The sequence below is a fragment of the Streptomyces sp. NPDC093586 genome (assembly GCF_044764905.1).
Taxonomy (GTDB): Bacteria; Actinomycetota; Actinomycetes; order Streptomycetales; family Streptomycetaceae; genus Streptomyces.
In genome coordinates, this window is the sequence record NZ_JBIWJA010000002.1 from 169,456 (window position 1) to 223,935 (window position 54,480).

Consider the following 54,480-nt stretch of genomic DNA (forward strand, 5'->3'; position numbering starts at 1 on the left):
CCCCGGCCGGTGGGGTTCAGCACGATCTGTCCGGAGTCGTTCGCCGGGTCGCCCTCGTTCGGCATCGTGTACGCGAAGAACGCCCGGCCGGTGGCGTTCTTGATCACCTCGTCGACGCGGAGGCCGAAGGTGAAGGTACGGGAGTCGTCCTCCAGGACCGGCGTGGAGACGAAGCAGGCGTAGTCGCCCTCGGCGCCCTCCCAGGCCCGTTGGCAGTTCTCGGGGACGGTGGTGGCCGTGGTGCCCGGCGGCAGGTCGACCTGGAAGGAGATCGGCTCGCCGCCGGAGCGCAGCAGGGCCAGCCAGGCGGGGCCGTGGTTGGCGAAGCCGACGTCCACCGACACGGTGCTGCCCTTGCGGGCCCGCAGCCGCTCACCGGTCAGATCGAGGTCGAAGGTGTTCCTGGTCGGCAGGTCCAGCTCCGCCCAGCGCGTGTAGCCGGCCGGGTCCGCCTCCGGCAGGCGGACCAGCTCCAGCGCCGGGCCGTCCCCGGCCTGGTGGTCGCCCCGGGCCAGCAGCTCCCGGGCCTGTGCGGCGGGCACCGCGCTGAAGGAGTAGGACAGCGCGTCCTGCAGCGCGAAGCCGGCCGTCCGGACCGGGAAGGGCGTGCTCAGCCCGTAGGCCGCGTCCCCGGCGAACCCGCCGTCGAAGACGCACAGTGCCTCGGAACGCCCGAGCAGGTCGTCGGGGTCGCGCGGGTCGTACCAGCAGTTGCCGAAGGTCTGGGGGAAGGACAGGCCCCGGGTGCCGGAGACGCGCAGCAGGACGCCCTCGCCGCCCAGCCCGCCGACGTTGCGGAAGCCCAGCGGCGCCCGGAAGGTGTCGCCGGCCCGGAGGTCCTCGGGCTCGGTCAGCTGCTTCATCCGCAGCTCGGGGCCGCCGACCAGCACGTCCACCGAGTGCCCGGTGAAGGCCAGGCCCTCGCCCTGGGCCGTGATCTCGATGCTGCCGGCGTCGCCCGCGGCGCTCTCGTCGGTCACGTCGAGGCGGATGCCGCCGAGGCGGTTGTAGTCCTGGCCGGCGTAGATCTCGTAGCCGTTGCAGGTGGCGACGAGCCCGTCGACGGCGCACCCCTGCCCGCCGCCGAGGCCGGAGAAGTCCACGGCGGCGACCCCGGCCAGGGAGCGGGCGTCCACGGTGACCGTGTATGCGCCGGTGCGGATCGGGTGGATGACCCCGTCCTGGTCCGGTACCGGCTCGCCGGGCGCCCGCAGCCCCAGCTCGATCTGCGGTTCGGCCGGCTCGCCGGACTCCGGGTGCAGGGAGAGGTTCACGCTGTCGGGACCGGTGACGGCGACCGGCAGCGGCTGTTCCTCGGCGTGGGCGGGACTGGCGAGCGCCGTGGCGGCCAGGGCGGCCAGCGCGAAGGCGGCGGTACGACGCCGCACGGCGGCGGGAGAAGGCATGAAACCCCCGTGACTCAGGGACCGGACGCACCGGGATTCGGTGACGCATACATGACCCCTGACCTGCCGGGAAGGTTGCCCCGTCATGCGGACGGGCCCGCCCCCCGAAGGGGACGGGCCCGTCACGAGCCGGAAGCCTCAGGCCTCCTTGGACTCCTCGGCCGGGGCCTCGGCGGCCTCGGTCTTGGTCTCCTCGGCAGCCGGAGCGGCCTCGGCGTCCTTGGCGGCACGCTTCGTCGCGGCCTCGGCCTCACCGGTCGCCTGCTGCGCCACGGTCAGCGCCTCGACCAGCTCGATGACGGCCATGGGCGCGTTGTCGCCACGGCGGTTGCCGATCTTGGTGATCCGGGTGTAACCACCGGGACGGTTCTCGTACCGGGGGCCGATCTCGGTGAAGAGCGTGTGGACGACGCTCTTGTCCGTGATGACCTGGAGCACCTGACGGCGGTTGTGAAGGTCGCCCTTCTTCGCCTTGGTGACCAGACGCTCGGCGTACGGACGCAGCTTGCGCGCCTTCGCCTCGGTCGTGGTGATGCGGCCGTGCTCGAACAGCGACTTCGCGAGGTTCGCGAGGAGCAGCTTCTCGTGCGCGGCGCTGCCGCCCAGACGGGCACCCTTGGTGGGCTTCGGCATGGTGTCTCTCCTAGGTGTCTGCCCCGGCCGTATCAGGTACCGGAGTCAGTATCCGAGCAGGCGGTCGCCTGTCGGAGATCCGGGGCGCCTTTCCAGGCGCCCCGGAGGGTCCGCGCCCCGTAAGGGGCGCGGGGAACTGCGCGACCGGCCACGACGGACCGGCAGCCGCAGTACGGCCCTCCTCGCGGAGCGCTCAGTACTGCTCGGTCTCGACGAAGCCCGCGTCCGCGTCGTCGTCGGCGCCGAAGGCGTCCGCGGCGGCGGTCGGGTCGAATCCGGGCGGGCTGTCCTTGAGCGCGAGGCCCATGCCGGCCAGCTTCGCCTTGACCTCGTCGATCGACTTCGCACCGAAGTTGCGGATGTCGAGCAGGTCGGCCTCGGAACGCGCCACGAGCTCGCCCACGGAGTGGATGCCCTCACGCTTGAGGCAGTTGTACGACCGGACGGTGAGCTCGAGCTCCTCGATCGGGAGCGCGAGGTCGGCCGCCAGCGCGGCGTCCGTCGGGGACGGACCCATGTCGATGCCCTCGGCGTCGATGTTCAGCTCGCGGGCGAGACCGAACAGCTCGACCAGGGTCTTGCCGGCGGAGGCCATGGCGTCGCGCGGACGCATCGCCTGCTTGGTCTCGACGTCGACGATCAGCTTGTCGAAGTCGGTGCGCTGCTCGACACGCGTGGCCTCGACCTTGTACGTGACCTTGAGGACGGGCGAGTAGATCGAGTCGACCGGGATACGGCCGATCTCCTGGCCCACCTGCTTGTTCTGCACGGCGGAGACGTAGCCGCGACCGCGCTCGACGGTCAGCTCCATCTCCAGCTTGCCCTTGCCGTTGAGCGTGGCGAGGACGAGGTCGGGGTTGTGCACCTCGACACCGGCCGGGGGCGCGATGTCGGCGGCGGTGACCAGACCCGGGCCCTGCTTGCGCAGGTACATCACGACCGGCTCGTCGTGCTCCGAGGAGACGACCAGCTGCTTGATGTTGAGGATCAGGTCGGTGACGTCCTCCTTGACGCCCGGCACGGTGGTGAACTCGTGCAGGACACCGTCGATGCGGATGCTGGTCACAGCAGCGCCGGGGATCGACGAGAGGAGGGTACGGCGGAGGGAGTTGCCGAGGGTGTAGCCGAAGCCCGGCTCCAGCGGCTCGATGACGAACCGGGAGCGGAACTCGTCGACGACCTCTTCGGTCAACGAGGGACGCTGAGCGATCAGCATGGAGTGAATCCTTCAGTCAGGGGCGCCCGCTATTTGACGCCCGACTCTGTACTGCAAGGGTACGGGCGGCACGACCCGAAAGAGCCGTACCGCCCGGAAATCCCTGGCGAAGCGAGGTCGGACACGACGACGCTTCGGCGGACGGCAGCCGTACTGCGACCTGTGGGAGGCGCCCCCCACAGCCCCAGCCGGAGGCCGGTCCGCCGCGTGCCGAGCGTCAGACGCGACGACGCTTCGGCGGACGGCAGCCGTTGTGCGGGGTGGGCGTGACGTCCTGGATGGAACCGACCTCGAGGCCGGTCGCCTGCAGGGAGCGGATGGCGGTCTCACGACCGGAACCCGGGCCCTTGACGAACACGTCGACCTTGCGCATGCCGTGCTCCTGAGCGCGGCGGGCGGCCGACTCGGCGGCCATCTGCGCGGCGAACGGCGTGGACTTCCGGGAGCCCTTGAAGCCGACGTGGCCGGCGGAGGCCCAGGAGATCACGTTGCCGGACGGGTCCGTGATCGAAACGATGGTGTTGTTGAACGTGCTCTTGATGTGCGCGTGGCCGTGAGCGACGTTCTTCTTTTCCTTGCGGCGCACCTTCTTGGCAGCGCCCTGACGTCCCTTGGGGGGCATGTCGTTCTCCTACGGGAGGTGGTCGGTCCTACAGCGAAGACCGCTGGACGGCGAGTCCGCTGCGGACTACTTCTTGCCCGGCTTCTTCTTACCGGCGATGGCGCGACGCGGGCCCTTGCGGGTGCGGGCGTTGGTGCTGGTGCGCTGACCGCGGACGGGCAGGCCGCGGCGGTGACGCAGACCCTGGTACGTACCGATCTCGACCTTGCGGCGGATGTCGGCCTGGATCTCGCGACGGAGGTCACCCTCGGTCTTGATGTTGTTGTCGACGTACTCGCGGATCGCGACGAGCTGCTCCTCGGAGAGGTCGCGAACGCGGGTGTTCGGGTCGACGCCGGTGGCGGCCAGCGTCTGCTGCGAAAGGGTCCGGCCGATGCCGAACACGTAGGTGAGGGCGATCTCCACGCGCTTTTCGCGCGGGATGTCAACACCGGAAACGCGTGCCATTCAATGGCTCCAGTTGATTGTCGGAGGTCTTCCACAGAACCGGTCCCCGGCCGCCGTATCAGGTACGAACCGGGTCCCCGGCCTCCGAACCGGGGGTGTCGGGCACCTGGGTGCCCGGGTCCTGCGTATGAACATGTTCAGCTCGCGTCGCGCGAAGTCATGCGAATCGCGGAGGGAACGGTCGTGCGTCAGCCCTGGCGCTGCTTGTGGCGCGGGTTGTCGCAGATGACCATGACCCGACCGTGACGGCGGATCACCCTGCACTTGTCGCAGATCTTCTTGACGCTCGGCTTGACCTTCATGGGGTGAGGTTCTCCGGGTCAGTTGCCGGCGGGCCCGCGGCACGGCGCCGCGGGACGTGGGCAAGATCTACTTGTACCGGTAGACGATCCGGCCACGCGTCAGGTCGTACGGAGACAACTCCACCACGACCCGGTCGTCAGGGAGGATGCGGATGTAGTGCATACGCATCTTGCCGCTGATGTGTGCCAGGACCTGGTGGCCGTTCTGGAGCTCGACCTTGAACATGGCGTTCGGAAGAGACTCGACGACAGTGCCCTCGATCTCGATGGCACCTTGCTTCTTGGCCACGCTTCGCCCTTCGAATCGACTACCTTGATCGACTCCGCTGCGCCCTGCGAGCTGATGCAGGCATACGGGTGCACTGGAGCCGACGAGTCAGTCTACGTCAGCATCCCCGGAAAGGCGAAACGAGGAAGTCTGCCCCACGGGTGAGATCGTTACGCCAGCGGGTCCGGTGCCGCCGTGACGCCCAGCTCGGCCAGCTTGGCCCTGCCTCCGTCGGGGGCCGTCAGGACCAGGGGGCCCTGCTCCGTCAGCGCCACGGAGTGCTCCCAGTGCGACGACCACGTGCCGTCCGTCGTGATGACCGTCCACTCGTCCTGGAGGACCTTGGTCTTCGGGGTGCCGAGGGACACCATCGGCTCGATGGCCAGGCAGAAGCCGGGCACCAGCTTCGGACCCTTGCCGCGGCGCCGGTCGACGTAGTTCAGCAGGTGCGGGTCCATGTGCATCTCGGTGCCGATGCCGTGGCCGCCGTAGTCCTCGATGATCCCGTACTTGCCGCCGCCGGGCTTGGGCTGGCGGCGGATGTACGTCTCGACGGCCCGCGAGATGTCGACGAGCCGGTTGCCCTGCTTCATCGCCGCGATGCCGGCCCACATCGACTCCTCGGTCACCCGGGAGAGCTCGACCAGTTCCGGGGCGTGACCGGAGCCGACGAAGGCCGTGTAGGCGGCGTCGCCGTGCCAGCCGTCGATGATCGCGCCGCAGTCGATGGAGATGATGTCCCCGTCCTTGAGGACCACGTCGTCGGACGGGATGCCGTGGACGACGACCTCGTTCACGGACGTGCAGATCGTCGCCGGGAACCCGCCGTAGCCGAGGAAGTTCGGCTTGGCGTCGTGCTCCGCGAGCACCTTGCGGGCGACCTGGTCCAGGTCCTTGGTCGTGGCGCCGGGCACGGCGGCCTCCCGCGTGGCCGCGTGGATGGCGGCGACGACCAACCCCGCCTCGCGCATCTTGGCGATCTGCTCGGGGCTCTTGATCTGCACCATGGGGACTGCGGCCTTTCTGGACCGGAAGAACAACAACGGACGCCATCAACGATACGGGGCCGGTCACCGGCGCAGGCCGCGGCAGTCACCGCAACCGCGGGCAGTCGTGCCTCCTCCGGTGCCTGAACGCCCTGGGAGGTGCCCCCGGGGCGGCACGGGCGGGCGCTGGGATCCACCCCCCGGCACGCCACAGCCGCGGCCCCTGAAAAGGAACCGCGGCTGTGACCACGCGCCACAAGAACTACTTGTCCCGCTTCAGCGCCTCCAGCGCCCGCCCCGTGACCTCGCTCACCGGCCCCATCGCGGAGATGGTGACGACCAGTCCCTGCGCCTTGTAGTAGTCGATGATCGGCTCGGTCTGCGTGTGGTAGACCTCGAGCCGCTTGCGGACCGTCTCCTCGGAGTCGTCGTCCCGCTGGTACAGCTCGCCGCCGCAGACGTCGCAGACGCCTTCCTTCTTCGGCGGCGTGTACGTCACGTGGAAGACGTGCGCCGAGTCGTTGCGGCAGACGCGCCGCCCGGCGATCCGCTTGACGACCTCGTCCTCGGGGGCCTCGAGATCCAGCACCGCGTCGAGCTTCATGTCCTCGGTGTCGAGGAGCTCGTCCAGCGCCTCGGCCTGCGAGACGTTGCGCGGGAAACCGTCCAGCAGGAAGCCGCCCTCGGCGTCGGGCTGCTCCATCCGGTCCTTCGCCATGGCGATGGTGACCTCGTCCGGTACGAGGTTGCCGGCGTCCATGTAGGACTTGGCGAGCTTGCCCAGCTCGGTCTGCCGGCTGATGTTCGCGCGGAACAGGTCTCCCGTGGAGATGTGCGGAATGTGCAGCGTCTCGGCAAGGCGGGTGGCCTGCGTTCCCTTTCCGGCACCCGGCGGCCCGACGAGGACGATTCGCATCAGCGGAGGAACCCTTCGTAATTGCGCTGCTGGAGCTGGCTCTCGATCTGCTTCACCGTCTCGAGACCCACACCCACGATGATCAGGATGCTGGTACCGCCGAACGGGAAGTTCTGGTTTGCCCCGAAACCAGCCAACGCCATTGTCGGGACGAGAGCGATCAGACCCAGGTACAGCGAACCCGGCCAGGTGATCCGATTGAGTACGTAGCTCAGATACTCAGCGGTCGGTCGGCCAGCCCGGATGCCCGGGATGAAGCCACCATACTTCTTCATGTTGTCGGCGACTTCCTCGGGGTTGAACGAGATGGCCACGTAGAAGAAGGCGAAGAAGACGATCAGGAAGAAGTACAGGATGATGTGCGGCGTCGCGTCCGTGGCCGCCAGGTTCTTCGTGATCCAGGTGGCCCAACCCGCCTGCGAGTTGGAGAACTGGACGATCAGCGCCGGGATGTAGAGCAGCGACGAGGCGAAGATGACGGGGATCACACCCGCCTGGTTCACCTTGAGCGGGATGTACGTGGACGTACCGCCGTAGGAACGCCGGCCGATCATGCGCTTGGCGTACTGCACCGGGATGCGGCGCTGAGCCTGCTCGACGAAGACGACCAGGCCGACCATGGCCAGACCGACCAGGATGACGGTGCCGAACTCGATCCAGCCGTCGGCCAGCTTGCCCGACGTCTTGATGGCCCACAGGGCGGACGGGAAGGTCGCGGCGATCGAGATGAACATCAGGATCGACATGCCGTTGCCGATGCCGCGGTCGGTGACGAGTTCGCCGAGCCACATGACGACGGCCGTACCGGCGGTCATGCAGATCACCATGACGACGGTGGCGAAGATCGACCGGTCCGGCACGATCTGGCCGGCGACGGTGCAGCCGGAGAAGAGGGCGCCGCTGCGGGCGGTGGCCACCAGGCCGGTGCCCTGGAGGATGGCGAGCGCCATGGTCAGGTAGCGGGTGTACTGCGTGATCTTCGCCGTGCCTGCCTGGCCCTCCTTCTTCAGGGCCTCCAGGCGCGGGATCACCACGGTCAGCAGCTGCAGAATGATGCTCGCCGTGATGTACGGCATGATGCCGAGCGCGAAGACCGTGATCTGCAGCAGGGCGCCACCGCTGAACATGTTGACCAGACCGAAGAGGCCCTGGTTGCCGGACGCCTGGTCCACACACTCCTGGACACTCTTGTAGTCGACGCCCGGGATCGGGATGTGGGTACCGAGCCGGTACACCACGATGATGCCGAGCGTGAAGAGCAGCTTCTTGCGCAGGTCGGGCGTCTTGAACGCCCGGGCGAACGCGGTGAGCACGGTGCCTCCTGCGACCCCCGCGCTTCTGCGTCAAGGGTGACGGTCTTGAGGTTCGACTGACGACTTAGGGGATAACGGTCAACTGCCGCTCAGGGTGCCCCATGTGTGGCACCCGTGAAAGAGGGCAGCGCAGGCCACCTTACCGGCGGGACCACTGCCCTTGGAACGACCGACCGGGGATACCCCATTTGTGGGGTATCCCCGGTCGGGATCGCTCAGGTCATCAAGACGCCTGAATGGCTCAGACGAGCTCGGTGACGGTACCGCCGGCGGCGGTGATCTTCTCCTTGGCGGAGCCGGAGACGGCGTCGACCGTCACCTGCAGCGCCACGGAGATCTCGCCCTGGCCGAGGACCTTGACGAGGCTGTTCTTGCGAACGGCACCCTTGGCCACGAGGCCCTCGACGGTGACCTCGCCACCCTCGGGGTACAGCGCGGCCAGCTTGTCGAGGTTCACGACCTGGAACTCGGTCTTGAACGGGTTCTTGAAGCCCTTCAGCTTCGGAAGACGCATGTGGAGGGGCATCTGGCCACCCTCGAAGCGCTCCGGAACCTGGTAACGGGCCTTCGTGCCCTTGGTACCACGACCGGCCGTCTTACCCTTCGACGCCTCACCACGACCGACACGGGTCTTGGCGGTCTTGGCGCCCGGGGCGGGACGGAGGTTGTGGATCTTGAGCGGGTTCTGCTCCGCCATGATCAGTCGACCTCCTCGACCGTCACGAGGTGGCGGACGGTGTGCACCATGCCGCGGAACTCGGGGCGGTCCTCCTTGACGACCTGCGTGTTGATGCCCTTGAGACCAAGGGAGCGCAGGGTGTCACGGTGGTTCTGCTTGCTGCCGATGTAGGACTTGACCTGCGTAATCTTGAGCTGAGCCATGATTACGCACCCGCCCCGGCACGCGCACGGAGAAGAGCCGCGGGAGCGACGTCCTCGAGCGGCAGACCACGGCGGGCCGCGATCTCCTCGGGACGCTGCAGACCCTTGAGGGCCTCCACGGTCGCGTGCACGATGTTGATGGCGTTGTCGGAGCCGAGCGACTTCGACAGCACGTCGTGGATACCGGCGCACTCGAGCACGGCGCGCACCGGACCACCGGCGATCACACCGGTACCCGGGGACGCGGGCTTGAGCAGCACGACGCCGGCAGCCTTCTCACCCTGGATGGGGTGCGGGATGGTGCCCTGGATGCGGGGGACCTTGAAGAAGTGCTTCTTGGCCTCCTCAACGCCCTTGGCGATGGCGGCCGGCACCTCCTTGGCCTTGCCGTATCCGACGCCCACGGTGCCGTCACCGTCGCCCACCACGACCAGCGCGGTGAAGCTGAAGCGACGACCACCCTTCACAACCTTGGCGACACGGTTGATCGCGACGACGCGCTCAACGTAAGCGGTCTTCTCGGCGGCAGCTGCGCCGCCGTCACGGCCCTTCCGGTCCCGCCGCTCGCCGCCACCGGCACCGCTTCCGCGGCGCTGGGGTCCAGCCATTGGAATTACCTCTCTCTTTTTCCGCTAGCTACGGAACCGGCTCAGAACTTCAGTCCGGCTTCGCGGGCGGCGTCCGCCAGAGCGGCGATGCGCCCGGCGTACTGGTTGCCACCACGGTCGAACACGACGGCCTCGACACCGGCGGCCTTGGCGCGCTCGGCGACCAGGGCGCCGACCTGCTTGGCCTGCGCCGACTTGTCGGCCTCGCCGCCGCGGATCGAGCTGTCCAGGGTGGACGCCGACGCAAGGGTGTGACCCTTGAGGTCGTCGATCACCTGGGCCACGATGTGGCGGTTCGAGCGAGTAACGACCAGACGGGGACGCTCCGCCGTACCGGCGATCCGCTTGCGGATCCGGATGTGACGGCGCTTGATCGCGGCGCGCTTGTAGGCGTCGCCCTTGAGGATCTTCTGCCCGTATGCCATGGCTTACTTACCCGCCTTTCCGACCTTGCGGCGGATGACTTCGCCCTCGTACTTGACACCCTTGGCCTTGTACGGGTCGGGCTTGCGCAGCTTGCGGATGTTGGCCGCAACCTCGCCGACCTTCTGCTTGTCGATGCCCTCGACCGAGAAGCGGGTCGGGGACTCCACCTTGAAGGTGATGCCCTCGGGGGCCTCGACGGTGATCGGGTGGCTGTAGCCGAGGGAGAACTCCAGGTTCGAACCCTTGGCGACCACGCGGTAACCGACACCGCTGATCTCGAGCTTCTTCACGTAACCCTGGGTCACGCCGGTGATCATGTTCGCCACCAGCGTGCGGGACAGGCCGTGCAGGGCCTTGCTCTGACGCTCGTCGTTGGGGCGGGTGACGTTCAGAACGCCGTCCTCACCCTTGGCGATGTCGATCGGCGCCACGACGGTGTGGGTCAGCGTGCCCTTGGGGCCCTTGACCGCGACCGTACGGCCGTCGATGGTGACGTCCACGCCGGCGGGAACCGCGATGGGGAGCTTGCCGATGCGCGACATAGCTGTTTCCTCCGTTCCCTTCCGCTACCAGACGTAGGCGAGGACTTCCCCACCCACGCCCTTCTTGCCGGCCTGCTTGTCGGTGAGGAGCCCGTGCGACGTGGAGATGATCGCCACGCCGAGGCCACCCAGCACCTTGGGCAGGTTGGTGGACTTCGCGTACACCCGGAGACCGGGCTTGGAGATCCGCTTGATGCCCGCGATGGAGCGCTCACGGTTCGGGCCGAACTTCAGCTCGAGAACGAGGTTCTTGCCGACCTCGGCGTCCTCGACCTTCCAGCCCGTGATGAAGCCCTCCTGCTGGAGGATCTCCGCGATGTGAGACTTGATCTTGGACGCCGGCATCGTCACGGAGTCGTGGTACGCCGAGTTCGCGTTCCGCAGACGCGTAAGCATGTCTGCGATCGGATCAGTCATGGTCATGAATTGGCCTTCGGCCTCTCTCGCCGGGGTTTCCTGGTGCGCCATCCCTCTCCCCGATCCGAGACGGGACGGGTGCGGCGCGGTGGACCTACGGCGTAGTAAGTCGTACGGGCGGCAGACGCCCAACCCCGCTAGCCTACGGCATGCGGAGGTGGGCCCCTGCCGACCCAGATGCTTACCGAGAGTCTGAATAACCCGGGATTACCGGATTACCAGGAGCTCTTGGTCACGCCCGGCAGCTCGCCACGGTGAGCCATCTCACGAAGGCACACGCGGCACAGGCCGAACTTGCGGTAGACGGAGTGGGGGCGGCCGCAGCGCTGGCAGCGGGTGTAGCCACGCACACCGAACTTGGGCTTGCGAGCAGCCTTAGCGATCAGAGCCTTCTTCGCCATCTCGCTCACGCCTCCTTGAACGGGAAGCCGAGGTGACGAAGGAGCGCGCGGCCCTCAGCGTCGTTGGTCGCCGTGGTGACCACGGTGATGTCCATACCCCGGACGCGGTCGATCTTGTCCTGGTCGATCTCGTGGAACATGACCTGCTCCGTGAGACCGAAGGTGTAGTTGCCACGGCCGTCGAACTGCTTGGGGGACAGGCCGCGGAAGTCGCGGATGCGCGGCAGCGCGAGCGACAGGGTGCGGTCCAGGAACTCCCACATGCGGTCGCCACGGAGCGTGACGTGGGCACCGATCGGCTGACCCTCGCGCAGCTTGAACTGCGCGATGGACTTGCGGGCCTTGGTGACGGCCGGCTTCTGACCGGTGATCGTGGTGAGGTCGCGGATGGCGCCCTCGATCAGCTTGGAGTCGCGGGCGGCGTCGCCCACACCCATGTTGACCACGATCTTGACGAGGCCCGGAACCTGCATGACGTTCTCGTAGGAGAACTCCTCACGCAGCTTGCCGGCGATCTCCTCGCGGTACTTCGTCTTCAGACGCGGAGTGGTGGTGGTCGCCATCAGATGTCCTCACCCGTCCGCTTGGCAACGCGGATCTTGTTGCCCTCGTCGTCGAAGCGGTAACCGACGCGCGTGACGACCTTGTTGCCGTCCTTCTCCACGACCAGCTGGACGTTGGAGACGTGGATCGGGGCCTCGGTGGTCACGATGCCGCCGGCCTGCGAACCGCGAGCGGTCGGACCGGCCTTGGTGTGCTTCTTGACCCGGTTGACACCCTCGACCAGGACACGGTCCTCACGGGGGAAGGCCGCGATGACCTTGCCCTGCTTGCCCTTGTCCTTACCGGTGATGACCTGGACCAGGTCGCCCTTCTTGATCTTCATGCTCACAGCACCTCCGGCGCGAGGGAGATGATCTTCATGAACTTCTTCTCGCGCAGCTCACGGCCGACCGGGCCGAAGATACGGGTGCCGCGAGGGTCGCCGTCGTTCTTCAGAATGACGGCGGCGTTCTCGTCGAAGCGGATGTACGAGCCGTCCGGACGGCGGCGCTCCTTGACGGTGCGAACGATGACCGCCTTGACGACGTCACCCTTCTTCACGTTGCCACCGGGGATCGCGTCCTTGACGGTGGCGACGATGACGTCACCGATACCCGCGTAGCGGCGACCGGAGCCACCGAGCACACGGATGCAGAGGATCTCCTTCGCACCCGTGTTGTCGGCGACGCGCAGTCGCGACTCCTGCTGGATCACGTCTATCTCCTGATTGTCTGCCGGTTCCCGGCGAGAAGCGTGAGTGCTTCACGCTTCTCGCCGAGCCTGGCGGAACTGACCTGCGGGTTTGCCCGCAGGCCGTATTTACTGGAATTCCCTTGCGGGAATTGCCTACTTGGCCTTCTCGAGGATCTCGACGACGCGCCAGCGCTTCGTCGCGGACAGCGGCCGGGTCTCCATGAGGAGGACGCGGTCGCCGACACCCGCGGCGTTCTGCTCGTCGTGGGCCTTGAGCTTGTTCGTACGACGGATGACCTTGCCGTACAGCGCGTGCTTGACACGGTCCTCGACGGCGACGACGACGGTCTTGTCCATCTTGTCGCTGACGACCAGACCCTCGCGGGTCTTGCGGAATCCGCGTGCCTCGGTGTTCTCAGTCACGTTGCTCTCGCTCATCAGGCGCTCTCCACCGTCTCGATGCCCAGCTCGCGCTCACGCATCAGGGTGTAGATCCGCGCGATGTCCTTACGGACGGCCTTGAGCCGACCGTGGTTCTCGAGCTGACCCGTCGCCGCCTGGAAGCGGAGGTTGAACAGCTCTTCCTTGGCTTCGCGGAGCTTGTTCAGCAGCTCCTCGTCACCCAGTTCGCGCAGCTCGGACGCCTTGGTACCGGCCGACATCACGCTTCACCTGCCTCGCGCTTGACGATCCGGCACTTCATCGGCAGCTTGTGGGCCGCACGGGTCAGCGCCTCACGGGCGATCTTCTCGTTGGGGTACGACAGCTCGAACATGACGCGTCCGGGCTTGACGTTGGCGATCCACCACTCCGGCGAACCCTTACCGGAACCCATGCGGGTCTCGGCCGGCTTCTTGGTGAGCGGACGGTCCGGGTAGATGTTGATCCAGACCTTGCCGCCACGCTTGATGTGACGGGTCATCGCGATACGAGCCGCCTCGATCTGGCGGTTCGTGACGTAGGCCGGGGTCAGCGCCTGGATGCCGTACTCGCCGAACGCAACCTGCGTTCCACCCTTGGACATACCGTTGCGCTTCGGGTGGTGCTGCTTGCGGTGCTTGACCCTACGGGGGATCAGCATGTCGGTCAGGCCTCCGTTCCGGTGCTCTCAGCCGGAGCGGCAGCGGCGGGCGCGTCGGCCTTGGGAGCCTCGGCGGCCGGAGCCGACTGCTGCTGCGGCTTACGACCGCGCCCGCCACGCTCGCCACCGCGGCCACCACGGGCCGGGCGGTCGGCGCCACCGCGGGCCGGGCGGTTACCCGCACGGGCCGCAGCGTTCTCGGCGCGGACCTCGGCGATGTTCTTGACGTCGCCCTTGTAGATCCAGACCTTCACGCCGATGCGGCCGAAGGTCGTCTTGGCCTCGAAGAAGCCGTAGTCCACGTTCGCGCGGAGCGTGTGCAGGGGCACACGGCCCTCGCGGTAGAACTCCGAGCGGGACATCTCGGCGCCACCGAGGCGGCCACCGCACTGGATCTTGATGCCCTTGGCGCCGGCCTTCATCGCCGACTGCATGCTCTTGCGCATGGCACGGCGGAAGGAGACGCGGGAGGAGAGCTGCTCGGCGACGGCCTGGGCCACGAGCTGAGCGTCCGTCTCGGGGTTCTTGACCTCGAGGATGTTCAGCTGGACCTGCTTGCCGGTGAGCTTCTCGAGGTCGCCGCGGATGCGGTCGGCCTCGGCGCCGCGGCGGCCGATGACGATGCCCGGACGAGCGGTGTGGATGTCCACCCGCACGCGGTCACGGGTGCGCTCGATCTCGACCTTGGAGATGCCGGCGCGCTCCATGCCGGACGTCATCATCCGACGGATGGCGACGTCTTCCTTGACGTAGTCCTTGTACAGCTTGTCGGCGTACCAACGCGACTTGAAGTCGGTCGTGACACCGAGCCGGAACCCATGCGGGTTAACCTTCTGGCCCATTACCGGGTTCCTTCCTTGCTGCTGACGACCACGGTGATGTGGCTGGTCCGCTTGCGGATCCGGTAGGCGCGGCCCTGGGCGCGCGGACGGAACCGCTTCAGGGTCGGGCCCTCGTCGACGTAGGCCTCGGAGATGTAGAGGCTGTCGGCGTCGGTGTGGTCGTAGTTGTGCGCGGCGTTGGCAATGGCGCTGTCCAGCACCTTGCCGACCGGCACGCTCGCGGCCTGCGGGGCGAAACGCAGGACCGCCTGAGCCTCCGTGGCATCCATGCCACGGATGAGGTCCACCACGCGGCGGGCCTTCATGGGCGTGACGCGGATGTACCGCGCCTGGGCCCTGGCTTCCATGGTTGTCCCTTCAGTGTTTGTCATGGTCTTTCACACCCCGCTGACTAGCGGCGCTTCGACTTCCGGTCGTCCTTGACGTGACCCCGGAAGGTGCGCGTCGGCGAGAACTCGCCGAGCTTGTGGCCGACCATGGACTCGGTGACAAACACCGGGATGTGGGTCTTGCCGTTGTGCACCGCGATCGTGTGGCCGAGCATCGCCGGGACGATCATCGAGCGACGGGACCAGGTCTTGATGACGTTCTTGGTACCGGCTTCGTTCTGCGAGTCCACCTTCTTGATCAGGTGGTCGTCGACGAAGGGTCCCTTCTTCAAGCTACGAGGCATCTCAACCCGTCCTTAGCGCTTCTTGTTCGTCTTGCGGCGGCGGACGATGTACTTGTTCGACGCCTTCTTGGGCGAACGAGTACGGCCTTCCTTCTTGCCCCACGGGGACACGGGGTGACGACCACCGGAGGTCCGGCCCTCACCACCACCGTGCGGGTGGTCCACCGGGTTCATGACCACACCACGGACGGTCGGGCGAACGCCCAGCCACCGCTTGCGGCCCGCCTTGCCCCAGTTGATGTTGCTCTGCTCGGCGTTGCCGACCTCGCCGACCGTGGCGCGGCAGCGCTGGTCGACCAGGCGGATCTCACCGGACGGCATGCGGAGGTGGGCCATCGTGCCCTCCTTCGCGAGCAGCTGCACGGAGGCGCCGGCGGAGCGGGCGAACTTGGCACCGCCACCGGGACGGAGCTCGATCGCGTGGATCGTGGTACCGACCGGGATGTTGCGGAGGGCCAGGTTGTTGCCCGGCTTGATGTCGGCCCCGGGGCCGTTCTCGACGCGGTCACCCTGCTGCAGGTTGCGCGGGGCGAGGATGTAGCGCTTCTCGCCGTCGGCGTAGTGCAGCAGCGCGATGCGCGCGGTGCGGTTGGGGTCGTACTCGATGTGCGCGACCTTCGCCGGCACGCCGTCCTTGTCGTGACGACGGAAGTCGATCACACGGTAGGCGCGCTTGTGTCCGCCACCCTGGTGGCGAACGGTCACACGACCGGCGTTGTTACGGCCGCCCTTGCTGTGCAGCGGGCGGACCAGCGACTTCTCCGGCGTGGACCGCGTGACCTCGACGAAGTCGGCGACGCTGGAGCCGCGACGGCCCGGCGTAGTCGGCTTGTACTTGCGGATTCCCATTTCTCAGTCCTCGTCCGATATCGGACGATCCGACCCGCTTACGCGGTCGGACCGCCGAAGATGTCGATACGGTCGCCCTCGGCAAGGGTCACGATCGCGCGCTTGCTGTCGGCACGCTTGCCGAAGCCCGTGCGGGTCCGCTTGCGCTTGCCCTGGCGGTTGATCGTGTTGACCCCGGTGACCTTGACCGAGAAGACCGCCTGGACGGCCTCCTTGATCTGGGTCTTGTTGGAGCCCGGCGCGACGATGAACGTGTACTTGTTCTCGTCGAGGAGCGCGTAGCTCTTCTCGGACACGACCGGCTTGAGCAGCACGTCACGGGGGTCCGTGAACGCCTTGCTCGCCGGGGTGACGACGGTGTTCTTGCCCTCGGCCTCGTGGCGACGCGCCTTGGCGACGCGCGCGGCCTTGGCCGCCTTGGCGGCCTTCGAGGCGATGCTCGGGTGACGCGTAGCCATCAGGCCTCGCTCCCTTCGGTGTCATTGGCCTTCGGGCCGGACACGAAGGACTCGAAGGCGGCCTGGGTGAAGACCACGTCGTCCGAGACGAGAACGTCGTACGTGTTCAGCTGGCCCGGCTCCAGAATGTGGATCTGGGGCAGGTTGCGGGCGGACAGCCACGCGGCCTCGTCGGAGCGGTCGGCGACGAGCAGGAGGTTCTTACGCTCGCTGATCTTGCCGAACAGGCTCTTCGCGGCCTTGGTGGAGGGGGTCTCGCCCTCGATCACGCCGGTGACGACGTGGATCCGGTTGTGGCGGGCCCGGTCGGTGAGGGCGTGGCGCAGGGCCGCGGCCTTCATCTTCTTCGGGGTCCGCTGCGAGTAGTCACGCGGCACGGGACCGTGCACGACGCCACCGCCGGCGAACTGCGGCGCACGGGTCGAACCCTGGCGCGCGCGGCCGGTGCCCTTCTGGCGGTACGGCTTCTTGCCGCCACCACGGACTTCACCGCGGGTCTTGGTCTTGTGCGTGCCCTGGCGGGCAGCGGCCAGCTGTGCGACGACGACCTGGTGGATCAGCGGAACGCTGACCTTCTCAACGCCGAAGATCTCCGCGGGGAGCTCGACGGTACCGGCCTTGTCGCCCGCCGGCGAAAGGATGTCAACAGTGCTCATCGGTTACCTCAGGCCCCCTTGGCCGCGGTGCGGACCAGGACGAGGCCGCCGTTCGGACCGGGAACCGCGCCCTTGATGAGCAGCAGACCCTTCTCCGCGTCAACGGCGTGGACGGTCAGGTTCTGGGTGGTGACCCGCTCGTTGCCCATGCGGCCGGCCATGCGGAGGCCCTTGAACACGCGGCCCGGGGTGGCACAGCCACCGATGGAACCGGGAGAGCGGTGCTTGCGCTGGGTGCCGTGACCGGCGCCGAGGCCCTTGAAGTTGTGACGCTTCATGACACCGGCGAAGCCCTTGCCCTTGCTCTTGCCGGTCACGTCGACCTTGACACCGGACTCGAACACCTCAGCGGTGATCTCCTGGCCCAGGGTGTACTCGGCGGCGTCCGCGGTGCGGATCTCGACAAGGTGGCGGCGGGGGGTGACGTCGGCCTTGGCGAAGTGGCCCTTGAGGGGCTTGTTCACCTTGCGCGGGTCGATCTCGCCGAAGGCGATCTGGACGGACTCGTAGCCGTCGACGTCGTTCGTACGGACCTGGGTGACGACGTTCGGGCCGGCCTTGACGACGGTGACCGGAACAACACGGTTGTTCTCGTCCCACACCTGCGTCATGCCGAGCTTCTCGCCCAGGATGCCCTTGATCTGCTTCGTCATCTTCAGATCACCGGCCTCAGAGCTTGATCTCGATGTCGACACCGGCCGGGAGGTCGAGTCGCATCAGAGAGTCAACGGTCTTGGGGGTCGGGTCGAGGATGTCGATCAGGCGCTTGTGCGTGCGCATCTCGAAGTGCTCGCGCGAGTCCTTGTACTTGTGCGGCGACTTGATGACGCAGTACACGTTCTTCTCAGTGGGCAGCGGCACCGGGCCCGCGACCGACGCACCAGTACGCGTCACCGTCTCGACGATCTTCTTCGCCGAGGAGTCGATGACCTCGTGGTCGTAGGCCTTGAGCCGGATGCGGATCTTCTGTCCCGCCATGGCTACTTCGTAGTCCTGTCTCTCGAAAACGCTCTGGAACCCGGTGTTCGAACCCTTCCGTCCGACCCACGCGGTCGGGCGTGTCGCACTCCCGCTGACACAGATGTCCTTCTCCAGGACTTCCCTGCTGGGGGAGCGCGGCCCTTCCGGAACCGCAGGCCGGGGGCGAAAGGCCCACCGAGTGCCTGGTCTGCACCCCGCTGACACTTCCCGGAAGATTCCCGTACTTCCGCCCCTACACCTCTCGATGTAATGCATGGGACGACGAGTACTGTGGGACTCGCTTCCGGTCCTCCCGGCGGGAGGCGCGCAGCATCGGCACTCGACCGAGCAACCCCGCTAGTCTGCCATACACGACGGGGGCCTGGCCAATCGAGCCGGAGAGAATACCCCGAAGGTGACGTGGATCAAACCGTGGCCCGCCGGGCGCGGGCGCGCGGGGGGACATGACCGGACATACGGGAGGGGACGGGCGTGACCACGCCCGACACGACAGGACCGGCTGCCGTGCCTGGGGCGCTCCGCCGGCGACGCCGAGTCCGGCCGCGGTCTGCTGCTCGTGGACGCCCTCGCCGACCGTTGGGGAGTCGTCCCCGGCCCGCCCCCGCGCAAGACCGTCCGGGCCGAAGCGGGGACCGGATCCACCGGATCCCGGCCCCTCGTCCCGCCCCGGTGACCGGCGACGTGGTGCGGCGCGCGACGAGACGGCCGTGCGGGCCGGGCTCAGGGCAGCTCGGCCCAGGTCCCCATCGTGGTCTCCAGCGTCCAGATGCGGACCTCGGCCCGCGCCCGGGCCGCGTACAGGTCCCGCTCGGAGACGATGCTCAGGTCGCCGGTGCCCAGCTGCTGTCGTACGGCGTGCGTGGCCAGGTCCATGCCCGTGGTGCCGCCGTCGCAGAGCGAGGTGAGGAAGGCGCCGTCCCAGGTCCGCTCGTGCAGCACCCAGGGCGCCTCCCCGCGCGCGGTCTTGCGCAGCATGCTCATGAAAGCCGCGGCGCACTTCCGGCGGGCATCACCGTTCTTGATCTGGAAGACGTGGTTGCCGGTCTCGATCACGGTCGGCAGCACGAAGCGCACCTGGGACTTCAGCCGGACGTCCATCTCGGACAGGACTTCGTCGCGGTGGGCGTCCCTATGAGGTACGCCGAGGATCTCGACGAAGACGGAGGTGTCCAGGAAGTCGACGACGGGGAGCCGCAGCCCGGTCTGGTGCTGTCTGCTCACGGGCTCACAGGCTCCTCAGGAAGTCCTCGACGCTCGTCACGCCCTCTTCCCGGGGACGCACGGCATCCGGCAGGCGCCCCTTGGTCACCGCGTCACCGAGGTCTCCCGCGGCCAGGAGGTCGACATAGCCGGGCAGCTCCGTGAGGCGGGTCAGCCGGCTTTCCCCCGACTCCGGGTCCCGGCTGCACACGACGACTCCCGGATGGTCCTGCGCGTTCAGGGAGTTGAGCAGGGCCGGGCTGTGGGTGGTGAAGAGCACGTCGATGCGACGCCGCTGGGACTCCTCCTTCATCAGGCGCAGTACCCGTGCCGCCTGGGTGGGGTAGAGACCGTTCTCGATCTCCTCGATCACCAGGTGCCGCTGCGTCAGGAGCGGTTCCTCGCCGCCACCGGAGACGGGCGCGCTCAGCAAGGCGGTGCCGAAGGCCAGGAACCGCAGCATGCCGTCGCTCAGGAGCCGTGCCGGGACGTCGTGCTCCGCTCCGTGATATCCCGCCTCGCGCAGTACCAGTTGCACGTCCCCCAGCTTGGTGCCGACACTGCTCACCCCCCGCACCGGGTATTCGGGCATTCCCGCCACCAGCTCCGTGAGCCTGTCGAAAGCGGCGGGATCCGTCTTGGCCAGGCCCGCGACCGCTGCGCTCAGGTTGTCGGCGCTGCGTCTGAGCTCCACGTCGCGCGCGTTGACGTACTGCCTCATGAGATGCGGAACCGGATCGAGGAGGAAGACGTCCCGCAGAACGGCGAGCACGTCCTGCGCCGCTCGGTGCACGAGCTTCGTGGCCTCCGTGGTCGCGGGCAGCCTCACCGGCACCTGCCCGGCCAGCAGCCGGTCGGCGGCGAACGGTACTCCCGGGTCGAGACCACGCCGCCCGTTGAAGTAGCGGACGTTGAGGTCACTGCGGCGTGCGTCCGGTGCGTCGCTCGCCAGCAGCGAGCGCCCCGCCGCCAGTCGACGGCCCGCGTAGGGCACGCCCTCGACCGCCGTCAGTTCCTCACGGAGGATGCGCACCTCGGGAGAGACCGCGATCACCACGTCCAGATCGAAAACCGCCTCTCCGGACCGCACGCGGCACCCGAGCCCGAAACGGTCCTCCCCCAGCGGCGCGCACCCCTCGGCGCCTCCTCGGATCGGTTCCTCCCCCCCGCTGCGCGGCCCGTCCAGCGCGTCCCGCACCGGCTCCCCCAGTGCCAGCCGGGACAGCACCATCAGCCCGTCCAGCGCGTTGGACTTTCCGCTACCGTTGCGCCCGATCAGCACGGTGAGGTCCTGCAAGGGCAGGCGCTGCTCGGTGAAGCTCTTGAAGGAGGTCAGCCGCACCTCCTCAAGGCGGGGAGTCTCCACCGGGCACCTCTCTCGTTCACTGTCGACCTGGCACAGTCCTGACCCCAGCTAAGCAGCAGCCCTCGTACCCCGTCCAACAGTGGCCGACCGGTGTGCCGCACGGACAACCGGTCACATGCGGCACGGTGAACTCGACCCCGCGTGAGCCGGACCGGAGGGTGCGGACCCGAACCGGACGCCGCGGGGGACCACCCGCGCTCGGCCACCGTGAGCAGCACCGCCGAGTCCTCCAGCGCCTCCAGGCCGTGGCGAGCCGGAGGGATCAGGATCAGGTCGCCGGTCCGGCCCTCCCAAGAGGTGTCGCCGCTGACGAGGCGGACGCGGCCGCGCAGTACCTGCAGGGTCGCCTCCCCGGGGTTCTCGTGCTCGGCGAGGGAGGTGCCGGCGGTCGGGGCGAGGAGTGACTGGCGCAGGACGTGTTCGTGGCCGCCGTGGATCGTCATGGCGCTACGGCCGTTGGCCGCGGCGGCGGCGCGTTCGAGGTGCTCGCGGGCGAGTGCGTCGCGGGCGAGTGCGTCGAGGGAGAGTGCGTCGAGGGAGAGTTTCCGCGTGGTCGTCGGTCCGACGGGTGGTGCCGTGCGGCGGCAGGGCATGCGCGGCACGGCCGCCGAGGTCGTCCCGAGGCATGAGCGGGGACCGGCGGACCGACGGGGACCGTCAGAGCCGGAACACTCCTCGCCAGGTCCATCCCGCGCCGATGACCGCGTCCCGCAGGGGGTCGGTCAGTTCACGGGTGTCGAAGCGGAACGTCTCGACCCTGCGGCGACGCCCGTCGGGCCCCGTTCCCGTCTCCCACTGCCGGTACACCATGGGCGCGTACCCCCGCCCGTACTGTGTGCGGGCGCCGTCGGAGGGCCGCTTCTCCCAGCGTTCGTCGAGGAAGCGCACCTCGTGTCTGTCCGGGACCAGCCGCATCCGCGTCCTGAGCCTGACCCCCACCCGCTCGACCCGGCACTCCGCCACCAGGTCGGCCCGCTCGTCCGGGAGCGCGGCGCGCACCCGGCAGGGCACACCCGACCCGTCGAGCGCGAGCAGTGCGGCCCGGACGTCCTCGGCGGGACGGGGGACGATGCCGGCGTCGGGGTGTCTGGTGCCGGTCAGTCTGGTGAGAAGGCCCATCGGATCAACCACTCTCAGGCTCCGTCGCCCGCGTGGCGCGGGCGGATGAACGACGTGTCCGGGCCCTTCTTCACGAGGCGGGACACCGGGCGTTCCACGAGGCGGGGGACGGCGTGGCCCAGGCACAGGAGGCCGACGACGACCGCGGCCGCCGGGGGCGGGCGTCCATCGTGTCGTGGAGGCGGTCGGTGAACGTGGTGCCGGCCGCGCCACCGACGCCCCGCCAGGCGTTGGTGGCGCGGCCGGCACCACGTCGGGTGACGACCCGTACGTCAGATGACGCCCTGGGCGAGCATCGCGTCGGCGACGCGCTCGAAGCCGGCGATGTTGGCGCCCGTCACGTAGTCGCCGGGGGCGCCGTAGCGCTCGGCGGTCTCGTGGCAGGTGGTGTGGATGTCGTTCATGATGTGCGTCAGCTCGTCCTCGACGCGCTCCGCCGACCACGACGTACGGGCGTGGTTCTGGGCCATCTCCAGGGCGCTGACCGCGACCCCGCCCGCGTTCGCCGCCTTGCCGGGGCCGAAGGCGACGCCGGAGCGCTGGAGGAGGTGGACGGCCTCGGGGGTGGTCGGCATGTTGGCGCCCTCGGAGACCGCCTTGACGCCGTTGCGGATCAGCGTGGCGGCGTCGTTCTCGTCCAGCTCGTTCTGCGTGGCCGACGGCAGCGCGATGTCGGCCGGGACCTCCCAGACCCGTCCGCCGGGCACGAAGCGCGCCGAGGCGCCCCGCCGCTCGGCGTACGTGTCGACCCGGCCGCGCTCGACCTCCTTGACCTGCTTGAGCAGCTCCAGGTCGATGCCCTTCTCGTCGACCACGTAACCGGACGAGTCCGAGCAGGTGATGGCGTTGGCGCCGAGGGCGGCCAGCTTCTCGATCGTGTAGATCGCCACGTTCCCGGAGCCGGACACGACCGCCGTCTGGCCTTCCAGGTCCTCACCGCGCTCGCGCAGCATCGCCGCCGCGAAGAGGACGTTGCCGTAACCGGTCGCCTCGGGGCGGATCAGCGAACCGCCCCAGCCCGCGCCCTTGCCCGTCAGGACGCCGGCCTCCCAGCGGTTGGTGATCCGCCGGTACTGGCCGAACAGGTAGCCGATCTCCCGGCCGCCGACGCCGATGTCCCCCGCCGGGACGTCCGTGTGCTCGCCGATGTGCCGGTACAGCTCCGTCATGAACGACTGGCAGAACCGCATGACCTCCGCGTCGCTGCGGCCGTGCGGGTCGAAGTCGCTGCCGCCCTTGCCGCCGCCGATGCCGAGGCCGGTCAGCGCGTTCTTGAAGATCTGCTCGAAGCCCAGGAACTTGATGACGCCCAGGTTGACGGAGGGGTGGAAGCGCAGACCGCCCTTGTACGGGCCGAGCGCGCTGTTGAACTCCACCCGGAAGCCGCGGTTGACCTGGATGTTCCCCTGGTCGTCCTGCCACGGCACCCGGAAGATGATCTGCCGCTCGGGCTCGACCAGGCGCTCGATGAGCCCCGGCTCGGCGTACTCGGGCCTGGCGGCGACCACCGGCGCGAGCGTCTCCAGCACCTCGTGGACGGCCTGGTGGAACTCCGGCTGGGCCGGGTTGCGGCGCTCGATCTCGGTGAGCAGGTGGTCGAGCGTGGTCTTCGTCTCGGATCGCGTCGTCACGGAAGCCCTTTCTGGCACGGCTGACACCGGGATCGGGAGGGCGCCGGGAGGGGCGGCCGGCATGGCTCCTGTCCCGTCCGGTGGGGGGCGCTCGGCGCCGTTGCCGCGCGCAGGGACATCTAAGTGTTACGCGCATGTAAACACCCTGACCAGTGTTCGGTCTGCGCCACGCCCATGATGTGAGACAAGAATTTCGTATAACGGGTTTTTTCGTGACGCACGAGACGGAGGCGACCGAGGTTGCCCGGCCGCTCGGGTCACGCTTCGCCGTTGAGCATCGCCGCCGTGAGGACGTTCCCGGCGACGCCCCAGCCGCCGTCGGCGATCTCGTCGACGAGGACGACGGTGGTGGGCCGGGCCCGCTCGCCGTAGATCTCGGCGTACAGGTCGGTGGTGCGCTCGACGATCTTCCGCTTGTCCTCGGGGGTGAGCGTGCCGGCGGGGACCTCGAAGTGGGCGAAGGGCATCAGACCAGGCCTCCGTTGGCGCGCAGGACCTGGCCGTTGACCCAGTGACCGGCGGGGCTGCTCAGGAAGGCGACCACGGCGGCGATGTCCTCCGGCGTGCCCAGCCGTTCCAGGGGCGGGGTCTTGGCGAGCCGGTCGACCTGCTCGGGCGTCTTGTCCGCGAGGAACAGGTCGGTGGCCGTGGGCCCGGGGGCGACGGTGTTCACGGTGACGTCCCGGCCGCGCAGCTCGCGCGCGAGGATCAGCGTCATCGCCTCCACGGCGCCCTTGCTCGCCACGTACGCGCCGTAGCCCGGGAACTGCGTGCCGACGACGGACGTCGAGAACCCCACGAAGGAGCCCCCCGCCCGCAGGCGCCGGGCCGCCTGCTGGGCGACGACGAAGGTGCCGCGGATGTTGGTGCGGTGCATGGCGTCCAGTGCCGCCAGGTCCAGGTCGGCGATGGTCGACAGGGCCATCCGGCCGGCCGAGTTCACCACCACGTCGACGCCGCCGAACTCCTCCTCCGCCCGGTCGAAGAGCGCGGCGACCTCCTTCTCCTCCGCCACGTCGGCCGGTACGGCGATCGCCCGTCCGCCGGCGGCGGTGATCGCGGCCACCGTCTCCTCGGCGGACGCCGCGTCGCGGGCGTAGTTCACGACGACGGCCAGGCCGTCCTCGGCGAGCTTCTGCGAGACCGCCCGGCCGATGCCGCGGGATCCGCCGGTGACGACGGCGACGCGTACGGCCGCCGTCGGGGAAGTGTGCTGGTTCGTGGTCATGGCTCCACGATGCGCGGTGGCGGCCCGCGCAACCAGGGGATGTCATCCCCTGGGTCGCCGGCCCGGCCCGGCCCAGAATGGACGGCATGAGCGCTGTGAAGTACACCGAGCTGGGAGCGTTCCTGCGATCACGGCGGGAGCGCATCCGCCCGGCCGACGTCGGGCTCCCGGCCGGACCGCGGCGCCGGGTGCCGGGGCTGCGCCGCGAGGAGGTCGCCCAGCTCGCCGGAGCGTCGGTGGACTACTACAACGAGCTGGAGCGCGGCGCCGGGTCCCAGCCGTCCGAGCAGATGATCGCCGCGCTGGCGCGGGCGCTGCGGCTGTCCGCCGACGAGCGGGACTACCTGTACCGGCTCGCGGACCGGCCGGTGCCCGTGCAGGGCGGGGCCGCCTCGCACGTGCATCCCGGCATGCTCGACCTGCTCGACCGGCTGACCTCGACACCGGCGCAGGTGATCACCGACCTGCACGTCACCCTCGTACAGAATCCGCCGGCCGTGGCGCTGGTCGGGGACCAGACCGGTTTCCGGGGGCCCCGGGCCAGCTTCGTCCACCGGTGGTTCACCGAGCCCGACACCCGGCGCCTGTATCCCGAGGCCGACCACGAGCGGCAGTCCCGCTCCTTCGTCGCCGACCTGCGGGCCGCGGCGGCCCGCAGGGACGCGAAGGACCCGGAGGCCGGCACGATGATCCGCACGCTGCTCGATGTCTCCCCCGAGTTCGCCGCGCTGTGGGCCGACCACGACGTGGCCTTCCGGCGCGACGACCGCAAGCGCATCGTCCACCCCACGGTCGGCGTCATCGAGGTCAACTGCCTCAACCTGTTCAGCGAGGACGGCCGGCAGCGGCTGCTCTGGTTCACCCCGGCCGTCGGGACGGACAGCGCGGGGCTGCTGGAGCTGCTGGCGGTCGTCGGGACGCAGGAGGTCGTCAGCTCTCCGACGCGTACGGCAGGAGGTCCGCCCGGGCGGCGGGGGTGAGGGCCGGTTCGACGCGGGAGCCGCCGTCGTCTCCGCCGCTGCGGCCGCTCTTGAACCACGCCGGCTCAAAGACGTCCCCGGCAGTGGTGCTGCGGATCGTGTTCCTCCCGGCAGTTCGCGTCAGCCACTCGGTTCGCCCGTGCCGTCACCGCGCCGGCCGCCGAAGCGTTCTTCGGCAGCGAGTGGCCCGGACGGCACCGCCGTCCAGCCGGCGCAGGCCGGTTCACGCCACCGTGGACACGCAGAACGGGTGCCCCGCCGGGTCCAGCAGCACCCGCCACCGGTCCGGGTCCGGCTGGAAGTCGGGCTTCGTCGCGCCCAGGGCCAGCAGCCGGGCCTCGGCCGCGTCCAGGTCGTCGGTGCCGAGGTCGATGTGGGCCTGCTTCTCCTGGGCCGGGTCCGGCCAGGTGGGCCGGCGGTAGTCGGCCAGGCGGTTGAAGCCGAGGCCCGGCGAACCGTCCTTCTGCCCGAGCAGGACGAAGTCGTCGGTGGAGAAGACGACGGACAGGCCGAGGGCCTCGCCGTAGAAGCGGGCCATGTCCGCGGGGTCCGGGCAGTCGAAGGTGACGGCCGAGTAGCGGAACGCGGGCATCGAGGTGTTTCCCGTAGTGGTGGTCACGGAGGGAACGGTAGGACGTGACCAGGACAGGTGCGGTCCTGGTCATGCCCCGGCCATGTGGAAAACTTCGCCGACATGCTGAACACGTCCGCCCGGCTGCTGCGACTGATCTCCCTGCTGGCCGCCCGGCCCGCCTGGACCTGCGGTGAACTGGCCGAGCGGATGGAGGTGACCGATCGGACGGTGCGCCGGGACGTCGCCAGGCTCCGGGAGCTCGGCTACACCGTCGACTCCGACCCCGGCCCCTGGGGCGGCTACCGTCTGCGCCCCGGCACGAGTACGCCACCGCTGATCCTGGACGACGAGGAGGCGCTCGCCGTGGCCGTCGGGCTGCGGGAGGCCGCGCTGAGCGGGGCGCTCGGCGGTGATCAGGCGGCCCTGTCGGCGCTGCTGAAGCTGCGCCAGGTGCTGCCCCGGCGGGTCGCGGACCGATTGGGCGACATGGACGCCGCCTTCGTCCACACCCCGAGGGCCGACGAGCCGCAGGTCCCGCCCGGCATGCTGCTGGAGCTGGCCGCCGCCTGCCGCCGGGCCGAGCGCGCCCGGCTGTCGTACCGCGACTGGGAGGGGCGGGCCACGGTCCGGGACGTCGACCCGTACCGCCTGGTCCACACCGGACGCCGCTGGTACTTCGTGGCCCGCGACGTGGAGCGGGACCGGTGGCAGACCTTCCGGGCCGACCGCGTCCAGCGGCTCCAGCCCACCGGACGCCCGGTGGACATCACCGACCCGCCCGACCCGGCGCTCCTGGTCTCCCGCTCCACCGCCACCGGCCCCTACCCACTGCGGGCGACGGTCCGCCTCCCGGTCCCACTCGACCAGGCACTGCGTCTCATCCCGTCCGCCGTCGGCGCCCACCGCGCCGAGGGCCCCGACGCCACGCTCGTCGAGGTCGGCGGCCCCACCCCCGAAGGCCTGGCCACGTACCTGCTCGGCCTGGGCACACCGCTACGGGTCCTCGCCCCGGACTCCGTACGGGAGGCACTGGTGCGGCGTGCGCGGCAACTCGTCGAGGACAACACGGACGTGGAGTCCTGACAGCTGTTCCCGGCCTGCCGGCAGGACAGCTCTCAACAATGGTCCGAACCAACCCCTTGCCCCCGCCCCTCCCGGGTCGCAAGCTCCCCTCATGGAGCTGGAGTTGCGGCATCTCAAGACGGTCCGGGCCATCGCGGAGGCCGGCAGCCTCACCAGGGCGGCGACGGCGCTCGGGCTCGCGCAGCCCGCGTTGAGCGCACAGCTCAAGCGGATCGAACGCGCCCTGGGCGGAGCCCTGTTCGAACGGGGCCGGCACGGCGTACGGGCCACCGCGCTGGGGGAACTGGTGCTGGAGCGCAGCCGGATCGTGCTGCCCGCGGTCACCGAACTCCAGCAGGAGGCGGCCAGGTTCGCCCGTGCGGCCCCGCGCACCGTGGAGCGGCTGCGGCTGGGCGGCACCCACGGGCCGCTGCTGGGCGCCCTGGTGGACCGGCTGGCGGGCGTGGCACCGGACGCCCGGATGACGACCTGTACCTCCTGGTCGGAACGGGAGCTGGCCGAGCAGCTCGTCGAAGGGCGGCTGGACTTCGCCCTCGCCGGGACCTGCGGGTCGGCGTCCCCGCCCGGCGCGGAGGGCCTGGTCTGGCGGGAGGTCGCCGTCGACCCGGTGTTCGTGATGGTGCCCGACGGTCACCCGCTCGCCCACCGTCCCGAGGTGGACCTGACCGAGCTGGCGGGCGAGGAGTGGGCCTGCGTGCCCGGTGACGGGTGCTTCGGGGACTGTTTCACCGCGTCCTGCGCCCGCGCCGGGTTCACGCCGCACCGCATGTACGAGACGGACACCGCCTCCCTGGTACACCTCGTGCAGGTGGGCCGGGCGGTCGGGCTGTGCCGGGCGACGTTCCCGACCACGCCCGGCATCGTCACCCGGCCGCTCACCGGTACCCCCCTGGCCTGGCGGCACCTGCTCGGCTGGCACGCGGGGAGCCAGCGGCAGGACACCGCCGCCACCGTCCTCGCGCAGGCCCGCATCGCCCACGCGGGCGTGGCCGCCGGCAGCGACAGCTACACCGCGTGGCTCTCGGCGCACGGGGACGCGGCGGCCGTGGGCCGAGTCCCGGGTGCTCCACCGACGCCCGCGCGCGTTCCATAACGCCGGGGAGGGGGCCGGCCGGTGTCTTATGCCCACCGGCCGGCCCTCCCTACGGTTTCGGCACCTCCCCACCGAGACCGAGGAGTTCCCCATGTCCTCCCTGTCCTCCCTGTCCTCCGTGTCCCGGCGGCACACCAGGGCCAGAGCCGCGGGCGCCGCCCTCGCGGCGACGGCCGCCCTGCTCGTGGCCGGGCTCAGCGGCTCCGCGAGCGCCCGGGCGGCCGAGGCCGCGGAGCCGTCGGCGCCCTCGGCGGCCCGGACCCTCCGCACCGACGCCGCCCCGCCCGCCCTGCTGAGCGCCATGCAGCGCGACCTCGGCCTGGACCGGAAGCAGGCCGAGCGGCGCCTGGCCAACGAGGCCGAGGCGGGAGCCGTGGCGGGCCGGCTGCGGGCGGCGCTCGGGGCCGACTTCGCGGGCGCCTGGGTCCGGGGCGCCGAGTCCGGCACGCTGACCGTGGCGACGACGGACGCGGGCGATGTCGGCGCGATCGAGGCGCAGGGCGCCCAGGCGAAGGTCGTGCGCCACTCGCTGGCCGGCCTGGACGCGGCCAAGGCCCGCCTGGACCGGGCGGCGGCCGGCCGGAACACCGCCGACGCGCCCGTCTGGTACGTCGACACGCGCACCAACACCCTCGTCGTGGAGGCCGTACGTCCGGCCGCGGCCCGTGCGCTGCTGGCGGCGGCAGGCGTCGACTGGTCCCTCACCCGCGTCCAGGCACGCACCGAACGTCCCCGCACCTTCTACGACCTGCGGGGCGGCGAGGCGTACTACATCGACAACAGCGGACGCTGCTCGATCGGCTTCCCGGTCACCAAGGGCACCCAGCAGGGCTTCGCCACCGCCGGTCACTGCGGCCGGGCCGGCGCCGGCACGAGCGGCGCCAACCGGGTCGCCCAGGGCACCTTCCAGGGCTCGGTCTTCCCCGGCCGCGACATGGCGTGGGTGGCGGTCAACTCCAGCTGGACGGCGACCCCGTACGTCAACGGCGCCGGCGGGCAGAGCGTCCAGGTCGCCGGTTCCACGCAGGCGACGGTCGGCGCCTCCGTGTGCCGCTCCGGCTCGACGACCGGCTGGCACTGCGGCACCGTCCAGCAGCTGAACACCAGCGTCACCTACCAGGAGGGCACCGTCTCCGGCGTCACCCGCACCACGGTGTGCGCGGAGCCCGGTGACTCCGGCGGCTCGTACATCTCCGGCAGCCAGGCCCAGGGCGTCACCTCGGGCGGCTCGGGCAACTGCGGCAGCGGCGGCGAGACCTTCTTCCAGCCGATCAACCCGCTGCTGTCGAACTACGGCCTCACCCTGAAGACGTCCGGTGACGGCGGCGGCCCCGGCCCGGAGGTGCCCGGCGGCACCTGGACCGCCGGCAAGGTCTACCAGCCGGGCGACACGGTGACCTACGGCGGCTCCACCTACCGCTGCCTCCAGGGCCACCAGGCCCAGCCGGGCTGGGAACCGTCCAACGTGCCCGCCCTGTGGCAGCGCGTATGACCCGCTGACCGCTCCGCGGGGAGCGGGGGCGGGGGCCGGGTGCCGCAGCGGGAGAGCACCCGGCCCCCGCCCCCGCTCACGCACGCGCGCAGAGCCCCCGCATCATCCCCGGGGCTCGTCCTCGCCCGGCGCGGACACCTCCGTGGCCGACACAGCCGTGATCGCCCGCGTGAACCGGACCCCCAGCACGTCCAGGTCGCCACAGCCGCGGACCCGCGCCCTGTCCTCCTCGGACACCTCGACACCACGCCGCTCCAGCAGCAGCAGAATGTCCCCGGCCCGGCCCTCGGCCCGGAGGCTCCGAGCGGTTTCCGACTGGAAGAAGGAGAGGTCGGCGGCCACGATCTGCCTCCAGAGGTCCGCGGCCGGCGTCTCGCCGAGGCCTTGTTCCGTGAGCCCGATGAAGATGCTTGCGGTGGTCTCGTCGTCGGCAGACAAGCCCTTCAGCGCTGTGGCCAGGGCTTTCAGCAGGGCATCGGCGTCCGGCCCCTGACGGTGCAGAGCCGCGGAGAGGACGGTCAGCGGGATGTCCCGCGCGGCTTCGTCGGGGCTGTCGATGACCGGGACGCTGCCGGGTCCCAGCACCAGGGGGCGCACGGTCAGCGAGGGCCACTGCGGCGGACCGATGTCGCCCCGCCGAGCCGCCCAGGCCGCGGTACGCCGGTCCGCGCAGACGACCGGAAGGACCGGCGGCAGATGGTACTTGGCGTGCAGGTGCGACAGGCAGTACGCCCGGCTCGCCGGCTTGCCGGGGGTCTTTCCTCCCCTGGGACTCGACCGCCGGCAGAAAGCCGCCGTTCGCGCCCGCGTCCATGCGCAGCAGCGTGTCCCCCCGTCTTTCCACCGGCCGGTTCTCCGTGAGATCGGTGGTGAGTGGTACCGCGGAGAGAGGTGCGGCGAAGGTGATGCCGAGCCGCTTGACCGCTCGGACGAAGAGCGTCGGACCCTCCTGGAAGATCCGATGCAACGCTTCGTGGGAAGAGCTGACCATGCGGAGAACGCAGACCGAGGCCCACCGTCGCCAGAGGCATGTGCCTCGCGCTTCCTCCGACGAGGTGATCCACCCGCCCCAGCCTTGACGCCGACTCCCCCGCACAAGCGAAAGGACCCGCACGACCGAAGTCGTACGGGTCCTCTCAGGCGTCAAGCCCTGGTCAGGTCAGTCGACCCACCAAGCAAGCGAACTTACTTGTTGATCTTGGTGACCTGGCCGGCGCCCACGGTCCGGCCACCCTCGCGGATGGCGAACTTCAGGCCCTCTTCCATGGCGACGGGCTGGATGAGCTCCACCTTCATCTCGGTGTTGTCACCCGGCATGACCATCTCGGTGCCCTCGGGGAGGGTCACGACGCCGGTCACGTCCGTCGTACGGAAGTAGAACTGCGGACGGTAGTTGTTGAAGAACGGCGTGTGGCGGCCACCCTCGTCCTTGGACAGGATGTAGGCCTGCGCCTCGAACTCGGTGTGCGGGGTGACCGAGCCCGGCTTGATGATGACCTGGCCGCGCTCGACGTCCTCGCGCTTGATGCCGCGGAGCAGCAGACCGACGTTCTCACCGGCCTGGCCCTCGTCGAGCAGCTTGCGGAACATCTCGATGCCGGTGACCGTGGTGGTGGTCTTCTCCGGCTTGATGCCGATGATGTCGACGGTCTCGTTGACCTTGAGGACACCACGCTCGATGCGGCCGGTGACGACCGTACCGCGACCGGTGATGGTGAAGACGTCCTCGATCGGCATCAGGAACGGCTTGTCGACGTCACGCTCGGGCTCCGGGATGGCCTCGTCCACGGCCTTCATCAGGTCGAGGACGGACTGGCCCCACTCCTTGTCGCCCTCGAGGGCCTTCAGGGCGGAGACCTTGACGACCGGAACGTCGTCGCCCGGGAACTCGTACTCGGAGAGGAGCTCGCGCACCTCGAGCTCGACGAGCTCCAGGATCTCCTCGTCGTCCACCATGTCGGCCTTGTTCAGCGCGACGACGATGTACGGAACGCCGACCTGGCGGGCCAGGAGCACGTGCTCCTTGGTCTGCGGCATCGGGCCGTCGGTGGCGGCGACCACGAGGATGGCGCCGTCCATCTGCGCCGCACCCGTGATCATGTTCTTGATGTAGTCCGCGTGACCGGGGCAGTCGACGTGGGCGTAGTGACGCGTCTCGGTCTGGTACTCGACGTGCGCGATGGAGATGGTGATACCGCGCTGGCGCTCTTCGGGAGCCTTGTCGATCTGGTCGAAGGCCGAGGCCTCGTTCAGGTCCGGGTACGCGTCGTGCAGCACCTTGGTAATGGCGGCCGTGAGGGTCGTCTTACCGTGGTCGATGTGACCGATGGTGCCGATGTTGACGTGCGGCTTAGTCCGCTCGAACTTCGCCTTCGCCACTGGGGTCCTCCTGTGGAGTGGTTCTGGTACGCCTTACTTCATCGGCGCCAGGTGATCTTTGCTGGGAAACCCGGGCCAGGGGGCATCCCACCGGGTTGGTGGCGGAATGCCCCTTGCAGGCTCCGGGGTCAAGCCTAAAGCGTGTGAACGGGGTCCGTTAAACGGAGTAGTCCGTTACTCGCCCTTGGCCTTCGCGATGATCTCCTCGGCGACGTTCCGGGGAACCTCGGCGTAGGAGTCGAACTGCATCGAGTAGCTTGCGCGACCCGACGTCTTGCTGCGGAGGTCGCCGACGTAGCCGAACATCTCCGACAGGGGCACGAGGCCCTTCACGACGCGGGCACCCGCCCGCTCCTCCATGGCCTGGATCTGGCCACGGCGGGAGTTGATGTCGCCGATGACCTCACCCATGTAGTCCTCGGGCGTGGTGACCTCGACGGCCATCATCGGCTCCAGGAGCACGGGCGAAGCCTTGCGCGCGGCCTCCTTGAAGGCCTGCGAACCGGCGATCTTGAACGCGAGTTCGGAGGAGTCGACCTCGTGGTAGCCACCGTCGATGAGCGTGACGCGGACGCCCGTCATCTCGTAGCCGGCCAGGATGCCGAACTGCATGGCCTCCTGCGCACCGGCGTCCACCGAAGGGATGTACTCCTTCGGGATGCGGCCACCGGTCACCTTGTTCACGAACTCGTATGAGGCGTCGCCGCCCTCGATCGGCTCGATCGCGATCTGCACCTTCGCGAACTGACCGGTACCACCGGTCTGCTTCTTGTGGGTGTAGTCCACGCGCTCGACGGCCTTGCGGATCGTCTCACGGTAGGCGACCTGAGGCTTACCGACGTTGGCCTCGACCTTGAACTCACGGCGCATACGGTCGACCAGCACCTCGAGGTGCAGCTCGCCCATACCACCGATGATGGTCTGGCCCGTCTCCTCGTTCGTGTGAACCTGGAAGGACGGGTCCTCCTCGGCCAGACGCTGGATCGCGACGCCGAGCTTCTCCTGGTCGCCCTTCGACTTGGGCTCGATGGCGACCTGGATGACCGGCGCCGGGAAGTCCATGGACTCCAGGATCACCGGGTTCTTGTCGTCGGACAGCGTCTCACCGGTGGTGGTCTGCTTCAGACCCATGACGGCGACGATGTCGCCGGCGCCCACCGACTCGATCTCCTCACGCTTGTTGGCGTGCATGCGGTAGATCTTGCCGATGCGCTCCTTCTTGCCCTTGACGGAGTTCAGCACCGCGGTGCCGGACTCCAGGCGGCCCGAGTAGACCCGGACGAAGGTGAGCTTGCCGAGGTGCGGGTCGCTCATGATCTTGAACGCGAGCGCGGCCAGCGGCTCGTCCTCGGACGGCTTGCGCTTGATGACGACCTCGGGGTCCTTGACGTCCTGGCCCTCGATGGCCTCGACGTCGAGCGGGGTCGGCAGGTAGCGCACGACCGCGTCGAGCAGGGGCTGGACGCCCTTGTTCTTGAACGCGGTGCCGCAGAACACCGGGGTGACCGTGGTGTCGCTGGACTTGCCGGAGGCGATGGTGATGCGACGGATCGCGGCGTACAGCTGCTCCTCGGTGGGCTCCTGGCCCTCCAGGAACAGCTCCATGATCTCTTCGTCGTTCTCCGCGACGGCCTCGACCAGCTTGCCGCGCCACTCCTCGGCGGCCTCGGTGTGCGTGTCGGGGATGTCGACGACGTCGTACATCTCGCCCTTGGCGGCATCGGCGGACCACACGAGCGCCTTCATGCGGACCAGGTCCACGACGCCCTTGAAGTCGGCCTCGGCGCCGATCGGGAGCTGCATGACGAGCGGCTGGGCGCCCAGGCGGTCCGAGATCATGTCCACGCAGCGGTGGAACTCGGCGCCGGTACGGTCCAGCTTGTTGACGAAGCAGATGCGCGGAACGCCGTAACGGTCGGCCTGACGCCACACCGTCTCGGACTGCGGCTCGACACCGGCGACACCGTCGAACACGGTCACGGCACCGTCGAGCACACGCAGGGAACGCTCCACCTCGACGGTGAAGTCGACGTGCCCCGGGGTGTCGATGATGTTGATCGTGTAGTCGTTGTCCTCGAGCGGCCAGTGACAGGTGGTCGCAGCAGACGTGATCGTGATGCCACGCTCCTGCTCCTGCTCCATCCAGTCCATGGTGGCAGCGCCGTCGTGGACCTCACCGATCTTGTACGACACACCGGTGTAGAACAGAATCCGCTCGGTGGTGGTCGTCTTGCCCGCGTCGATGTGGGCCATGATCCCGATGTTGCGGACCTTGGCCAGGTCAAGTGAAGTGGTAGCCATAAGGCTTCAGTCTTCTCTCGGTCTCGATGTGGGTAGCGACTACCAGCGGTAGTGCGCGAAGGCCTTGTTGGACTCGGCCATCTTGTGCGTGTCCTCGCGCTTCTTCACAGCGGCGCCGAGGCCGTTGGAGGCGTCGAGGAGCTCGTTGAGCAGACGCTCGGTCATGGTCTTCTCGCGACGGGCGCGGGAGTAACCGACGAGCCAGCGCAGCGCGAGCGTGTTGGCGCGACCGGGCTTGACCTCGATCGGCACCTGGTAGGTGGCGCCACCGACACGGCGGGACTTGACCTCGAGGGTCGGCTTGATGTTCTCGAGCGCGCGCTTCAGCGTGATGACCGGGTCGTTGCCCGTCTTCTCACGCAGACCCTCCATGGCACCGTAGACGATGCGCTCGGCGGTGGAGCGCTTGCCGTTCAGCAGCACCTTGTTGATCAGGGAGGTCACCAGAGGAGAACCGTAGACCGGGTCGATGATGACCGGGCGCTTCGGGGCGGGGCCCTTACGAGGCATTCTTACTTCTCCTTCTTGGCGCCGTAGCGGCTGCGGGCCTGCTTGCGGTTCTTGACACCCTGGGTGTCGAGCGAGCCGCGGATGATCTTGTAGCGAACACCCGGCAGGTCCTTCACACGGCCGCCGCGCACGAGCACGATGGAGTGCTCCTGCAGGTTGTGTCCCTCACCCGGAATGTAAGCAGTGACCTCGATACCGCTGGTCAGACGCACACGCGCGACCTTACGCAGGGCCGAGTTCGGCTTCTTCGGGGTGGTCGTGAACACACGCGTGCAGACGCCACGACGCTGGGGCGAACCCTCGAGTGCGGGCGTCTTGTTCTTCTCGACCTTGTCCTGCCGGCCCTTACGGACCAGCTGCTGGATCGTAGGCACTACTTCTCCGGTTTCTGTGTGCCGAATGGTGAAGCTAACCTGGAACGTCACCGACCCACGCGGTCGGGTGTGTCGAACCTGCGGACTCTCGCCGCGAGGACGGAAAGAGGCGCGGATTGCGGTGGCCGCTCACGGCCTCCGGTGCGGTTGAAGGCACGCACGAAGGCCAGGGCACACCCCAGGCACAAGGTCTGAGCGTACCTACCGCATTCGCTGCGGTCAAAACAAATGGGCGACACCGACGGCGGCATCCGGCTCGCACCGCTTTCACCCGATCCGCGTCCGGCCCCGCCCGGGTGCCGGACGACCGCTCGACCGCTCAGGTACGCGGCACCGGGACCCGTGCCCCGCCCTGGTCGGCGGGGGCCCCGGAGTCCGCGGCGCCGGCGGACTCCGCGGTCGCGGACCCGGCGGCTTCGGGCGCCGCGGTCGCGGGCGACGCGGCCGCGGACTCGGCGCCGGGCCCGGACCGCCCGGCCGCCGTGTCGTGCCGGACGAAGTACGTGGGCCTGTTCTGCACCGCCGTGTAGATCCGGCCGACGTACTCGCCGAGCAGGCCCACGCAGACCAGCTGGACGGCCCCGATGAACACGATCCCCGTGAAGAGCGAGGTCCAGCCGGGCACCGTGTGGCCCAGGGCGTAGGCGGTCAGCGTGTAGACGAGCAGACCCAGACAGACCAGGAAGGCGCCGACGCCCAGCCAGGTGGCGATGCGCAGCGGGGCCGCGGAGAAGCCGGTGACGCTGTCGACCGCGAGGCGGATCATCCGGCCCAGCGGGTACTTCGTGCGGCCCGCGGTGCGCGGCGCGCGCTGGTAGGTGACCCGGCCGCTCGGGAAACCCAGCCAGGGCACGAGGAGGCGGTAGACCCGCTGCTGGTCCGGCAGGGCCTTCAGCGCGTCCACCGCGGCCCGGCTGAGCAGCCGGAAGTCGCCCGCCTGCGCGGGGACCGAGGGGCCGGCCAGGCGGCGCATGAGCCGGTAGTAGACGCCCGCGGTCCAGCGCTTGAACCCGGTGTCGCTGCTGCGGTCGTCCCGGACGCCGTAGACGATGTCGAGGTTCTCGGCGCGGGCCAGCGCCAGCATGTCGGGGATCTTCTCCGGCGGGTCCTGGAGGTCGGCGTCCAGACTCACCACGTAGGCCCCGGCCGCCCGGTCCAGTCCGGCGGTGAGGGCGGCCTGGTGGCCGGAATTGCGCCGCAGCGCGATCACGCGCAGCTCCGGCCAGCCGAGCCGGAAGGCGGCGAGCAGCTCCGCGGTGCGGTCGACGCTGCCGTCGTCCACCGCGACGACCTCGTGGGCGACGCCCAGCTCCGTCAGGACCGGCCGCAGCCTGCTGACCAGCGCGGGCAGGGCCTCTTCCTCGTTGTACATGGGTATGACGACCGACAGCACGATCGGCTCGTCCCGTTCCTCGGACACCGGCCCTCCCCTCGCCCCCCTGTCGCAGAGCACAGATGTGCGACTCTTGTGCGATCTTATGGCAGCGATTGCTCGTAGAGGGCGGACCGAGGGGATGACAGCCATGGACACGGCTGCCGACGGCACGGCGACCGACGCGTCGGCCGGCGCGCGACACGGGCTGCCCGGCGAACACCGCGAGACGGCCGGGCCCCGGCCCGGTACCGGTGCCCTGGACCGGGCAAGGGCGGCCTGGGACGGCCGACGGCCCGCGTGGAGCAGGCGCCTCACCCTGCCACCCGGCGCCCGCCCGTACCTGCCCGCGCTCGCCCTGTACGGCGTCGCCAAACTCGTCGGCCTCACCGTCTTCGCCTCCCTGCTGGAGTACGCCGGGGACTACCACGACAAGAAGCCGCGCTTCGGCGGCGGCGCCCACTGGTGGGACGTCCTGGCCACCTGGGACGGCTGGTGGTACCTCCAGGTCGCCGAGCACGGCTACCACCCCTCACTGGTACGGCTCGACTCCGACGGCCTGTTCACCGTCCAGCAGAACTCGGTGGCGTTCTTCCCGCTCTACCCGGCCCTGATCCGCATGGTCTCGGAGGCCACCGGACTCGGCCTGTACGGCTCCGGGATCCTGGTCTCCGTCCTGGCCTCGTTCGTCGCCGCCGCGGGCATCTACGCCGTGGTCCGCCTGATCGCCGGGGCCCGGGCGGGCACCGTCGCCGCGGGGCTGTGGGCCGTGGCGCCGGGCGCGGGCGTCGAGTGGGCGGTGTACTCCGAGTCCGTGTTCGTCGCGCTCGCCGCCTGGGCCTGCTACGCCGTGATGACCCGCCGCTGGGTCGCGGCCGGCCTGCTGGCCTTCACCGCGGGCCTGAACCGCCCCACGTCCGCCGTGCTCATCGGCGCCGTGGGACTCGCCGCGCTGGTGACCCTGGCCCGCCCCGCGAGCCGGCGCGAACACGGTGTCCGGGGCCCGCTGTACGCCATGGTCATCGCCCCGCTGGGCCTGCTGTCCTACGTCGCCTGGGTCGGCTGGAGCACCGGTGACCCCTCGGCGTACTTCATCCTCCAGCGCGAGGGCTGGGCGCACTTCTTCGACTACGGCGCCTACACCCTGGACGTGCTGCGCAACCTGGCGGTGGGCCGGGGCGACTACGTCTTCGCCTTCTCCACCCCCGACCTGCTCTCCCTCCAGCTGGTCCTGGCGCTGCCCTTCCTGATCGCCCTGATGCTGCGCAAGAAGCCCCCGCTGGTGCTGGTCGCCTACACCCTGGCGTCGATCATCACGGTCCTGGGCACCCAGCAGATGTTCGGCAACACCATGCGCTACCTGCTCCCCGCCTTCCCCCTCCTCCTCGCCCCGGCAGCGGCCCTCGCCCGCCTGAAGCTGCCGAGCCTGACGGTCTTCTTCACGACGGCGGCGATCGCGTCGGGCTGGTACGCGCACTACGTCATCTTCGAACTGGGCGTGCCGTAACGGCGGCGGTCAGACCAGCGCCACCCCGGCGGTGCAGCCGAGCACCGTGCCCGTCAGGCTCAACGCGAGAAGGACGTTGCGGGCGCTCGCCTGCACGGGCCCCGAGGCCGGCACCGGACCGCCACGGTCCAGCCGCACTCCCCACAGCAGCAGCGCGGTGCCCCACCGGCGAATCAGCCGGCGTCCGTACACGACACCGAGCAGCAGGGCGCTCAGCAGGCCGATGACGGCCATGGTCACCCGGCTCTGGGCCGTGTCGGCGACGAACGCGGCGGACCACAGGAAGCGGGCCCCGAGGACCGTGCCCGGGACAAAGGGCGCGGCGGCGGCCGGCATGGGTCCTCGGACGCCCTCCCGCCACAGGTGGGCGAGCAGTGCCAGCACGGCGGCGAGCGCCACCCACGGCCCCGCCAGTCCGTACCCGGTGCCCTCCGGGCACGGCACACCGGTACGCGGACCGCAGGTCGAGGCCCTCCCCGCGAATTCCCACATGAACATGAAAAAGCTGCCCGCCCCGCCCCGGATCAGCAGGTTGAGAACGAGTGCGGCGACTCCGGAGACGAGCAGGTTGTTCGGCACGGACTCTTTGTCAGGCACATTTCCCCCAGGTGCCCCGCACCCCAGCAACCGGGGAGGCGGCACGCCGAAGGGCGGCCACCCGCACGGGGTGACCGCCCTTCGGTCGTAGCAGCCGTATCAGGCGACTCGCTTACTGGTTGTACGGACCGTAGTCGTAGTCCTCCAGCGGAACGGCCTGGCCGGAGCCCGTGCCGAACGGCGAGTAGTCGATGTCGTCGTAGCCGACGGCCGAGTACATCGCGGCCTTGGCCTCCTCGGTCGGCTCGACCCGGATGTTGCGGTAGCGGGACAGACCCGTACCGGCCGGGATGAGCTTACCGATGATGACGTTCTCCTTGAGGCCGATGAGGCTGTCGGACTTGGCGTTGATCGCCGCGTCCGTCAGGACTCGGGTCGTCTCCTGGAAGGAGGCGGCCGACAGCCAGGACTCCGTCGCCAGCGAGGCCTTGGTGATACCCATCAGCTGCGGACGACCGGAGGCCGGGTGACCGCCCTCCTGGACCACACGACGGTTCTCGGTCTCGAACTTCGACCGCTCGACCAGCTCGCCGGGCAGCAGCTCGGCGTCGCCGGACTCGATGATCGTCACGCGGCGCAGCATCTGCCGGATGATGATCTCGATGTGCTTGTCGTGGATCGACACGCCCTGCGAGTTGTAGACCTTCTGGACCTCGCCGACCAGGTGGACCTGGACGGCGCGCTGACCCAGGATGCGCAGCACGTCGTGCGGGTTGGTGGCACCCACGGTGAGCTTCTGGCCCACCTCGACGTGCTCGCCCTCGGACACCAGCAGACGGGCGCGCTTCGAGATCGGGTAGGCCGTCTCGTCGCTGCCGTCGTCCGGGGTGACGACGATCTTCTTGGTCTTCTCGGTCTCCTCGATCCGCACGCGGCCGGAGGCCTCGGAGATCGGGGCGACACCCTTCGGGGTACGGGCCTCGAAGAGCTCGACGACACGGGGCAGACCCTGGGTGATGTCGTCACCGGCCACACCACCGGTGTGGAAGGTACGCATCGTCAGCTGGGTGCCGGGCTCACCGATGGACTGGGCGGCGATGATGCCGACCGCCTCACCGATGTCGACCAGCTTGCCGGTGGCCAGGGAGCGGCCGTAGCACATGGCGCAGGTGCCGACCTGGGACTCGCAGGTCAGGATCGAGCGGGTCTTGACCTCCTCGACACCGTGGCGCACCAGCTGGTCGATGAGCACGTCACCGAGGTCGACGTTGGCCGGCGCGATCACCTTGCCGTCGATGACGACGTCCTCGGCGAGCATGCGGGCGTACACGCTGGTCTCGACGTCGTCCGCCTTGCGCAGGACACCGTCCTCGCCGCGCTCGGCGATCCGCAGCTTCAGACCGCGCTCGGTGCCGCAGTCCTCCTCGCGGATGATGACGTCCTGGGAGACGTCGACCAGACGACGGGTGAGGTAACCCGAGTCGGCGGTACGCAGAGCGGTGTCCGCCAGACCCTTACGGGCACCGTGCGTGGAGATGAAGTACTCCAGAACGGACAGACCCTCACGGAACGACGCCTTGATCGGACGCGGGATCGTCTCGTTCTTCGCGTTCGACACCAGACCACGCATACCGGCGATCTGACGCATCTGCATCATGTTGCCTCGTGCACCCGAGTTCACCATCATGAAGATCGGGTTGGTCTTCGGGAAGTTGTCGTTCATCGCCTCGGCGACCTCGTTGGTCGCCTTGGTCCAGATCGCGATGAGCTCCTGCGTGCGCTCGTCCTTGGTGATCAGACCGCGCTCGTACTGCTTCTGGACCTTCTCGTCCTGCGCCTCGTAGCCCTTGACGATCTCCTTCTTCGCCTCGGGAACGACGACGTCGGAGATGGCCACGGTGACGCCGGAACGGGTCGCCCAGTAGAAGCCGGCCGCCTTCAGGTTGTCGAGCGTCGCCGCCACGATGACCTTCGGGTAGCGCTCGGCGAGGTCGTTGACGATCTCGGAGAGCTGCTTCTTGCCGACCTCGTAGTCGACGAACGGGTAGTCCTCGGGCAGCAGCTCGTTGAAGAGCGCGCGGCCCAGCGTGGTCTTCAGGGTGAAGGTGTCACCCTGCTGCCACTCCGGCTCGCCCTCCTCGCGCGCCGGGGGCTCCCAGCCGCGGGGCGGGATGGTGCCCACCGGGAAGCGGATGTCGACCTTCGACTGGAGCGACAGGTCGCCCGCGTCGAACGCCATGATCGCCTCGGCGGCGGAACCGAAGGCACGGCCCTCGCCCTTGAGGTCGCGGCCCTCGCCGTCGGTGGTGAGGAAGAACAGACCGAGGACCATGTCCTGGGTCGGCATCGTCACCGGACGGCCGTCGGCCGGCTTGAGGATGTTGTTCGAGGACAGCATCAGGATGCGGGCCTCGGCCTGCGCCTCCGCGGACAGCGGCAGGTGCACGGCCATCTGGTCACCGTCGAAGTCCGCGTTGAACGCGGTGCAGACGAGCGGGTGGATCTGGATGGCCTTGCCCTCGACCAGCTGCGGCTCGAAGGCCTGGATGCCGAGGCGGTGCAGCGTGGGCGCACGGTTCAGCAGAACCGGGTGCTCCGCGATGACCTCTTCCAGCACGTCGTACACGACCGTGCGGCCGCGCTCGACCATGCGCTTGGCGCTCTTGATGTTCTGCGCGTGGTTCAGGTCGACCAGGCGCTTCATCACGAACGGCTTGAAGAGCTCCAGCGCCATGGCCTTGGGCAGGCCGCACTGGTGCAGCTTCAGCTGCGGGCCGACGACGATGACGGAACGCGCGGAGTAGTCCACACGCTTACCGAGCAGGTTCTGACGGAAACGACCCTGCTTGCCCTTGAGCATGTCGCTGAGGGACTTCAGCGGGCGGTTGCCGGGACCGGTGACCGGGCGACCGCGACGGCCGTTGTCGAAGAGCGCGTCGACGGCCTCCTGGAGCATGCGCTTCTCGTTGTTCACGATGATCTCGGGCGCGCCGAGGTCGAGAAGCCGCTTCAGGCGGTTGTTGCGGTTGATGACGCGGCGGTACAGGTCGTTCAGGTCGGAGGTCGCGAAGCGGCCACCGTCCAGCTGCACCATCGGACGCAGGTCCGGCGGGATGACCGGCACGCAGTCGAGCACCATGCCCTTGGGGCTGTTGCTGGTCTGCAGGAACGCGGAGACGACCTTGAGGCGCTTGAGCGCACGGGTCTTCTTCTGGCCCTTGCCGGTGCGGATGATCTCGCGGAGGCGCTCGGCCTCCTCCTCGAGGTCGAAGGACTCCAGGCGCTTCTGCAGCGCGGCGGCGCCCATCGAGCCGTCGAAGTAGGTGCCGAAGCGGTCGCGCAGCTCGCGGTAGAGCAGCTCGTCGCCCTCGAGGTCCTGGACCTTGAGGTTCTTGAACCGGTTCCACACCTCGTCGAGGCGGTCGATCTCGCGCTGCGCACGGTCGCGCAGCTGCTTCATCTCGCGCTCGGCACCCTCGCGCACCTTGCGGCGCACGTCGGCCTTGGCGCCCTCGGCCTCCAGCTCGGCCAGGTCGGTCTCGAGCTTCTTGGCGCGGGCCTCGAGGTCGGCGTCGCGGCGCTGCTCGATCTGCTGGCGCTCGACGGAGACGTGGGCCTCCAGCGACGGCAGGTCGCGGGTGCGGCGCTCCTCGTCCACGAACGTGATCATGTACGCGGCGAAGTAGATGACCTTCTCGAGGTCCTTCGGCGCCAGGTCCAGCAGGTAGCCCAGGCGCGACGGGACGCCCTTGAAGTACCAGATGTGGGTGACGGGGGCGGCGAGCTCGATGTGGCCCATCCGCTCACGGCGCACCTTGGCGCGCGTGACCTCCACGCCACAGCGCTCACAGATGATGCCCTTGAAGCGGACGCGCTTGTACTTGCCGCAGTAGCACTCCCAGTCCCGGGTCGGACCGAAGATCTTCTCGCAGAAGAGTCCGTCCTTCTCGGGCTTGAGGGTGCGGTAGTTGATGGTCTCGGGCTTCTTGACCTCGCCGTGGCTCCACTGACGGATGTCGTCAGCGGTGGCCAGACCGATCCGGAGCTCGTCGAAGAAGTTGACGTCGAGCACTATGCGTCAATCCCTCTCAGGGTTGTAAGTCTTGGGGTCTGAAACGGGGGTCCTGGGGCCGGCGGGCCTTGATCGCTCAAGGCCCGCCGAAACTCCCGTCAGACCTCTTCGACGCTGCTCGGCTCTCGCCGGGACAGGTCGATGCCGAGCTCCTCCGCAGCGCGGAAGACGTCCTCGTCGGTGTCGCGCATCTCGATGGACATGCCGTCCGAGGACAGCACCTCCACGTTGAGGCACAGGGACTGCATCTCCTTGATGAGCACCTTGAAGGACTCGGGGATGCCGGGCTCAGGGATGTTCTCGCCCTTGACGATGGCCTCGTAGACCTTCACGCGGCCGGTGACGTCGTCGGACTTGATGGTCAGCAGCTCCTGGAGGGCGTACGCGGCGCCGTAAGCCTCCAGCGCCCACACCTCCATCTCACCGAAGCGCTGGCCACCGAACTGGGCCTTACCACCCAGCGGCTGCTGGGTGATCATCGAGTACGGGCCGGTCGAGCGGGCGTGCAGCTTGTCGTCGACCAGGTGGTGCAGCTTGAGGATGTACATGTAGCCGACCGAGATCGGGTCCGGGAACGGCTCACCGCTGCGGCCGTCGAACAGCCGCGCCTTGCCGGACGGGAGCACCATGCGCTCGCCGTCGCGGTTCGGGATGGTGTGCTGCAGCAGACCCGCGAGCTCGTCCTCACGCGCACCGTCGAAGACCGGGGTGGCGACGTTGGTGCCGGGCTCGACCTTGTCGGCGCCGATGGCCTGGAGGCGCTGCGCCCACTCCTCCGCGAGGCCGGAGACGTCCCAGCCGCGGCTGGCGAGCCAGCCGAGGTGGATCTCCAGGACCTGTCCCGGGTTCATTCGGGACGGGACACCCAGCGGGTTGAGGATGATGTCGACCGGGGTGCCGTCCTCCAGGAACGGCATGTCCTCGATCGGCAGGATCTTGGAGATGACACCCTTGTTGCCGTGACGGCCGGCGAGCTTGTCACCGTCGGTGATCTTGCGCTTCTGCGCGACGTAGACGCGCACCAGCTGGTTCACACCGGGGGGAAGCTCGTCGCCCTCCTCGCGGTCGAAGACGCGGACGCCGATGACCTTGCCGATCTCGCCGTGCGGCACCTTCAGCGAGGTGTCACGGACCTCACGGGCCTTCTCACCGAAGATCGCGCGCAGCAGGCGCTCCTCCGGGGTCAGCTCGGTCTCACCCTTGGGCGTGACCTTGCCGACGAGGATGTCGCCGGCGACGACGTCGGCACCGATGCGGATGATGCCGCGCTCGTCGAGGTCGGCGAGGACCTCCTCGGAGACGTTCGGGATGTCCCGGGTGATCTCCTCGGGGCCGAGCTTGGTGTCACGGGCGTCGACCTCGTGCTCCTCGATGTGGATCGAGGAGAGGACGTCGTCCTGCACGAGGCGCTGCGACAGGATGATCGCGTCCTCGTAGTTGTGACCCTCCCACGGCATGAAGGCGACCAGCAGGTTCTTGCCGAGCGCCATCTCGCCGTTCTCGGTGGCCGGACCGTCGGCGAGGACCTGGCCCTCGACGACCCGGTCGCCCTCGTTGACGATGACCTTCTGGTTGACCGAGGTGCCCTGGTTGGAGCGGGCGAACTTGGCCAGGCGGTACGTGATGTACGTGCCGTCGTCGTTGGTGGTGGTGATGTAGTCCGCGGAGACCTCCTGGACCACACCCGCCTTCTCGGCCTTGACCACGTCGCCGGCGTCGACCGCGGAGCGGTACTCCATGCCGGTGCCGACGAGCGGCGACTCGCTCTTGATGAGCGGCACGGCCTGACGCATCATGTTCGCGCCCATGAGGGCACGGTTGGCGTCGTCGTGCTCGAGGAACGGGATCATGGCGGTCGCGACCGACACCATCTGGCGCGGCGAGACGTCCATGTAGTCCACGTCGTCGCCGGGGACGTAGTCGACCTCGCCGCCGCGGCGGCGGACCAGCACGCGGTTCTCGGCGAAGCGGAACTCGTCGGTCAGCGGCGCGTTGGCCTGCGCGATGACGAAGCGGTCCTCCTCGTCGGCGGTCAGGTAGTCCACCTCGTCGGTGACCTGGCCGTCGACGACCTTGCGGTACGGCGTCTCGATGAAACCGAACGGGTTGATCCGGCCGTACGAGGCGAGCGAGCCGATCAGACCGATGTTCGGGCCTTCCGGCGTCTCGATCGGGCACATGCGGCCGTAGTGCGACGGGTGGACGTCGCGGACCTCGAAGCCGGCCCGCTCACGGGAGAGACCACCCGGGCCGAGGGCGTTCAGACGACGCTTGTGCGTCAGCCCCGACAGCGGGTTGTTCTGGTCCATGAACTGGGACAGCTGGCTGGTGCCGAAGAACTCCTTGATGGAGGCGACGACCGGCCGGATGTTGATCAGGGTCTGCGGCGTGATCGCCTCGACGTCCTGGGTGGTCATGCGCTCGCGCACGACCCGCTCCATACGGGCGAGACCCGTACGGACCTGGTTCTGGATCAGCTCGCCGACGTTGCGGATGCGGCGGTTGCCGAAGTGGTCGATGTCGTCGGTCTCGACGATGATCGAACGGCCCGACTCGCCGACCGTCTCGGTCTCACCGGCGTGCAGCTTCACCAGGTACTTGATGGTGGCGATGATGTCGTCGGTGGTGAGCACGCCGGCGTCCAGCGGCTCGTCCGCGCCGAGCTTCTTGTTCACCTTGTAGCGGCCGACCTTGGCGAGGTCGTAGCGCTTCGGGTTGAAGTAGAGGTTCTCGAGCAGCGTCTGCGCGGCCTCACGGGTCGGGGGCTCGCCCGGACGCAGCTTGCGGTAGATGTCGAGCAGCGCGTCGTCCTGGCCCTGGGTGTGGTCCTTCTCCAGGGTGGCGCGCATGGACTCGTACTCGCCGAACTCCTCGAGGATCTGCTCGGTGGTCCAACCGAGGGCCTTGAGGAGGACGGTCACGGACTGCTTGCGCTTGCGGTCGATGCGCACACCGACCATGTCGCGCTTGTCGATCTCCATCTCCAACCAGGCACCCCGGGACGGGATGATCTTGGCGGAGAAGATGTCCTTGTCGGACGTCTTGTCGATGGAGGAGTCGAAGTAGACGCCCGGCGAGCGGACCAGCTGGGACACCACGACACGCTCGGTGCCGTTGATGACGAAGGTGCCCTTGTTCGTCATGAGCGGGAAGTCGCCCATGAAGACGGTCTGGGACTTGATCTCGCCGGTCTCGTTGTTGGTGAACTCGGCGGTGACGAAGAGCGGGGCCGCGTACGTGAAGTCGCGCTCCTTGCACTCGTCGATGCTGTTCTTCGGAGGCTCGAAACGGTGGTCGCGGAACGTCAGCGACATCGACCCGGAGAAGTCCTCGATCGGGGAGATCTCCTCGAAGATCTCTTCCAGACCGGACTTGGTGGGGACGTCGTGACCGGACTCCAGAGCCGACTCGACGCGAGCCTTCCACGCGTCGTTGCCGAGCAGCCAGTCGAAGCTCTCGGTCTGCAGCGCGAGAAGGTTCGGAACCTCGAGGGGCTCCTTGATCTTTGCAAAGGAGATGCGCAGCGGGGCGGTGCTGGCAGCGTTGTTCGTATTCGCGGTCGAGGCATTGCGCGAGGCGGCCAAGAGGGGGTCCTTCCGAGGGCTCGGACTCACTACGCGCGTACCGGCCCCTCTTCCTCACACGGAGACAAAGGGTGTCTGATGTGGCTGAAGAGCCAGGTCAGACGTGCTCTGGTCGTCAGTGCTCGGGCGAGGGTAGACCCCTGGTGACGGGCAGGGGGCAGCTAACAGGCAGCGCAAAGGGTCAGTGTAGCCACTTGGCACACTGATGTCCAGTGCGGGTTTCCCGAACCGTGTCCGCTCCTCGTTGTACTCACCACCTGCGGCAAGGACTAGCCCTCAACGCACCGTGATACTGCCCTCTTCGCCGTGGATCCATGCCTCGGATTCGGATCCTTGTGGCGACGCGTCCTGAGAATTGCGCGCTGCGTGCGGTTCGTCAAGGCCCCCCTTGCCCAAACCGGCTGCCGTCCAGGGACTCTCAGGGCCCCGGAGACGGCACAACGAAGATCACCATACTCTCCGCCGTGACCCGTGCAAGGCAGCCGCCGCCGGACCCCCGGAACGCCGAAGAGCGACCACCCGGATGGATGATCGCTCTTCGGCGCTTGCGCGTTACAGGCCCTGAGGGACCCGTGAGGTCTTACTTGACCTCGACCGAGGCGCCGGCGCCCTTGAGGGCCTCGGCGGCCTTGTCGGCCTGCTCCTTGTTGACCTTCTCGAGGACCGGCTTCGGGGTGCCGTCGACGAGGTCCTTGGCCTCCTTCAGACCCAGGGAGGTCAGCTCACGCACGACCTTGATGACCTGGATCTTCTTGTCGCCGGCGCCGGTGAGGATGACGTCGAACTCGTCCTTCTCCTCAGCGGCCTCGGCCGGGGCGCCCGGGGCGGCGGGGCCGGCGACGGCGACCGCGGCGGCGGCGGTGACGTCGAACTTCTCCTCGAAGGCCTTCACGAACTCGGAGAGCTCGATGAGGGTCATCTCCTCGAACTGGGCGAGCAGGTCTTCCTGGCTGAGCTTCGCCATGATGGCGGTCCTTCCACTAATTCGGCAGGTGCCGGATGTACGGGGTGAGGCGGGCGTACGTCGGGCCCGCGTCGGCCCTCGCCTCAGGCGGCGAGAGCCGGAAAGCGAGCCGAATTACTCGGCACCGCCCTGCTCGTCCTGCTTGGCACGGAGCGCGTCCACGGTGCGGACGAGCTTCGAGGGAAGCGCCTGGAAGAGCTGAGCAGTCTGGGACTGCTTGCCCTTGAAGGCACCCGCCAGCTTGGAGAGCAGAACCTCGCGGGACTCGAGGTCCGCAAGCTTCTTGATCTCGTCGGCGGACATCGCCTTGCCGTCAAGGACACCGCCCTTGATGACGAGATTCGGGTTGTCCTTGGCGAAGTCACGCAGACCCTTCGCCGACTCCACCGGGTCACCGGTGACGAAGGCGACGGCCGTCGGACCAGCGAAGAGCTGGTCGTCGAGCGTGATCCCGGCCTCATTGGCCGCAATCTTGGTCAGCGTGTTCTTCACCACGGCGTACTGGGCGTTCTCACCGAGCGACCGGCGCAGCGTCTTGAGCTGCGCCACGGTGAGACCGCGGTACTCGGTCAGCACGGCGGCGTTGGAGCTGCGGAACTTGTCCGTCAGCTCGGCAACCGCGGCAGCCTTTTCGGGCGTCGCCATAGAGCCTCGGCCTCCTTCCGGGTGATTCGGACCGCGCGGACCCGAAGGAGGTCTGGGGAAAACGAAACGCCCCGGCGCAGGCGCACGGGGCGTGGCTCGACCGGCCGCACGCGCACGGGGCGCGAACTCCGGGAGCTCATCCACTGTCACCTACGCGGGTCGTCCGCAGTTCAGCGGATCCTTCGGCCACCGTGCCCTCTCACGAGCACACGGCAACGACCAGCGGTCTTTGGCTTCGGTAGGAGCGTACGTGAACGGGGCAGTGTCAAGCAAATCCGCCCGTACGGCGACCCGGCCGGCCTCAGCCCGCCTGGTCCTCCTGCATCATCTCGGCCAGGTCGGCCGTCTCCCCGGCCGGCGGAGCGGTGATCTTCACGGGCTCGTTGAAGTCGAGGAAGGTGACGGTCATGTCCAGCGGGCCCTTGTCGGCGTCGCCGCGCATGCGGAACTGCTTGGCCTGGTCGTCGCCGTCGACCCACATGTCCATCGTGAGCTCGTCGACGCCCATCTTCTCGTACTGCTCGATGCTCTTGCGGCGCTGGTCCTGGGTGGCCTTGTCCCCCTCCGCGAGGGACTTCTCCAGGGCGTCGAGGGTGACGGTGCCCTTGTAGTGCGTGGTCTTCACCCCGTCGACGGTCTCGGTGCCGACCTTCTCCACGTCCTTGGCTCCGGTGAGGAAGGTGGACTCGGCCGCCGGGTTCTTGTCGGCCTGGGAGGCGCTGCCGAGCCCGTTGAGCTCCTTGTCGGCGCCCATCGCGGCCAGGTCGAACTTGATCCAGCTCTTGCCGTCCATCTCCTTGGCCGCCTCGGTGCCGCCGTTGAGGTAGAGGGCCTTGTCGACGAGCCGGATCTCGGCGGTCGCGTCGGCCCCCCGGTCGGGCGCCTTCATCTTCATGGCCATCGAGACCGTCGGCTTGAGCTGCATCTCGGCCTCGGCCTCGACCCGGCCCTCCTCGGGAACCCGGCCCGTCAGACGGTAACGGAGGGAGGTGATGTCCTCCGTGTTCTTCGCCGCCTTGGCCACGGCCGCCGCCGGCGTCATGTCGGGGGACGCGTCCGTCCCCTCGTCCTTCGAACAGCCCACCGCGCCCGCGGCGAGCAGCAGCGCGGCCAGACCCGCGCCCACGGGCACGCGCACAGAAGTCTTCGTCATGGATCCCCCCACGGGACACAGGAAATGAACAGCCGACACACAGCCAGGACGCGGGGATGTCCGAGACGGTTCTACCGATCTTGTGATTTCCGGGTCAGGAACCGTCGGACGGCGTCTTCAGCAGCTCCGTGAAGTCCGCCGTGTCGGCGGCCGGGGGACGCTCGACGGGGACGGGGACGCCGTAGTCGCTGTAGTAGGCGGTCTGGGACAGCTCGCCCTGCTCCGTCCGGCCCCGCTCGGTCTTCTTCACCAGCAGGTCCTGTCCGTCGACCCAGATGTCGACGGTCCGTCCGGGAGAGCCGTCCACCGTGCCGGACCAGTGCGTGGTGTGCCGGCCGCGCGTCGTCTCTCGGCCGACCTCGTGCACGTCGTCGGAGGCGAGGAGCAGCTTCACCGCCTCGTCCGGGGCGGTCTCGCGCATCCGGTCCGCGAAGCCGGCGCCGTCGCCGAGGCCCTCCAGGGCGTCGTACGCGTACTTGATCCAGTGCCTGCCGTCCGCCCGGGCGGCGAAGGCGTCGCCCATCTTCGCGTAGTAGGCGTCGGGCAGGTAGCGGGCCTCCAGGGAGGCGATGCCGAGCCGGCGCATCGCGTCGGCCGTCGTCCCGCCGGTGTAGGTGAGCGTGAGGGAGCCGGTGACGCCGTCGCCCCAGCTCAGGGCGCCGGCCGCCGTGAGGGACAGCTCGTCGCCGACGACGGTCGTGGAGGTGACCCAGGCCGAGCCGGCCCGGCCGGTGGCGCGCTCCACGGCGCGCAGCGGCTCCGCCGACGGGCCGGGACCTCCCTCGGCGGCACCGGAGGAGGCGCAGGCGCTCAGGCACGCCAGCACGGCCGTCACCGCGGTCGAAAGGGCCGTACGGCGTGCCGTCGTGCTCGTCATGTCCTCCCACCCCTGTGCGCGCGTCACCTGCCCGCACGCTAGCCCAGCCGCCCGGCCCCCGTATCGGAAAACCCCAGTCCGGAAAACCCCGTCCGGAAACGGGGACGGGCCCCGCACCTCGGAAGGTGCGGGGCCCGTGAACCGGTTGGGCGAGCCGTTGGCTCAGACCGCGGCCGGGTCCTCCTCGACGAGGAGGTTGCGGGTGCGGTTGGAGTCGACCGGAATGCCGGGGCCCATCGTGGTGCTGATGGCGGCCTTCTTGATGTAGCGACCCTTGGCGGCGGACGGCTTCAGACGGAGGATCTCCTCCAGCGCCGCGCCGTAGTTCTCCACCAGCTTGGTGTCGTCGAACGACGTCTTGCCGATGATGAAGTGCAGGTTCGAGTGCTTGTCGACGCGGAACTCGATCTTGCCGCCCTTGATGTCGTTGACAGCCTTGGCGACGTCCGGGGTCACGGTGCCGGTCTTGGGGTTCGGCATGAGACCACGGGGACCGAGCACGCGGCCGAGGCGGCCGACCTTGCCCATGAGGTCCGGGGTGGCGACGACGGCGTCGAAGTCCAGACGGCCCTTCGACACCTCGTCGATCAGTTCGTCGGCGCCGACGATGTCGGCGCCCGCGGCACGCGCGGCCTCGGCACGGTCGCCGGTCGCGAAGACCAGGACCCGGGCGGTCTTGCCGGTGCCGTGCGGGAGGTTCACGGTGCCACGGACCATCTGGTCGGCCTTGCGCGGGTCGACACCCAGGCGGAAGGCGACCTCGACGGTGCCGTCGAACTTGGTCGTGGAGGTCTCCTTGGCGAGACGGACGGCCTCGAGCGGGGCGTAGAGCTTGTCCCGGTCGACCTTGGCGTCCGCAGCGCGGAGAGACTTGCTGCGCTTGCTCACTACTGCTCCTGTTGGCTTCTTAGGAGTCGTGGTCCGGGCCGAGCAGGCCCTGCCACTTCTGCTTGCTTACGGGGGTGGAGGTCAGCCCTCGACCGTGACGCCCATGGAACGCGCGGTGCCGGCGATGATCTTCTCGGCGGCGTCCAGGTCGTTGGCGTTGAGGTCGGGCATCTTGGTGGTGGCGATCTCGCGGACCTGGTCACGCGTGATCTTCGCGACCTTGGTCTTGTGCGGCTCGCCGGAGCCCTTCTCCACGCCCGCGGCCTTGAGGATCATCTTGGCGGCCGGCGGCGTCTTGGTGATGAAGGTGAAGGAGCGGTCCTCGTAGACCGTGATCTCCACCGGGATGACCCAGCCACGCTGCGACTCGGTCGCGGCGTTGTAGGCCTTGCAGAACTCCATGATGTTGACGCCGTGCTGACCCAGCGCGGGGCCGACCGGCGGAGCCGGGTTGGCGGCACCGGCCTGGATCTGGAGCTTGATGAGCCCCGTGACCTTCTTCTTCTTGGGAGGCATAGCTCTCCGGGTCCTTTCGATTCGGGTCCTGCCCGCATCCGGAGCGACCCGGAGACAGGCATACCGCACAACGATAACGGGTATGGATGCGCGGCCAAAAACCGAGCAGGTCAGACGACGCGCGAGCGTTCGCCTGACCTGGTCGGAAGCGGTACGTCCAGAGAGCTGCTAGTTCTTCTGGATCTGGTCGAAGCTCAGCTCGACCGGGGTCTCGCGGCCGAAGATCTCGACGAGGCCCTTGACCTTCTTCGAGTCGGCGTTGATCTCGTTGATCGTGGCCTGCAGCGTGGCGAACGGGCCGTCGGTGACGGTGACCGAGTCGCCGACCTCGAAGTCCAGGACCTGGACCTCGACCTTGCGCTGCGGAGCCGGCTTGCCCTCGGCCTCGGCGGCCTCGCGGGCGGCCTTCTCCTCGGCCTCGGGGGCGAGCATCTTGACGATCTCGTCCAGCGTCAGCGGGTACGGGTCGTAGGCGTTGCCCACGAAGCCGGTGACGCCGGGGGTGTTGCGGACGACACCCCAGGACTCGTTGGTCAGGTCCATGCGGACCAGGACGTAACCCGGCAGCTTATTCTGGCGGATCGTCTTGCGGTCGCCGTTCTTGATCTGGACGACCTCTTCCTGCGGCACCTCGGCCTGGAAGATGTAGTCCTCGACGTTGAGCGAGACGGCGCGCTGCTCGAGGTTGGTCTTCACGCGGTTCTCGTAACCGGCGTAGGTGTGGATCACGTACCACTCGCCGGGCAGGGTGCGCAGCTCCTGGCGGAGCTTCTCGACCGGGTCGAGCTCGGGCTCGGGCTCCGCGGTCTCCGCGTCCTCGGCCTCCGCGTCGGCGGACTCGTCCTCGTCCTCCGCGGCCTCGTCCTCGGCCTGGACCTCCGCGGCCTCGTCCTCGTCCTCGACGACGGCGGAGTCGGCAGCCTCGACCTCGGTGGAGGTCTCGGTGTCCTCGTTGTCCGCGCCCTCGACAATGCCGAGCTCGTCCTCGACGGACTCGACAGCCTCCCCGCGAGGCTCAACGGCGTCGTTCACGTTCGGGTCAGACACGGTGGCTGCTTCTTCCTGGATACATAGGGGTGGAACACGCGAAAGGGGCGCCGGGTACCTCGGCGCCCTTCGCTCTCGGCTCAGCCGAAGACGTACTTGGCGGCGTGGCTGAAGCCATAGTCAATCAGAGTCACCAGGCCGATCATGACGACCACGAAGATGATCACGACGGCGGTGTACGTCGACAGCTGGTTGCGGGTGGGCCAGACGACCTTGCGCAGTTCCGCGACGATCTGGCGGTAGAAGAGCGCAAGACGCTTCAGCGGGCCCTTCTTGGCCCGCTTGCCGCCCTTGCGGGGCTTCTTGCTGGAGTCCGGCGCCTCGTCCTGGGCATCAGGCATGTCGATGGAGCCCACGGCGTCCGTCACTCGTCCTCACCTGATTCCGGGTCGTGGCCGTGCCGCGCCCGGTCTGAGCCGCACGGCGTTGCATTGCTGTACGTACATGCGCACACATCCTGGCGAAGGTGTGTGTAGCAGGGCCGGAGGGACTTGAACCCCCAACCGCTGGTTTTGGAGACCAGTGCTCTACCAATTGAGCTACGACCCTTTGTGTGTCCCCAACGTACCGCATCCGCCCGGATGCCTGGTGGGCACCGAGTGTGTGCGGGCCGCTGAAGCCCAACGAGGTGAGAGTGTACGTGCTCGCGGGCCGGGCGTCGAACAGAAAAGGCCCGCAGGGCGCTCCGCCGGCGGTCGACGGCCGAAGATCACGCAGGCCGCGCGGTGGATACGGACTGGTGTCCAGGCTTTTGCCCGGACCTGTTCAGTCCGTGAAACCCGTGTGCCGGGGAGGTTTCCGGTCTGGAACGATGGGCTTCATGAGCGCTGCAACCCCTCCCACCGAGCGCCGGGTCTCCGCCCGAGTCGGCGCGATCTCCGAGTCCGCCACCCTCGCCGTGGACGCCAAGGCCAAGGCCCTCAAGGCCGCCGGGCGACCGGTGATCGGCTTCGGCGCCGGTGAACCCGACTTCCCGACTCCGGACTACATCGTCGAGGCCGCGATCGAGGCCTGCAAGAACCCGAAGTTCCACCGCTACACGCCGGCCGGCGGACTGCCCGAGCTGAAGGCCGCGATCGCCGCGAAGACGCTGCGCGACTCGGGCTACGAGGTCGACCCGTCGCAGATCCTGGTCACCAACGGCGGCAAGCAGGCCATCTACGAGGCGTTCGCCGCGATCCTCGACCCGGGCGACGAGGTCATCGTCCCGGCGCCGTACTGGACGACGTACCCGGAGTCGATCCGGCTGGCCGGCGGTGTCCCGGTCGAGGTCGTCGCCGACGAGACGACCGGCTACCGGGTGAGCGTGGAGCAGCTGGAGGCCGCGCGCACCGAGAAGACCAAGGTCGTCCTGTTCGTGTCGCCGTCGAACCCGACCGGCGCCGTGTACACGGAGGCCGAGACCGAGGCGATCGGCCGCTGGGCCGTCGAGCACGGCCTGTGGGTGCTGACCGACGAGATCTACGAGCACCTGGTCTACGGCGACGCCGCCTCGGTGTCCCTGCCGGCGATCCTGCCCGAGCTGCGCGACAAGTGCATCGTGGTCAACGGCGTCGCCAAGACGTACGCCATGACCGGCTGGCGCGTCGGGTGGGTCATCGGCCCGAAGGACGTCGTCAAGGCCGCGACGAACCTCCAGTCGCACGCCACGTCCAACGTGTCCAACGTCGCCCAGGCGGCGGCGCTGGCGGCGGTCTCCGGTGACCTGGACGCCGTGGCGAAGATGCGGGAGGCCTTCGACCGGCGCCGCCGGACCATCGTGCGGATGCTCAACGAGATCGACGGCGTGCTGTGCCCGGAGCCGGAGGGCGCGTTCTACGCCTACCC

General features: G+C 68.8%; 61 protein-coding genes, 1 tRNA gene and 1 pseudogene (2 of these 63 cut by a window edge). 6 read left to right on the plus strand and 57 right to left on the minus strand.

All coding sequences use genetic code 11. The features are described from left to right. The 38 genes and pseudogenes from ACIRFH_RS02910 to ACIRFH_RS03095 form a co-directional block, all read right to left on the minus strand. Positions 1-1,406, minus strand: partial view of a hypothetical protein gene (locus ACIRFH_RS02910; protein WP_403516795.1) — the 5' portion only. Its footprint begins 4 nt before the window's first position; the window shows 1,406 of its 1,410 coding nt (coding positions 1-1,406); its start codon is at positions 1,404-1,406; its stop codon lies off the left edge, out of view. Positions 1,407-1,544: 138 nt separating this feature from the next. Next, a complete protein-coding gene (gene rplQ / locus ACIRFH_RS02915) occupies positions 1,545-2,039 on the minus strand; it encodes a 50S ribosomal protein L17 (protein ID WP_077796747.1) in 495 nt (164 codons plus the stop codon). A 193-nt stretch (positions 2,040-2,232) separates the two neighbouring features. Beyond that, positions 2,233-3,255 carry a DNA-directed RNA polymerase subunit alpha gene (locus tag ACIRFH_RS02920; RefSeq protein WP_003966937.1) on the minus strand — a complete coding sequence of 341 codons (1,023 nt, stop codon included), beginning with the start codon at positions 3,253-3,255 and terminating at the stop codon, positions 2,233-2,235. 217 nt (positions 3,256-3,472) lie between these two features. Further along, the gene (rpsK, locus tag ACIRFH_RS02925) at positions 3,473-3,877 is read right to left on the minus strand and encodes a 30S ribosomal protein S11 (protein ID WP_003956432.1); all 405 of its coding nucleotides are present in this window, start codon (positions 3,875-3,877) and stop codon (positions 3,473-3,475) included. 66 nt (positions 3,878-3,943) lie between these two features. Then, positions 3,944-4,324, minus strand: coding sequence for a 30S ribosomal protein S13 (gene rpsM, locus ACIRFH_RS02930; protein ID WP_004984507.1), 381 nt, complete (start codon positions 4,322-4,324; stop codon positions 3,944-3,946). Between the two features lie 188 nt (positions 4,325-4,512). Beyond that, a complete protein-coding gene (rpmJ, locus tag ACIRFH_RS02935) occupies positions 4,513-4,626 on the minus strand; it encodes a 50S ribosomal protein L36 (protein WP_003974245.1) in 114 nt (37 codons plus the stop codon). 67 nt (positions 4,627-4,693) lie between these two features. Continuing rightward, the gene (gene infA / locus ACIRFH_RS02940; protein ID WP_003948620.1) at positions 4,694-4,915 is read right to left on the minus strand and encodes a translation initiation factor IF-1; all 222 of its coding nucleotides are present in this window, start codon (positions 4,913-4,915) and stop codon (positions 4,694-4,696) included. Positions 4,916-5,064: 149 nt separating this feature from the next. After that, positions 5,065-5,901, minus strand: a complete 837-nt coding sequence (map, locus tag ACIRFH_RS02945) for a type I methionyl aminopeptidase (RefSeq protein WP_403516796.1) — start codon at positions 5,899-5,901, stop codon at positions 5,065-5,067. A gap of 241 nt (positions 5,902-6,142) precedes the next feature. Beyond that, positions 6,143-6,796 (minus strand): adenylate kinase, encoded by a 654-nt coding sequence (locus tag ACIRFH_RS02950; protein ID WP_403516797.1) that lies wholly within the window; start codon positions 6,794-6,796, stop codon positions 6,143-6,145. Continuing rightward, on the minus strand, positions 6,796-8,109 hold the full coding sequence (gene secY / locus ACIRFH_RS02955; protein WP_403516798.1) for a preprotein translocase subunit SecY: 1,314 nt from the start codon (positions 8,107-8,109) through the stop codon (positions 6,796-6,798). Before secY ends, ACIRFH_RS02950 begins: the two co-directional genes overlap by 1 nt. Positions 8,110-8,350: 241 nt before the next feature. Continuing rightward, entirely contained in the window at positions 8,351-8,806 is a 456-nt protein-coding gene (rplO, locus tag ACIRFH_RS02960) for a 50S ribosomal protein L15 (RefSeq protein WP_023547373.1), read from the minus strand. 2 nt (positions 8,807-8,808) lie between these two features. After that, complete coding sequence (gene rpmD, locus ACIRFH_RS02965) at positions 8,809-8,991, minus strand: 50S ribosomal protein L30 (protein WP_003974250.1); 183 nt, start codon at positions 8,989-8,991, stop codon at positions 8,809-8,811. Positions 8,992-8,993: 2 nt separating this feature from the next. Beyond that, positions 8,994-9,599 carry a 30S ribosomal protein S5 gene (gene rpsE, locus ACIRFH_RS02970; protein ID WP_019753099.1) on the minus strand — a complete coding sequence of 202 codons (606 nt, stop codon included), beginning with the start codon at positions 9,597-9,599 and terminating at the stop codon, positions 8,994-8,996. Between the two features lie 41 nt (positions 9,600-9,640). Further along, positions 9,641-10,024 carry a 50S ribosomal protein L18 gene (gene rplR, locus ACIRFH_RS02975; protein ID WP_019329629.1) on the minus strand — a complete coding sequence of 128 codons (384 nt, stop codon included), beginning with the start codon at positions 10,022-10,024 and terminating at the stop codon, positions 9,641-9,643. A gap of 3 nt (positions 10,025-10,027) precedes the next feature. After that, positions 10,028-10,567 (minus strand): 50S ribosomal protein L6, encoded by a 540-nt coding sequence (gene rplF / locus ACIRFH_RS02980; protein ID WP_217143310.1) that lies wholly within the window; start codon positions 10,565-10,567, stop codon positions 10,028-10,030. Positions 10,568-10,591: 24 nt separating this feature from the next. Next, on the minus strand, positions 10,592-10,990 hold the full coding sequence (gene rpsH, locus ACIRFH_RS02985) for a 30S ribosomal protein S8 (RefSeq protein ID WP_007384075.1): 399 nt from the start codon (positions 10,988-10,990) through the stop codon (positions 10,592-10,594). A 209-nt stretch (positions 10,991-11,199) separates the two neighbouring features. Beyond that, a complete protein-coding gene (locus ACIRFH_RS02990) occupies positions 11,200-11,385 on the minus strand; it encodes a type Z 30S ribosomal protein S14 (RefSeq protein ID WP_003948630.1) in 186 nt (61 codons plus the stop codon). Between the two features lie 5 nt (positions 11,386-11,390). Then, the gene (rplE, locus tag ACIRFH_RS02995) at positions 11,391-11,948 is read right to left on the minus strand and encodes a 50S ribosomal protein L5 (RefSeq protein ID WP_019329632.1); all 558 of its coding nucleotides are present in this window, start codon (positions 11,946-11,948) and stop codon (positions 11,391-11,393) included. Then, entirely contained in the window at positions 11,948-12,271 is a 324-nt protein-coding gene (rplX, locus tag ACIRFH_RS03000) for a 50S ribosomal protein L24 (protein WP_003992365.1), read from the minus strand. Before rplX ends, rplE begins: the two co-directional genes overlap by 1 nt. A 2-nt stretch (positions 12,272-12,273) precedes the next feature. Further along, positions 12,274-12,642: a 50S ribosomal protein L14 gene (gene rplN, locus ACIRFH_RS03005; protein ID WP_003998823.1), complete on the minus strand. Its 369-nt coding sequence runs from the start codon at positions 12,640-12,642 to the stop codon at positions 12,274-12,276. Positions 12,643-12,774: 132 nt separating this feature from the next. Then, positions 12,775-13,059, minus strand: a complete 285-nt coding sequence (rpsQ, locus tag ACIRFH_RS03010) for a 30S ribosomal protein S17 (protein ID WP_014674375.1) — start codon at positions 13,057-13,059, stop codon at positions 12,775-12,777. Next, the gene (gene rpmC / locus ACIRFH_RS03015) at positions 13,059-13,283 is read right to left on the minus strand and encodes a 50S ribosomal protein L29 (RefSeq protein ID WP_005481220.1); all 225 of its coding nucleotides are present in this window, start codon (positions 13,281-13,283) and stop codon (positions 13,059-13,061) included. Before rpmC ends, rpsQ begins: the two co-directional genes overlap by 1 nt. Beyond that, positions 13,283-13,702 (minus strand): 50S ribosomal protein L16, encoded by a 420-nt coding sequence (rplP, locus tag ACIRFH_RS03020; protein WP_009190136.1) that lies wholly within the window; start codon positions 13,700-13,702, stop codon positions 13,283-13,285. The genes rpmC and rplP overlap by 1 nt, the downstream gene beginning before the upstream one ends. A gap of 5 nt (positions 13,703-13,707) precedes the next feature. Continuing rightward, on the minus strand, positions 13,708-14,544 hold the full coding sequence (gene rpsC, locus ACIRFH_RS03025; protein ID WP_403516799.1) for a 30S ribosomal protein S3: 837 nt from the start codon (positions 14,542-14,544) through the stop codon (positions 13,708-13,710). Next, positions 14,544-14,891 (minus strand): 50S ribosomal protein L22, encoded by a 348-nt coding sequence (gene rplV, locus ACIRFH_RS03030; RefSeq protein ID WP_019329637.1) that lies wholly within the window; start codon positions 14,889-14,891, stop codon positions 14,544-14,546. Before rplV ends, rpsC begins: the two co-directional genes overlap by 1 nt. 44 nt (positions 14,892-14,935) lie before the next feature. After that, complete coding sequence (gene rpsS, locus ACIRFH_RS03035; RefSeq protein WP_031076666.1) at positions 14,936-15,217, minus strand: 30S ribosomal protein S19; 282 nt, start codon at positions 15,215-15,217, stop codon at positions 14,936-14,938. Positions 15,218-15,229: 12 nt separating this feature from the next. Beyond that, positions 15,230-16,066: a 50S ribosomal protein L2 gene (rplB, locus tag ACIRFH_RS03040; protein WP_003974264.1), complete on the minus strand. Its 837-nt coding sequence runs from the start codon at positions 16,064-16,066 to the stop codon at positions 15,230-15,232. Between the two features lie 38 nt (positions 16,067-16,104). Then, complete coding sequence (rplW, locus tag ACIRFH_RS03045; protein ID WP_161163020.1) at positions 16,105-16,524, minus strand: 50S ribosomal protein L23; 420 nt, start codon at positions 16,522-16,524, stop codon at positions 16,105-16,107. Further along, positions 16,524-17,180 (minus strand): 50S ribosomal protein L4, encoded by a 657-nt coding sequence (rplD, locus tag ACIRFH_RS03050; protein ID WP_077796754.1) that lies wholly within the window; start codon positions 17,178-17,180, stop codon positions 16,524-16,526. Before rplD ends, rplW begins: the two co-directional genes overlap by 1 nt. Before the next feature lie 8 nt (positions 17,181-17,188). After that, positions 17,189-17,833: a 50S ribosomal protein L3 gene (rplC, locus tag ACIRFH_RS03055; RefSeq protein ID WP_037858413.1), complete on the minus strand. Its 645-nt coding sequence runs from the start codon at positions 17,831-17,833 to the stop codon at positions 17,189-17,191. A 16-nt stretch (positions 17,834-17,849) separates the two neighbouring features. Beyond that, the gene (rpsJ, locus tag ACIRFH_RS03060) at positions 17,850-18,158 is read right to left on the minus strand and encodes a 30S ribosomal protein S10 (protein WP_003948644.1); all 309 of its coding nucleotides are present in this window, start codon (positions 18,156-18,158) and stop codon (positions 17,850-17,852) included. Between the two features lie 723 nt (positions 18,159-18,881). After that, positions 18,882-19,382: a hypothetical protein gene (locus ACIRFH_RS03065; RefSeq protein ID WP_403516800.1), complete on the minus strand. Its 501-nt coding sequence runs from the start codon at positions 19,380-19,382 to the stop codon at positions 18,882-18,884. 4 nt (positions 19,383-19,386) lie between these two features. After that, positions 19,387-20,727: an AAA family ATPase gene (locus ACIRFH_RS03070; protein ID WP_403516801.1), complete on the minus strand. Its 1,341-nt coding sequence runs from the start codon at positions 20,725-20,727 to the stop codon at positions 19,387-19,389. Positions 20,728-20,918: 191 nt separating this feature from the next. Continuing rightward, positions 20,919-21,239: pseudogene (locus ACIRFH_RS03075) on the minus strand (cupin domain-containing protein); the annotation flags it as partial. Positions 21,240-21,384: 145 nt separating this feature from the next. Continuing rightward, entirely contained in the window at positions 21,385-21,846 is a 462-nt protein-coding gene (locus ACIRFH_RS03080) for a hypothetical protein (protein ID WP_403516802.1), read from the minus strand. A 272-nt stretch (positions 21,847-22,118) separates the two neighbouring features. Next, positions 22,119-23,477: an NADP-specific glutamate dehydrogenase gene (gene gdhA, locus ACIRFH_RS03085; protein ID WP_403516803.1), complete on the minus strand. Its 1,359-nt coding sequence runs from the start codon at positions 23,475-23,477 to the stop codon at positions 22,119-22,121. Positions 23,478-23,734: 257 nt separating this feature from the next. Further along, complete coding sequence (locus ACIRFH_RS03090; RefSeq protein ID WP_403516804.1) at positions 23,735-23,944, minus strand: 4-oxalocrotonate tautomerase family protein; 210 nt, start codon at positions 23,942-23,944, stop codon at positions 23,735-23,737. Next, on the minus strand, positions 23,944-24,705 hold the full coding sequence (locus tag ACIRFH_RS03095) for an SDR family oxidoreductase (protein WP_403516805.1): 762 nt from the start codon (positions 24,703-24,705) through the stop codon (positions 23,944-23,946). The genes ACIRFH_RS03090 and ACIRFH_RS03095 overlap by 1 nt, the downstream gene beginning before the upstream one ends. A 77-nt stretch (positions 24,706-24,782) precedes the next feature. Here ACIRFH_RS03095 and ACIRFH_RS03100 point away from each other — a divergent pair, with 77 nt between their 5' ends. After that, positions 24,783-25,685 carry a helix-turn-helix transcriptional regulator gene (locus tag ACIRFH_RS03100; protein ID WP_403516806.1) on the plus strand — a complete coding sequence of 301 codons (903 nt, stop codon included), beginning with the start codon at positions 24,783-24,785 and terminating at the stop codon, positions 25,683-25,685. Positions 25,686-25,908: 223 nt separating this feature from the next. On the opposite strand, the gene ACIRFH_RS03105 is transcribed toward ACIRFH_RS03100, so the two are convergent. Next, positions 25,909-26,277 carry a VOC family protein gene (locus ACIRFH_RS03105; protein WP_403516955.1) on the minus strand — a complete coding sequence of 123 codons (369 nt, stop codon included), beginning with the start codon at positions 26,275-26,277 and terminating at the stop codon, positions 25,909-25,911. Between the two features lie 102 nt (positions 26,278-26,379). Between ACIRFH_RS03105 and ACIRFH_RS03110 the strand changes: the two genes are divergently transcribed. The 3 genes from ACIRFH_RS03110 to ACIRFH_RS03120 all read left to right on the plus strand — a co-directional run bounded on the left by ACIRFH_RS03110 (position 26,380) and on the right by ACIRFH_RS03120 (position 29,927). Beyond that, positions 26,380-27,342 (plus strand): helix-turn-helix transcriptional regulator, encoded by a 963-nt coding sequence (locus tag ACIRFH_RS03110; RefSeq protein WP_403516807.1) that lies wholly within the window; start codon positions 26,380-26,382, stop codon positions 27,340-27,342. A 91-nt stretch (positions 27,343-27,433) separates the two neighbouring features. Continuing rightward, positions 27,434-28,435, plus strand: a complete 1,002-nt coding sequence (locus tag ACIRFH_RS03115; protein ID WP_403516808.1) for a LysR family transcriptional regulator — start codon at positions 27,434-27,436, stop codon at positions 28,433-28,435. A 91-nt stretch (positions 28,436-28,526) separates the two neighbouring features. After that, positions 28,527-29,927, plus strand: a complete 1,401-nt coding sequence (locus tag ACIRFH_RS03120) for an alpha-lytic protease prodomain-containing protein (RefSeq protein ID WP_403516809.1) — start codon at positions 28,527-28,529, stop codon at positions 29,925-29,927. A gap of 102 nt (positions 29,928-30,029) precedes the next feature. Here ACIRFH_RS03120 and ACIRFH_RS03125 read toward each other — a convergent pair whose 3' ends face one another. From ACIRFH_RS03125 to ACIRFH_RS03150, 6 genes are all read right to left on the minus strand, one after another. Further along, positions 30,030-30,524 carry a hypothetical protein gene (locus ACIRFH_RS03125; RefSeq protein WP_403516810.1) on the minus strand — a complete coding sequence of 165 codons (495 nt, stop codon included), beginning with the start codon at positions 30,522-30,524 and terminating at the stop codon, positions 30,030-30,032. 588 nt (positions 30,525-31,112) lie between these two features. Continuing rightward, the gene (gene tuf, locus ACIRFH_RS03130; RefSeq protein ID WP_356552738.1) at positions 31,113-32,306 is read right to left on the minus strand and encodes an elongation factor Tu; all 1,194 of its coding nucleotides are present in this window, start codon (positions 32,304-32,306) and stop codon (positions 31,113-31,115) included. A 174-nt stretch (positions 32,307-32,480) separates the two neighbouring features. After that, the gene (fusA, locus tag ACIRFH_RS03135) at positions 32,481-34,607 is read right to left on the minus strand and encodes an elongation factor G (protein ID WP_403516811.1); all 2,127 of its coding nucleotides are present in this window, start codon (positions 34,605-34,607) and stop codon (positions 32,481-32,483) included. 39 nt (positions 34,608-34,646) lie between these two features. Further along, on the minus strand, positions 34,647-35,117 hold the full coding sequence (rpsG, locus tag ACIRFH_RS03140) for a 30S ribosomal protein S7 (RefSeq protein ID WP_003974303.1): 471 nt from the start codon (positions 35,115-35,117) through the stop codon (positions 34,647-34,649). Positions 35,118-35,119: 2 nt separating this feature from the next. Continuing rightward, positions 35,120-35,491: a 30S ribosomal protein S12 gene (gene rpsL / locus ACIRFH_RS03145; protein ID WP_003948652.1), complete on the minus strand. Its 372-nt coding sequence runs from the start codon at positions 35,489-35,491 to the stop codon at positions 35,120-35,122. Positions 35,492-35,810: 319 nt separating this feature from the next. Next, the gene (locus ACIRFH_RS03150; protein WP_403516956.1) at positions 35,811-36,863 is read right to left on the minus strand and encodes a glycosyltransferase family 2 protein; all 1,053 of its coding nucleotides are present in this window, start codon (positions 36,861-36,863) and stop codon (positions 35,811-35,813) included. A 151-nt stretch (positions 36,864-37,014) separates the two neighbouring features. On the opposite strand from ACIRFH_RS03150, the gene ACIRFH_RS03155 reads away from it, so the two are divergent. Next, a complete protein-coding gene (locus ACIRFH_RS03155; RefSeq protein ID WP_403516812.1) occupies positions 37,015-38,370 on the plus strand; it encodes a hypothetical protein in 1,356 nt (451 codons plus the stop codon). A gap of 9 nt (positions 38,371-38,379) precedes the next feature. On the opposite strand, the gene ACIRFH_RS03160 is transcribed toward ACIRFH_RS03155, so the two are convergent. The 12 genes from ACIRFH_RS03160 to ACIRFH_RS03215 all read right to left on the minus strand — a co-directional run bounded on the left by ACIRFH_RS03160 (position 38,380) and on the right by ACIRFH_RS03215 (position 53,202). Further along, the gene (locus ACIRFH_RS03160) at positions 38,380-38,949 is read right to left on the minus strand and encodes a hypothetical protein (RefSeq protein WP_403516813.1); all 570 of its coding nucleotides are present in this window, start codon (positions 38,947-38,949) and stop codon (positions 38,380-38,382) included. Between the two features lie 130 nt (positions 38,950-39,079). Beyond that, positions 39,080-42,979 carry a DNA-directed RNA polymerase subunit beta' gene (locus tag ACIRFH_RS03165; protein WP_403516814.1) on the minus strand — a complete coding sequence of 1,300 codons (3,900 nt, stop codon included), beginning with the start codon at positions 42,977-42,979 and terminating at the stop codon, positions 39,080-39,082. Between the two features lie 98 nt (positions 42,980-43,077). Further along, positions 43,078-46,563, minus strand: coding sequence for a DNA-directed RNA polymerase subunit beta (gene rpoB / locus ACIRFH_RS03170; protein WP_403516815.1), 3,486 nt, complete (start codon positions 46,561-46,563; stop codon positions 43,078-43,080). 580 nt (positions 46,564-47,143) lie between these two features. Next, on the minus strand, positions 47,144-47,527 hold the full coding sequence (gene rplL, locus ACIRFH_RS03175) for a 50S ribosomal protein L7/L12 (RefSeq protein ID WP_403516816.1): 384 nt from the start codon (positions 47,525-47,527) through the stop codon (positions 47,144-47,146). 114 nt (positions 47,528-47,641) lie between these two features. Further along, complete coding sequence (gene rplJ / locus ACIRFH_RS03180) at positions 47,642-48,172, minus strand: 50S ribosomal protein L10 (RefSeq protein ID WP_003974311.1); 531 nt, start codon at positions 48,170-48,172, stop codon at positions 47,642-47,644. 301 nt (positions 48,173-48,473) lie between these two features. Next, positions 48,474-49,325, minus strand: a complete 852-nt coding sequence (locus ACIRFH_RS03185) for a DUF1396 domain-containing protein (protein ID WP_403516817.1) — start codon at positions 49,323-49,325, stop codon at positions 48,474-48,476. A 94-nt stretch (positions 49,326-49,419) separates the two neighbouring features. Further along, the gene (locus ACIRFH_RS03190) at positions 49,420-50,202 is read right to left on the minus strand and encodes a hypothetical protein (protein ID WP_403516818.1); all 783 of its coding nucleotides are present in this window, start codon (positions 50,200-50,202) and stop codon (positions 49,420-49,422) included. Positions 50,203-50,364: 162 nt separating this feature from the next. After that, the gene (rplA, locus tag ACIRFH_RS03195) at positions 50,365-51,090 is read right to left on the minus strand and encodes a 50S ribosomal protein L1 (protein ID WP_077796786.1); all 726 of its coding nucleotides are present in this window, start codon (positions 51,088-51,090) and stop codon (positions 50,365-50,367) included. A gap of 81 nt (positions 51,091-51,171) precedes the next feature. After that, the gene (gene rplK / locus ACIRFH_RS03200) at positions 51,172-51,606 is read right to left on the minus strand and encodes a 50S ribosomal protein L11 (protein WP_006130605.1); all 435 of its coding nucleotides are present in this window, start codon (positions 51,604-51,606) and stop codon (positions 51,172-51,174) included. A gap of 168 nt (positions 51,607-51,774) precedes the next feature. After that, complete coding sequence (gene nusG / locus ACIRFH_RS03205; RefSeq protein WP_403516819.1) at positions 51,775-52,653, minus strand: transcription termination/antitermination protein NusG; 879 nt, start codon at positions 52,651-52,653, stop codon at positions 51,775-51,777. A gap of 80 nt (positions 52,654-52,733) precedes the next feature. Beyond that, positions 52,734-53,021, minus strand: coding sequence for a preprotein translocase subunit SecE (gene secE / locus ACIRFH_RS03210; RefSeq protein ID WP_403516820.1), 288 nt, complete (start codon positions 53,019-53,021; stop codon positions 52,734-52,736). Positions 53,022-53,129: 108 nt separating this feature from the next. Further along, a tRNA-Trp gene (locus ACIRFH_RS03215) sits at positions 53,130-53,202 on the minus strand. A 271-nt stretch (positions 53,203-53,473) separates the two neighbouring features. Here ACIRFH_RS03215 and ACIRFH_RS03220 point away from each other — a divergent pair. Further along, positions 53,474-54,480, plus strand: partial view of a pyridoxal phosphate-dependent aminotransferase gene (locus ACIRFH_RS03220; RefSeq protein ID WP_403516821.1) — the 5' portion only. 220 nt of this gene lie beyond the right edge of the window; 1,007 of the gene's 1,227 nt are visible here — the first part of the coding sequence; it begins with the start codon at positions 53,474-53,476; its stop codon lies beyond the right edge, outside the window.

Excerpts from the sequence above, each read along its gene's own strand:
- rplQ (WP_077796747.1), bottom strand. The coding sequence starts at position 2,039 with ATGCCGAAGCCCACCAAGGGTGCCCGTCTGGGCGGCAGCGCCGCGCAC.
- ACIRFH_RS02920 (WP_003966937.1), bottom strand. The coding sequence starts at position 3,255 with ATGCTGATCGCTCAGCGTCCCTCGTTGACCGAAGAGGTCGTCGACGAG.
- rpsK (WP_003956432.1), bottom strand. The coding sequence starts at position 3,877 with ATGCCCCCCAAGGGACGTCAGGGCGCTGCCAAGAAGGTGCGCCGCAAG.
- rpsM (WP_004984507.1), bottom strand. The coding sequence starts at position 4,324 with ATGGCACGCGTTTCCGGTGTTGACATCCCGCGCGAAAAGCGCGTGGAG.
- rpmJ (WP_003974245.1), bottom strand. The coding sequence starts at position 4,626 with ATGAAGGTCAAGCCGAGCGTCAAGAAGATCTGCGACAAGTGCAGGGTG.
- map (WP_403516796.1), bottom strand. The coding sequence starts at position 5,901 with ATGGTGCAGATCAAGAGCCCCGAGCAGATCGCCAAGATGCGCGAGGCG.
- ACIRFH_RS02950 (WP_403516797.1), bottom strand. The coding sequence starts at position 6,796 with ATGCGAATCGTCCTCGTCGGGCCGCCGGGTGCCGGAAAGGGAACGCAG.
- rplO (WP_023547373.1), bottom strand. The coding sequence starts at position 8,806 with ATGGCGGAGCAGAACCCGCTCAAGATCCACAACCTCCGTCCCGCCCCG.
- rpmD (WP_003974250.1), bottom strand. The coding sequence starts at position 8,991 with ATGGCTCAGCTCAAGATTACGCAGGTCAAGTCCTACATCGGCAGCAAG.
- rpsE (WP_019753099.1), bottom strand. The coding sequence starts at position 9,599 with ATGGCTGGACCCCAGCGCCGCGGAAGCGGTGCCGGTGGCGGCGAGCGG.
- rplR (WP_019329629.1), bottom strand. The coding sequence starts at position 10,024 with ATGGCATACGGGCAGAAGATCCTCAAGGGCGACGCCTACAAGCGCGCC.
- rplF (WP_217143310.1), bottom strand. The coding sequence starts at position 10,567 with ATGTCGCGCATCGGCAAGCTCCCCATCGCGGTTCCCGCCGGCGTGGAC.
- rpsH (WP_007384075.1), bottom strand. The coding sequence starts at position 10,990 with ATGACCATGACTGATCCGATCGCAGACATGCTTACGCGTCTGCGGAAC.
- ACIRFH_RS02990 (WP_003948630.1), bottom strand. The coding sequence starts at position 11,385 with ATGGCGAAGAAGGCTCTGATCGCTAAGGCTGCTCGCAAGCCCAAGTTC.
- rplE (WP_019329632.1), bottom strand. The coding sequence starts at position 11,948 with ATGGCGACCACCACCACTCCGCGTCTGAAGACGAAGTACCGCGAGGAG.
- rplX (WP_003992365.1), bottom strand. The coding sequence starts at position 12,271 with ATGAAGATCAAGAAGGGCGACCTGGTCCAGGTCATCACCGGTAAGGAC.
- rpsQ (WP_014674375.1), bottom strand. The coding sequence starts at position 13,059 with ATGAGCGAGAGCAACGTGACTGAGAACACCGAGGCACGCGGATTCCGC.
- rpmC (WP_005481220.1), bottom strand. The coding sequence starts at position 13,283 with ATGTCGGCCGGTACCAAGGCGTCCGAGCTGCGCGAACTGGGTGACGAG.
- rplP (WP_009190136.1), bottom strand. The coding sequence starts at position 13,702 with ATGCTGATCCCCCGTAGGGTCAAGCACCGCAAGCAGCACCACCCGAAG.
- rpsC (WP_403516799.1), bottom strand. The coding sequence starts at position 14,544 with ATGGGCCAGAAGGTTAACCCGCATGGGTTCCGGCTCGGTGTCACGACC.
- rplV (WP_019329637.1), bottom strand. The coding sequence starts at position 14,891 with ATGGAAGCCAGGGCCCAGGCGCGGTACATCCGCGTCACGCCCATGAAG.
- rpsS (WP_031076666.1), bottom strand. The coding sequence starts at position 15,217 with ATGCCTCGTAGCTTGAAGAAGGGACCCTTCGTCGACGACCACCTGATC.
- rplB (WP_003974264.1), bottom strand. The coding sequence starts at position 16,066 with ATGGGAATCCGCAAGTACAAGCCGACTACGCCGGGCCGTCGCGGCTCC.
- rplW (WP_161163020.1), bottom strand. The coding sequence starts at position 16,524 with ATGGCTACGCGTCACCCGAGCATCGCCTCGAAGGCCGCCAAGGCGGCC.
- rplD (WP_077796754.1), bottom strand. The coding sequence starts at position 17,180 with ATGAGCACTGTTGACATCCTTTCGCCGGCGGGCGACAAGGCCGGTACC.
- rplC (WP_037858413.1), bottom strand. The coding sequence starts at position 17,833 with ATGACGAAGCAGATCAAGGGCATCCTGGGCGAGAAGCTCGGCATGACG.
- rpsJ (WP_003948644.1), bottom strand. The coding sequence starts at position 18,158 with ATGGCGGGACAGAAGATCCGCATCCGGCTCAAGGCCTACGACCACGAG.
- ACIRFH_RS03080 (WP_403516802.1), bottom strand. The coding sequence starts at position 21,846 with ATGGGCCTTCTCACCAGACTGACCGGCACCAGACACCCCGACGCCGGC.
- ACIRFH_RS03090 (WP_403516804.1), bottom strand. The coding sequence starts at position 23,944 with ATGCCCTTCGCCCACTTCGAGGTCCCCGCCGGCACGCTCACCCCCGAG.
- ACIRFH_RS03095 (WP_403516805.1), bottom strand. The coding sequence starts at position 24,705 with ATGACCACGAACCAGCACACTTCCCCGACGGCGGCCGTACGCGTCGCC.
- ACIRFH_RS03100 (WP_403516806.1), top strand. The coding sequence starts at position 24,783 with ATGGACGGCATGAGCGCTGTGAAGTACACCGAGCTGGGAGCGTTCCTG.
- ACIRFH_RS03105 (WP_403516955.1), bottom strand. The coding sequence starts at position 26,277 with ATGCCCGCGTTCCGCTACTCGGCCGTCACCTTCGACTGCCCGGACCCC.
- ACIRFH_RS03110 (WP_403516807.1), top strand. The coding sequence starts at position 26,380 with ATGCTGAACACGTCCGCCCGGCTGCTGCGACTGATCTCCCTGCTGGCC.
- ACIRFH_RS03115 (WP_403516808.1), top strand. The coding sequence starts at position 27,434 with ATGGAGCTGGAGTTGCGGCATCTCAAGACGGTCCGGGCCATCGCGGAG.
- ACIRFH_RS03120 (WP_403516809.1), top strand. The coding sequence starts at position 28,527 with ATGTCCTCCCTGTCCTCCCTGTCCTCCGTGTCCCGGCGGCACACCAGG.
- fusA (WP_403516811.1), bottom strand. The coding sequence starts at position 34,607 with ATGGCTACCACTTCACTTGACCTGGCCAAGGTCCGCAACATCGGGATC.
- rpsG (WP_003974303.1), bottom strand. The coding sequence starts at position 35,117 with ATGCCTCGTAAGGGCCCCGCCCCGAAGCGCCCGGTCATCATCGACCCG.
- ACIRFH_RS03150 (WP_403516956.1), bottom strand. The coding sequence starts at position 36,863 with ATGTACAACGAGGAAGAGGCCCTGCCCGCGCTGGTCAGCAGGCTGCGG.
- ACIRFH_RS03155 (WP_403516812.1), top strand. The coding sequence starts at position 37,015 with ATGGACACGGCTGCCGACGGCACGGCGACCGACGCGTCGGCCGGCGCG.
- rplL (WP_403516816.1), bottom strand. The coding sequence starts at position 47,527 with ATGGCGAAGCTCAGCCAGGAAGACCTGCTCGCCCAGTTCGAGGAGATG.
- rplJ (WP_003974311.1), bottom strand. The coding sequence starts at position 48,172 with ATGGCGACGCCCGAAAAGGCTGCCGCGGTTGCCGAGCTGACGGACAAG.
- ACIRFH_RS03185 (WP_403516817.1), bottom strand. The coding sequence starts at position 49,325 with ATGACGAAGACTTCTGTGCGCGTGCCCGTGGGCGCGGGTCTGGCCGCG.
- ACIRFH_RS03190 (WP_403516818.1), bottom strand. The coding sequence starts at position 50,202 with ATGACGAGCACGACGGCACGCCGTACGGCCCTTTCGACCGCGGTGACG.
- rplK (WP_006130605.1), bottom strand. The coding sequence starts at position 51,606 with ATGCCTCCCAAGAAGAAGAAGGTCACGGGGCTCATCAAGCTCCAGATC.